This window comes from Laceyella sacchari, assembly GCF_004343255.1.
In the GTDB taxonomy this organism is placed as follows: Bacteria; Bacillota; Bacilli; order Thermoactinomycetales; family Thermoactinomycetaceae; genus Laceyella; species Laceyella sacchari.
In genome coordinates this window covers 1-57,671 of the sequence record NZ_SMDD01000003.1, presented here as the reverse complement: position 1 = coordinate 57,671, position 57,671 = coordinate 1, and the positions used below count along the sequence as shown (strand labels likewise).

56 protein-coding genes are annotated in these 57,671 nt (G+C 50.0%); 39 read left to right on the top strand and 17 right to left on the bottom strand.

The window, feature by feature from the left end:
* Positions 1–131: 131 nt before the first annotated feature.
* Positions 132–764: a fumarylacetoacetate hydrolase family protein gene (locus EDC32_RS10725; RefSeq protein WP_132222156.1), complete on the top strand. Its 633-nt coding sequence runs from the start codon at positions 132–134 to the stop codon at positions 762–764.
* A gap of 300 nt (positions 765–1,064) precedes the next feature.
* Here the strand turns inward: EDC32_RS10725 and EDC32_RS10720 are convergent, their stop codons facing one another.
* The gene (locus EDC32_RS10720) at positions 1,065–1,511 is read right to left on the bottom strand and encodes an EVE domain-containing protein (protein WP_132222154.1); all 447 of its coding nucleotides are present in this window, start codon (positions 1,509–1,511) and stop codon (positions 1,065–1,067) included.
* 158 nt (positions 1,512–1,669) lie between these two features.
* On the opposite strand from EDC32_RS10720, the gene EDC32_RS10715 reads away from it, so the two are divergent.
* Positions 1,670–1,873 (top strand): hypothetical protein, encoded by a 204-nt coding sequence (locus EDC32_RS10715; RefSeq protein WP_132222152.1) that lies wholly within the window; start codon positions 1,670–1,672, stop codon positions 1,871–1,873.
* A 68-nt stretch (positions 1,874–1,941) separates the two neighbouring features.
* On the opposite strand, the gene EDC32_RS10710 is transcribed toward EDC32_RS10715, so the two are convergent.
* Positions 1,942–3,450 carry a golvesin C-terminal-like domain-containing protein gene (locus EDC32_RS10710; RefSeq protein WP_211341923.1) on the bottom strand — a complete coding sequence of 503 codons (1,509 nt, stop codon included), beginning with the start codon at positions 3,448–3,450 and terminating at the stop codon, positions 1,942–1,944.
* 243 nt (positions 3,451–3,693) lie between these two features.
* Entirely contained in the window at positions 3,694–3,843 is a 150-nt protein-coding gene (locus tag EDC32_RS16385) for a hypothetical protein (RefSeq protein WP_158283338.1), read from the bottom strand.
* A 372-nt stretch (positions 3,844–4,215) separates the two neighbouring features.
* Here EDC32_RS16385 and EDC32_RS10705 point away from each other — a divergent pair, with 372 nt between their 5' ends.
* The 7 genes from EDC32_RS10705 (at position 4,216) to EDC32_RS10680 (ending at position 10,291) form a co-directional block, all read left to right on the top strand.
* Positions 4,216–5,163, top strand: coding sequence for a carbohydrate kinase family protein (locus EDC32_RS10705; protein WP_158283337.1), 948 nt, complete (start codon positions 4,216–4,218; stop codon positions 5,161–5,163).
* Positions 5,160–6,083, top strand: a complete 924-nt coding sequence (locus tag EDC32_RS10700) for a pseudouridine-5'-phosphate glycosidase (protein WP_132222148.1) — start codon at positions 5,160–5,162, stop codon at positions 6,081–6,083. Before EDC32_RS10705 ends, EDC32_RS10700 begins: the two co-directional genes overlap by 4 nt.
* 113 nt (positions 6,084–6,196) lie before the next feature.
* Complete coding sequence (locus EDC32_RS10695; RefSeq protein WP_132222146.1) at positions 6,197–6,625, top strand: DUF2243 domain-containing protein; 429 nt, start codon at positions 6,197–6,199, stop codon at positions 6,623–6,625.
* 180 nt (positions 6,626–6,805) lie between these two features.
* A complete protein-coding gene (locus EDC32_RS16380; protein ID WP_158283336.1) occupies positions 6,806–6,961 on the top strand; it encodes a hypothetical protein in 156 nt (51 codons plus the stop codon).
* A gap of 136 nt (positions 6,962–7,097) precedes the next feature.
* Positions 7,098–7,964: a patatin-like phospholipase family protein gene (locus EDC32_RS10690; protein ID WP_132222144.1), complete on the top strand. Its 867-nt coding sequence runs from the start codon at positions 7,098–7,100 to the stop codon at positions 7,962–7,964.
* A gap of 162 nt (positions 7,965–8,126) precedes the next feature.
* Entirely contained in the window at positions 8,127–8,816 is a 690-nt protein-coding gene (locus tag EDC32_RS10685; protein ID WP_158283335.1) for a protein kinase domain-containing protein, read from the top strand.
* A 116-nt stretch (positions 8,817–8,932) separates the two neighbouring features.
* Positions 8,933–10,291 (top strand): amino acid permease, encoded by a 1,359-nt coding sequence (locus tag EDC32_RS10680; protein ID WP_132222140.1) that lies wholly within the window; start codon positions 8,933–8,935, stop codon positions 10,289–10,291.
* An 87-nt stretch (positions 10,292–10,378) separates the two neighbouring features.
* Here the strand turns inward: EDC32_RS10680 and EDC32_RS10675 are convergent, their stop codons facing one another.
* The gene (locus tag EDC32_RS10675) at positions 10,379–11,083 is read right to left on the bottom strand and encodes a creatininase family protein (protein ID WP_132222138.1); all 705 of its coding nucleotides are present in this window, start codon (positions 11,081–11,083) and stop codon (positions 10,379–10,381) included.
* A gap of 476 nt (positions 11,084–11,559) precedes the next feature.
* Here EDC32_RS10675 and hemE point away from each other — a divergent pair, with 476 nt between their 5' ends.
* Genes hemE through hemY form a run of 3 tightly spaced genes read left to right on the top strand, consistent with a single transcriptional unit; the run spans position 11,560 to position 15,002 of the window.
* Complete coding sequence (gene hemE, locus EDC32_RS10670; RefSeq protein ID WP_132222136.1) at positions 11,560–12,612, top strand: uroporphyrinogen decarboxylase; 1,053 nt, start codon at positions 11,560–11,562, stop codon at positions 12,610–12,612.
* Entirely contained in the window at positions 12,609–13,550 is a 942-nt protein-coding gene (gene hemH / locus EDC32_RS10665; RefSeq protein WP_132222134.1) for a ferrochelatase, read from the top strand. Before hemE ends, hemH begins: the two co-directional genes overlap by 4 nt.
* A 6-nt stretch (positions 13,551–13,556) precedes the next feature.
* Positions 13,557–15,002: a protoporphyrinogen oxidase gene (hemY, locus tag EDC32_RS10660; RefSeq protein WP_132222132.1), complete on the top strand. Its 1,446-nt coding sequence runs from the start codon at positions 13,557–13,559 to the stop codon at positions 15,000–15,002.
* A 109-nt stretch (positions 15,003–15,111) separates the two neighbouring features.
* Here hemY and treR read toward each other — a convergent pair whose 3' ends face one another.
* The 4 genes from treR to EDC32_RS10640 all read right to left on the bottom strand — a co-directional run bounded on the left by treR (position 15,112) and on the right by EDC32_RS10640 (position 20,094).
* The gene (gene treR / locus EDC32_RS10655) at positions 15,112–15,822 is read right to left on the bottom strand and encodes a trehalose operon repressor (protein WP_132222131.1); all 711 of its coding nucleotides are present in this window, start codon (positions 15,820–15,822) and stop codon (positions 15,112–15,114) included.
* A 12-nt stretch (positions 15,823–15,834) separates the two neighbouring features.
* Positions 15,835–17,508, bottom strand: coding sequence for an alpha,alpha-phosphotrehalase (gene treC, locus EDC32_RS10650; protein ID WP_132222129.1), 1,674 nt, complete (start codon positions 17,506–17,508; stop codon positions 15,835–15,837).
* 13 nt (positions 17,509–17,521) lie between these two features.
* Complete coding sequence (locus EDC32_RS10645; protein WP_132222127.1) at positions 17,522–19,108, bottom strand: PTS transporter subunit EIIC; 1,587 nt, start codon at positions 19,106–19,108, stop codon at positions 17,522–17,524.
* Positions 19,109–19,626: 518 nt separating this feature from the next.
* Positions 19,627–20,094, bottom strand: coding sequence for a MarR family winged helix-turn-helix transcriptional regulator (locus EDC32_RS10640; protein WP_132222125.1), 468 nt, complete (start codon positions 20,092–20,094; stop codon positions 19,627–19,629).
* 168 nt (positions 20,095–20,262) lie between these two features.
* On the opposite strand from EDC32_RS10640, the gene EDC32_RS10635 reads away from it, so the two are divergent.
* The 3 genes from EDC32_RS10635 (at position 20,263) to EDC32_RS10630 (ending at position 21,460) form a co-directional block, all read left to right on the top strand.
* Positions 20,263–20,448 carry a hypothetical protein gene (locus EDC32_RS10635; RefSeq protein ID WP_132222123.1) on the top strand — a complete coding sequence of 62 codons (186 nt, stop codon included), beginning with the start codon at positions 20,263–20,265 and terminating at the stop codon, positions 20,446–20,448.
* A 36-nt stretch (positions 20,449–20,484) separates the two neighbouring features.
* Positions 20,485–20,610: a hypothetical protein gene (locus EDC32_RS16765; RefSeq protein ID WP_259435595.1), complete on the top strand. Its 126-nt coding sequence runs from the start codon at positions 20,485–20,487 to the stop codon at positions 20,608–20,610.
* A 655-nt stretch (positions 20,611–21,265) separates the two neighbouring features.
* A complete protein-coding gene (locus EDC32_RS10630) occupies positions 21,266–21,460 on the top strand; it encodes a hypothetical protein (protein WP_132222121.1) in 195 nt (64 codons plus the stop codon).
* A 112-nt stretch (positions 21,461–21,572) separates the two neighbouring features.
* On the opposite strand, the gene EDC32_RS10625 is transcribed toward EDC32_RS10630, so the two are convergent.
* Entirely contained in the window at positions 21,573–22,136 is a 564-nt protein-coding gene (locus EDC32_RS10625) for a YkoP family protein (RefSeq protein ID WP_132222119.1), read from the bottom strand.
* Positions 22,137–22,465: 329 nt separating this feature from the next.
* On the opposite strand from EDC32_RS10625, the gene EDC32_RS10620 reads away from it, so the two are divergent.
* The gene (locus EDC32_RS10620; RefSeq protein WP_132222969.1) at positions 22,466–23,074 is read left to right on the top strand and encodes a trimeric intracellular cation channel family protein; all 609 of its coding nucleotides are present in this window, start codon (positions 22,466–22,468) and stop codon (positions 23,072–23,074) included.
* 350 nt (positions 23,075–23,424) lie between these two features.
* Positions 23,425–24,432 (top strand): hypothetical protein, encoded by a 1,008-nt coding sequence (locus EDC32_RS10615; protein ID WP_132222117.1) that lies wholly within the window; start codon positions 23,425–23,427, stop codon positions 24,430–24,432.
* 134 nt (positions 24,433–24,566) lie between these two features.
* Here EDC32_RS10615 and EDC32_RS10610 read toward each other — a convergent pair whose 3' ends face one another.
* Entirely contained in the window at positions 24,567–25,505 is a 939-nt protein-coding gene (locus EDC32_RS10610; protein ID WP_132222115.1) for a TolB family protein, read from the bottom strand.
* 253 nt (positions 25,506–25,758) lie between these two features.
* Here EDC32_RS10610 and EDC32_RS10605 point away from each other — a divergent pair, with 253 nt between their 5' ends.
* Positions 25,759–27,276, top strand: a complete 1,518-nt coding sequence (locus EDC32_RS10605) for a coproporphyrinogen III oxidase (protein ID WP_425460171.1) — start codon at positions 25,759–25,761, stop codon at positions 27,274–27,276.
* A gap of 48 nt (positions 27,277–27,324) precedes the next feature.
* On the opposite strand, the gene EDC32_RS10600 is transcribed toward EDC32_RS10605, so the two are convergent.
* The 4 genes from EDC32_RS10600 to EDC32_RS10585 form a co-directional block, all read right to left on the bottom strand.
* Positions 27,325–31,392 (bottom strand): WIAG-tail domain, encoded by a 4,068-nt coding sequence (locus EDC32_RS10600; protein WP_132222113.1) that lies wholly within the window; start codon positions 31,390–31,392, stop codon positions 27,325–27,327.
* 159 nt (positions 31,393–31,551) lie between these two features.
* Entirely contained in the window at positions 31,552–31,764 is a 213-nt protein-coding gene (locus EDC32_RS10595; RefSeq protein ID WP_132222111.1) for a hypothetical protein, read from the bottom strand.
* A 78-nt stretch (positions 31,765–31,842) separates the two neighbouring features.
* The gene (locus EDC32_RS10590; protein ID WP_054095706.1) at positions 31,843–32,058 is read right to left on the bottom strand and encodes a hypothetical protein; all 216 of its coding nucleotides are present in this window, start codon (positions 32,056–32,058) and stop codon (positions 31,843–31,845) included.
* Positions 32,059–32,078: 20 nt separating this feature from the next.
* On the bottom strand, positions 32,079–32,465 hold the full coding sequence (locus tag EDC32_RS10585) for a hypothetical protein (protein ID WP_132222109.1): 387 nt from the start codon (positions 32,463–32,465) through the stop codon (positions 32,079–32,081).
* A gap of 122 nt (positions 32,466–32,587) precedes the next feature.
* On the opposite strand from EDC32_RS10585, the gene EDC32_RS16760 reads away from it, so the two are divergent.
* On the top strand, positions 32,588–32,722 hold the full coding sequence (locus EDC32_RS16760; RefSeq protein ID WP_259435589.1) for a hypothetical protein: 135 nt from the start codon (positions 32,588–32,590) through the stop codon (positions 32,720–32,722).
* 102 nt (positions 32,723–32,824) lie between these two features.
* Here EDC32_RS16760 and EDC32_RS10575 read toward each other — a convergent pair whose 3' ends face one another.
* The gene (locus tag EDC32_RS10575; protein WP_132222105.1) at positions 32,825–33,049 is read right to left on the bottom strand and encodes a hypothetical protein; all 225 of its coding nucleotides are present in this window, start codon (positions 33,047–33,049) and stop codon (positions 32,825–32,827) included.
* Positions 33,050–33,272: 223 nt separating this feature from the next.
* On the opposite strand from EDC32_RS10575, the gene EDC32_RS10570 reads away from it, so the two are divergent.
* A complete protein-coding gene (locus EDC32_RS10570) occupies positions 33,273–34,820 on the top strand; it encodes a long-chain-fatty-acid--CoA ligase (protein WP_132222103.1) in 1,548 nt (515 codons plus the stop codon).
* Positions 34,821–35,022: 202 nt separating this feature from the next.
* Here EDC32_RS10570 and EDC32_RS10565 read toward each other — a convergent pair whose 3' ends face one another.
* On the bottom strand, positions 35,023–35,445 hold the full coding sequence (locus EDC32_RS10565; RefSeq protein ID WP_132222101.1) for a hypothetical protein: 423 nt from the start codon (positions 35,443–35,445) through the stop codon (positions 35,023–35,025).
* A gap of 307 nt (positions 35,446–35,752) precedes the next feature.
* Between EDC32_RS10565 and EDC32_RS10560 the strand changes: the two genes are divergently transcribed.
* Positions 35,753–36,697 carry a tyrosinase family protein gene (locus EDC32_RS10560; protein WP_132222099.1) on the top strand — a complete coding sequence of 315 codons (945 nt, stop codon included), beginning with the start codon at positions 35,753–35,755 and terminating at the stop codon, positions 36,695–36,697.
* Between the two features lie 56 nt (positions 36,698–36,753).
* Here the strand turns inward: EDC32_RS10560 and EDC32_RS10555 are convergent, their stop codons facing one another.
* Positions 36,754–37,224, bottom strand: coding sequence for a cupredoxin domain-containing protein (locus EDC32_RS10555; protein ID WP_132222097.1), 471 nt, complete (start codon positions 37,222–37,224; stop codon positions 36,754–36,756).
* 237 nt (positions 37,225–37,461) lie between these two features.
* On the opposite strand from EDC32_RS10555, the gene EDC32_RS16755 reads away from it, so the two are divergent.
* The 18 genes from EDC32_RS16755 to EDC32_RS10470 all read left to right on the top strand — a co-directional run bounded on the left by EDC32_RS16755 (position 37,462) and on the right by EDC32_RS10470 (position 56,855).
* Positions 37,462–37,593 carry a hypothetical protein gene (locus EDC32_RS16755; RefSeq protein ID WP_259435586.1) on the top strand — a complete coding sequence of 44 codons (132 nt, stop codon included), beginning with the start codon at positions 37,462–37,464 and terminating at the stop codon, positions 37,591–37,593.
* Positions 37,594–37,844: 251 nt separating this feature from the next.
* A complete protein-coding gene (sucC, locus tag EDC32_RS10550) occupies positions 37,845–39,005 on the top strand; it encodes an ADP-forming succinate--CoA ligase subunit beta (RefSeq protein WP_102993850.1) in 1,161 nt (386 codons plus the stop codon).
* Positions 39,006–39,043: 38 nt separating this feature from the next.
* Entirely contained in the window at positions 39,044–39,949 is a 906-nt protein-coding gene (gene sucD / locus EDC32_RS10545; RefSeq protein ID WP_022736271.1) for a succinate--CoA ligase subunit alpha, read from the top strand.
* A gap of 64 nt (positions 39,950–40,013) precedes the next feature.
* Positions 40,014–41,105: a DNA-processing protein DprA gene (gene dprA, locus EDC32_RS10540; protein WP_132222095.1), complete on the top strand. Its 1,092-nt coding sequence runs from the start codon at positions 40,014–40,016 to the stop codon at positions 41,103–41,105.
* A 125-nt stretch (positions 41,106–41,230) separates the two neighbouring features.
* Complete coding sequence (gene topA, locus EDC32_RS10535; protein WP_132222093.1) at positions 41,231–43,306, top strand: type I DNA topoisomerase; 2,076 nt, start codon at positions 41,231–41,233, stop codon at positions 43,304–43,306.
* Between the two features lie 15 nt (positions 43,307–43,321).
* Positions 43,322–44,638 carry an FADH(2)-oxidizing methylenetetrahydrofolate--tRNA-(uracil(54)-C(5))-methyltransferase TrmFO gene (trmFO, locus tag EDC32_RS10530; protein ID WP_132222091.1) on the top strand — a complete coding sequence of 439 codons (1,317 nt, stop codon included), beginning with the start codon at positions 43,322–43,324 and terminating at the stop codon, positions 44,636–44,638.
* 309 nt (positions 44,639–44,947) lie between these two features.
* Positions 44,948–45,487, top strand: a complete 540-nt coding sequence (gene hslV / locus EDC32_RS10525; protein ID WP_132222089.1) for an ATP-dependent protease subunit HslV — start codon at positions 44,948–44,950, stop codon at positions 45,485–45,487.
* 1 nt (position 45,488) lies between these two features.
* Positions 45,489–46,895 (top strand): ATP-dependent protease ATPase subunit HslU, encoded by a 1,407-nt coding sequence (hslU, locus tag EDC32_RS10520; RefSeq protein ID WP_211341922.1) that lies wholly within the window; start codon positions 45,489–45,491, stop codon positions 46,893–46,895.
* Positions 46,896–46,912: 17 nt separating this feature from the next.
* The gene (gene codY / locus EDC32_RS10515; RefSeq protein ID WP_132222966.1) at positions 46,913–47,680 is read left to right on the top strand and encodes a GTP-sensing pleiotropic transcriptional regulator CodY; all 768 of its coding nucleotides are present in this window, start codon (positions 46,913–46,915) and stop codon (positions 47,678–47,680) included.
* Between the two features lie 167 nt (positions 47,681–47,847).
* Positions 47,848–48,555, top strand: a complete 708-nt coding sequence (gene rpsB / locus EDC32_RS10510) for a 30S ribosomal protein S2 (RefSeq protein ID WP_022736264.1) — start codon at positions 47,848–47,850, stop codon at positions 48,553–48,555.
* Positions 48,556–48,636: 81 nt separating this feature from the next.
* Positions 48,637–49,290: a translation elongation factor Ts gene (gene tsf / locus EDC32_RS10505; RefSeq protein WP_132222085.1), complete on the top strand. Its 654-nt coding sequence runs from the start codon at positions 48,637–48,639 to the stop codon at positions 49,288–49,290.
* A gap of 81 nt (positions 49,291–49,371) precedes the next feature.
* A complete protein-coding gene (gene pyrH / locus EDC32_RS10500; RefSeq protein WP_132222083.1) occupies positions 49,372–50,097 on the top strand; it encodes a UMP kinase in 726 nt (241 codons plus the stop codon).
* A 2-nt stretch (positions 50,098–50,099) separates the two neighbouring features.
* On the top strand, positions 50,100–50,654 hold the full coding sequence (gene frr / locus EDC32_RS10495) for a ribosome recycling factor (RefSeq protein ID WP_022736261.1): 555 nt from the start codon (positions 50,100–50,102) through the stop codon (positions 50,652–50,654).
* Positions 50,655–50,822: 168 nt separating this feature from the next.
* On the top strand, positions 50,823–51,614 hold the full coding sequence (locus EDC32_RS10490) for an undecaprenyl pyrophosphate synthase (protein ID WP_132222081.1): 792 nt from the start codon (positions 50,823–50,825) through the stop codon (positions 51,612–51,614).
* 18 nt (positions 51,615–51,632) lie between these two features.
* Positions 51,633–52,430 carry a phosphatidate cytidylyltransferase gene (locus EDC32_RS10485; RefSeq protein WP_132222079.1) on the top strand — a complete coding sequence of 266 codons (798 nt, stop codon included), beginning with the start codon at positions 51,633–51,635 and terminating at the stop codon, positions 52,428–52,430.
* A gap of 15 nt (positions 52,431–52,445) precedes the next feature.
* Positions 52,446–53,603 carry a 1-deoxy-D-xylulose-5-phosphate reductoisomerase gene (locus EDC32_RS10480; RefSeq protein WP_132222077.1) on the top strand — a complete coding sequence of 386 codons (1,158 nt, stop codon included), beginning with the start codon at positions 52,446–52,448 and terminating at the stop codon, positions 53,601–53,603.
* Positions 53,604–53,644: 41 nt separating this feature from the next.
* Positions 53,645–54,904, top strand: a complete 1,260-nt coding sequence (rseP, locus tag EDC32_RS10475; protein ID WP_132222075.1) for an RIP metalloprotease RseP — start codon at positions 53,645–53,647, stop codon at positions 54,902–54,904.
* A 238-nt stretch (positions 54,905–55,142) separates the two neighbouring features.
* Positions 55,143–56,855: a proline--tRNA ligase gene (locus tag EDC32_RS10470; RefSeq protein ID WP_132222073.1), complete on the top strand. Its 1,713-nt coding sequence runs from the start codon at positions 55,143–55,145 to the stop codon at positions 56,853–56,855.
* Positions 56,856–57,671: the final 816 nt, after the last annotated feature.

The window sequence follows — 57,671 nt, the reverse complement described above, 5'->3', positions numbered from 1 at the left end:
TCAGCACAAAGGAGCCTTTTGATGAAAAAAGGCTCCTTTTTATGTTTGGCTGAGTTGGGGCAGTTCACACCGATTCCTGCTTCGGGTATCTTTAAAAGAGAACGCGGGGAACAAAAGAGGGGGAATAGGAAATGGATACGATTCGCAACATTTATTGCGTGGGCCGCAATTACCGTCTGCATGCGGCGGAGCTTGGCAATGCAGTGCCCTCGTCGCTGATGGTTTTCTCCAAGCCGACCCATGCGTTAGCGTTTGCCGATGGGCGCTCCATCAGACTGCCTGTGGGTCAAGGGCGGGTGCACTATGAAGCGGAGTTGGTCATCCGAATCGGCAAACCGTATCAAAAAGGGCTATCAGTTGATGAATTGATTGACGCTTTTGCGCTCGGTATCGATTTTACGTTGCGTGATTTACAAGAAGATTTAAAACGGAAAGGTCATCCGTGGCTTCAGGCCAAAGGATTTCCCAACTCAGCCCTGGTCACCAAGTTTTACCCCTTCCCGGGTGTAGAGACCTGTGCTGACAAGGATTTTGCCCTTGCCAAAAATGGGGTTGAGGTGCAACGTGGCAACATTCAGGACATGGTGTTCGATTTGCAGACGATCGTCGATTTTTGCGGAAATCATTTGGGACTGGGAGCAGGGGATATCATTTATACTGGCACGCCGGCTGGTGTCGGTGAGGTGCATGCGGGTGACAGGTTGCAGTTGCTGTGGGGAGACGACGTGCTCGGGGAGTGTGTAATTGCCGGCACGGATCAGTAAATCACCAGCGGTCATGCTTGGTGCGGTTTGATAAATTTGTAAGTTTCAGAGAGAAAAGCTCACTTGTAGCTTTACGTATATGTATAGAGTAACTACATATGTTGCTAAAACAGGCGTAGGTCATGATTATATTGTGATCACAGGCCCATCTCCGGAATGCTGCTCTTGAAGGACTATAAATAAGCAGTACATAGCCGTATTCCAATCGGGATACGGCTTTTAAGTTGCAAAATGTCGCGAAGTCCCGCTTGGTGAATCCTCTCCATTTACCATCATGATCGTGGGTTGATAACATGCTTTTTATCGGCAAGGAGTAAGGCCCACAAATTGAAACCATTCCCAAAATGCTTTCCGTTCCGCGGTACTGACTGGAAAGTTGGTTCCTTTGGGATTGCGCAGGATGGACAGATTGGCGAATTCAGGATCTTGCGACAAATGCTTGCGCAAAACGGGTTGGTTTAGCATATAGTCAAACCGGACATAACACTTCACTCCGCCGAATCGATTATATTCATGAATGGTGAAGGGATCGCTCATCACCCTTCCAATCACGTAAATTCCTGCGTTGGGTTGCGTTTTCCAGAAATAGATTTCATCTCCTTGTTTGATTCGTTGACGATGCTGATTGACGCTCCAAGTATCGGGTTCGCTGGGGAGGAAGTCCCGCTGCTTGAGATGTTGCATCAAATCAAAACCAAGCTTGGGATTGTATTGAAAGATCCATGCCGTAAGGTTCTGTTCCACCATCTTGAATGGTCCCTCCAAGAACTGCGTTTCCTTTTATGATAAGCCAGCGGAAACCCACTTGCGAGAAACATTTCCCGGGGAATGGACAACACGACACATAAAGTGTGGTAGAATGGGGTCAGTTCTTTAAATACATACCAATGGGAGTGTGTTTCATTATGCCAATAGGCCAACCTGATTATGTCAACCAACTGTTGATCCCCTTGGGAGCAGACTTGTTGCTGTTCATCCTCAAAGGGGTGGTTGTTTTGCTGTTGGCGGGCTTTTTTATGAAAAAGTATGTTGCCCCTTTGTTCAAAAAAGAGACCAAAGTGGTTGAAGAACCGAGTGCGCCGGTGGTAACATCAGAACAACAATCATAGGTGAAAACAAGCGGCCCTCCTGTATGGTGGGCCGCTTTACACTTTGTTGTTGGCAAGCGGCGGTTCATTTACCTTTTCACGAATTTGACAGCATCAGCGATGACATAACCGGTGCCTGTCGTCCATCGCGACACGGCAATCCGGTTGGCATCGCCCGCCGCAAAGTTAAAGGTTCCCAGATGGTTCCAGACACCTCCGCTGGATTGTTGGGAAACGTGGACGGTCTGGCTACCGCTGGTGGTGTTGATCACATAAGGTGTCCGGTCATTGTAGATGGAGCCTGACGGCCACCAAGCATATACATCATAGCTTCCAGAGGTGGGGAGGTTTACTTTGTACCAAGCTGCATCACTGATCGTTTCAGGCTTGGCGTACCGGTAATCCGCTCCGTATTTTTGGGCATTGGTCGTGCCTATCGCCCAATTGGCGCTGGCAGTGAAGCGGTTTGAAGTGGCGTTATCAGTGACTAACTCGGCACCGCCGCCTGACTGATTGACTAAGCTCATGTAATAGTTCCAATCCCAATTGGGACCAGGGTCGGTGTGGGTGGCGCCTGGAACTTGGTTGTGGCCGATAATGTGACTGCGGTCTTTGGGAATCCCGTACCTGTCGCACAACCAGCGGGTCAGCTTGGCAGAGGCGCGGTACATAGCGTCAGTATACCAGGCTGGATCATTAACATACCCTTCATGCTCGATCCCCACGGAGTGGACATTGTAATTCCAGTTGCCCGCATGCCAAGCGATGTCTTTGTTCTGCACCATTTGGGTCACTTGCCCATCATTGGAGCGGATGACATAATGCGCGCTCACTTGGGCAGAGGGATTTTGAAACCAACTGATCGTCCCATTATATGAGCCTTGCGTGGTGTGGATGATCACGTAGTTGATGGCATTACCGTCGGCTTCCCTGTTGGCGGCCGTATAGTTGGCACTGGATGCGGCCACCCAGCGTGCTTCAGGATAATCAGGGGTGGCTTGGCCGGACGGATCGCGAGGCTCACCGTATTCTCCGCGGTTGGGTGTGACCGGTGTGGGTTCTAATCGCACCTCTTGGCCGTTGATAACACGAGAGACACCGCGGTTGATCAGCGCATATACATCATCGGCATACCATGCTTTGGTTTGGTGGCTGGATAGTCCGCTGTATTCCGCTACAACAGTGTACCAATCGGCCAGCTCTTTCGGCACTTGCCCTTGGTTTTGTTCTTTGGCTATATGCTCTAACACGGCTGCCGCGCCGCGGATGTTAGCCTGGATGTCCCGGGTCAGCACTTGTTTATCTATGCCTAGCAATTGGCTGGCTTGTACCAATGAGTCATTGGTGGGGTTTTCGGCCAAATGCATAATGCCGTATCCGTTGAGCTGGCTGGGTTGGCCCTGATGATCCATCCACCTCGTCTCGGCATAGCCAATTGCTAACAACACTTCAACGGGCACCTCAAACTCTGAGGCGGCCATATCGAAAACATGGGACAAAGATGGCTGTTCCTCAGCTGCAACGGGCGGTGGAGCTGACAGGAAAGGCAGAGTGAGCAGACAGCAAATAGCTAACCAAGAGAGCAAACGCTTTCTCAAATGAAGACGCCTCCTTTACAAATAGATGGATTGGGATGTGTAGGAGTTTAGTGCGAACGTTTGCATGAAAAAATAAGAAGAGATCATTTTTGTAAATGTGACAGGATAACTAATGTTATTATAAATAATAATATTCTGATAGTAAATAATATTATGTTTTGTGTTTGATCGTGCGGGATATATAAAAATTGGCCGGGAGAGGACAGGTGATTTGTCCTCCCGGCCAAAGGGATTTGGGTGACATTATCTTTCAACAAGAAGATCCCAATTTGGTTCATCGGAAGAAGATTGATTGTAGATAAGCGAGTTGGCCGATTCTTGTTTCTTTTCGTGGCCCATCGACAGAATCTCTTCGTCTGAGGCGTCCCATGCTGGTCGCGGTTCTCGGTTCATGATTCTCACCTTCTTTCTTGATGGATGCCGACGGTTATCAGTAAGGAGTTCCATCCCACTGTAAGGAGTTGATTCGCTCCAAACAGGTACGAAAACGTTTATAGCCATTGGTGTCACCATATGGTTCAGACAGAGGATGGAACAGAGGAAAAGGATTCACTTGCTGAATGATCACCGTCGGTCTTACTTTGGTCATTTTTTTAATATGGATGGATGATTTCTTCCTCATGCGAGAGGGATTAAAAAGCTGGTTCAGTGCACATGGTTTTGTTAAACTGTAATTGGATGGTTCTGAAAATAAAGAATAATTAGGTTCGTGTTTGGGTTTCCCGCTTCAAGCTCCTGACTAAACAGATGAGGAGAGATGGTTTGGTGAATCAAAAGAGCGTCCGGTCCGGGCTTTTGTGTATCGGTGGAGCCCACTTGGACCGCAAGGCGATGAGTCAAACCACCGTCAGATTGGGCTCTTCCAATCCGGCGGTAACGATTGAAACATGTGGCGGCGTGGCCCGCAATGTGGCAGAAGCGGTGGCGAGGTTGGGAGGGCGCGTTTCTTTGTTTTCCCGTGTAGGCCGAGATCGCATCGGCGAAAGGGTGATAATGAGTACAAAACGGGCGGGGGTGAATGTCCAGTATGTGGACATTAGTCCTACAGCCCGGACGGGGACTTATACGGCGCTAATCGATGCCAATGGAGAATTGGTCGTCTCGTTCGCCGACACGATGATATATGAAGAAATGACCGTGGCTTGGATTGAGCCGCATTTGCCGTTGTTCGCTTCGGCCGCTTTGGTGTTCCTTGACACGAATCTTCCTGAACAGACGCTTCAGTATGTGATCGGACGATGTCGGCGAGAACAGATTCCGGTGTGTGTCAATTTGGTTTCCGCTGCCAAAGCTCCCAAAGCAAAAGCACATTTGGAAGGGTTAGAGATGCTCTTTTGCAACCTTGAAGAAGCGGAAGCATTGACTGGCAAGCCCATTGGTTCTCCGGCAGAAGCGGAAACGGCGGCCAACTCTTTGCTGGAAAGTGGCGTAAAGCAGGTATTTCTCACATTGGGCGGACAGGGGGTCATCTGCGCGTCGGCGACGGAATTGTTGCGGTGGCCTGCGACGGCTGCCGCAGTGGTGGATGCGACTGGGGCCGGGGATGCCTTTGTGGCTGGCGTACTGGTTCAATGGATGCGGGGGACAGTAGGTGCAGAAGCGGTTCGATTTGGATTGGCTATGGCGCAACTCGCGGTGCAAACCGTCGATAATGTGGCTTGCGATTTGAGTTTTGAACGGATTCAGCAGCAGTTAAGAGGGGAGAGCGCATGAAAGAAGAGATGTGGCACCTGTCTGCGGAAGTAAAACGGGCACTGGATGAAGGCAAGCCCGTCGTCGCTTTGGAAAGCACCATCATTTCCCATGGCATGCCTTATCCGCACAACTTGTCCACGGCCCAGGAAGTGGAACGGATTATACGCGAGCAAGGTGCTGTTCCGGCGACGATCGCTATTTTTAACCATAAGGTGAGAATAGGATTGGATGACGAAGAACTGGCGTTTTTGGCCACGCGCAAACAGGTGGAAAAAGTGAGCCGCCGCGACCTTCCCTATGTGCTGGCGATGGGAAAGGTTGGCGCGACCACGGTGGCGGCGACCATGATCTGTGCGGCGACGGTCGGCATTCGCGTCTTTGCCACCGGCGGGATCGGCGGAGTGCATCGGGAAGGGGAACAGACGATGGATATTTCCGCTGATTTGACCGAACTGGCGCGCACCCGGGTAGCTGTGGTCAGCGCCGGTGTCAAGTCGATTTTGGATATTGGGCGAACGTTGGAGGTATTGGAAACAAATGGTGTTCCGGTCATCGGCTATCAAACAGACGCCTTTCCTTCCTTTTATGCTCGCGATAGTGGATACGGCGTGGATTGCCGTGTCGACGCGCCTGAGGATGTCGCCCAAATCATGCGCGCCAAATGGAGGTTGGGATTGGATGGGGGATTAGTGGTCGCCAATCCGGTGCCGTCGGAAGCTGCTTTAGATTTTGATGAGATGGAAGCGATCATTTGCAGAGCACTCAAGGAAGCGAAGCAGGAAGGAATCACTGGAAAGCGGATCACCCCTTTTTTGTTGGATCGGATCAAAGCGTTGTCGGGAGGAGAAAGCTTGGCGGCCAATGTCGCGCTGGTGAAACACAATGCCCGAGTCGCCGCACAGGTCGCGGTGGCTTATCATGCGTTGATCAATGAATAAGTGCAAGGAGAGCCCGCTTCAGGCCTATCGTGCCGGAAGGGGGCTTGTTTACTTTCGGAGTCGGATTAAGGGAGACACGAATTGACCACAATGTGGGGTAAGGAGGTGATGGCATGCGCAGGCAGTTTTGGGGCGCATTTCTTTTTGGTGTCGGTGTGACGGGGATGCTGGACGGCATCATTTTTCATCAGCTGTTGCAGTGGCACAGTATGGTTATGTATCATGCCAAACCCGACCAAGTAGTGAGTGATGGTTGGTTCCATTTGGCCATCACATTGGTGTGGTTTGTAGCCACGGTGTTGATTTCACGAAGTGACCCGCTCATAATGCTAAGGGAAAGACGGCGCTTTTGGGGATTTTTTTTGCTGGGCGGGGGATTGTTTAATTTGCTGGAAGGGATCATCAACCATCATTTGTTGGGTGTACATCATGTGCATGAGTATGTGCCCAACCCGCTTGGCTACGATTTGTTATTTGACACAGTGGCGCTGGTGATGATTGGCTGGGGTTGGTTGCTGGTACGCAAGGGAGCAGAGAGATAAAAGCCAACTCCTGCTGATCCAATACGGCCAAGGTTGAGTTGCCTATCGGTTTTCTCCACCGTGTTGCCCTATGGTTTCATCTACATTGATGCACAGATTATAGATTGTACGAGATGGATAATCTCCGCCTGGGACGGGGTAAGCTAACCTCATCAGCCTTTATGATAGGAGGAAATTACTGTGGAGAATAAGAAGCAACAGAATGAGCCGGCACAAGAAGATACGGAGTTTGCAGAAGAGGTTGGATTTGAAGACAAACAACAAAACGTCTCTGCTGCCATTTATGAAGCGCATAGTCAAATCGGCGAATCGAAAGTGAAGCGACAAGGTGAATAATCGCGTACCATCGGCCCCCAAAGGGGCTTTTTTGATGGAAAGGTTTTCACTGATAAGCGGCGGAAAAAAGAGGAATATCACACCTGTGGCATGCGGATACTGAGATTATCATTTGGAATGCGAGAGGTCGGGTGAAATGGAAAAAGTCGGAGTAGCGTTGAGTGGCGGCGGCATCACCAGTTGTGCTCATGTCGGGGTGTTGAAAGCGTTGGAGGAGCATGGCATCCAAATTCATGCCTTGGCCGGGACGAGTTCGGGGGCGATGGTTGCAGCTTTGTATGGTTACGGATTGTCGGTGGATGAACTGACAGCCTTCGTGCCTGCCTTTACGCGCGATGTGCTCGACGTAGATTACAAATCGCTTATATTCAAACTGTTGCGTGGCGACTTTTCCCTCCCGGGTCTGTTTAAAGGGGAACGGCTTCACCAATTGATCGCCCACAAAACGAATCACGCGCATATGCGGGAGATGCGATTGCCAGTTGCCCTGGTGGCAGCCGATTTAAAATCAGGCAAAAAGGTGATCTTCACCTCTCACACCATGCGGCCACCTTGCCCTGATTCAGAAGTGGTGACGGACATTCCCATTGCTGTAGCTGTCCAGGCCAGTTGCTCCATCCCTTTGCTGTTTAAGCCAGTCGAATACGGCAACCGGGTGTTTATTGATGGAGGCGTGATTGACAACTGTCCGGTCTCAGCCTTGCATGCGATGGGAGCAGAGCGGGTTATCGCGATCAATATGGTCTCGGCCGCAGCGGTTGACACCCCTTTCCCGTCCTGCATATCGGTATTGAAGCGGGCAGTGAGCATCGGGTTGGCCCATCAAATCAAGCATGTGACCGGGCAAGCGGATCTGGTGTTGCAACCAGAAGCTAACGCTGTGGGCATGTTTGATTTTGACAAGGCGTTTCACTGTCTGCAATTGGGTTATGAGCATGCTTTGCGGCAAATGGGCCAGATCAAGCAGATATTGCAACCGCGCCTAGTGGACGATCCAGTGTGAAGAAAAGGCCTAACGGCTGCCAAGTGGCAGTGGAAGAGACTTGATTTCTGGTGCAATTACGTGAACGATTTGTTACATCACATCACAATGCGTTTCTCTCGTAAGTAGGCAGGGAAAGCGTACCATGGAGATAAAATGCGCAAGCTTGAAAGGGGACCCAAGATGGACCGACACGCGTTATCGATTGATCCAGCCGTTGTTGAACATCTCGGCGCAATGATTATGGCAGGGAACATGGACCAGCACCACCGCTTGTTGGGAGAAGGATTGAGCGGCAAGGTGTATGAATTTGAACAGTATGCGGTCAAAGTGTTCAAGACCGATCCCAGCGAGAAGGGGGATGCGGTGTTATTGGCTGAGCTACAAGAGCATCCCGCTTTTCCCACGCTCTACTATAAAGAGGATCAGTTTATGATTGTGGACAAGGTGAGTGGATATACATTGGGACAAGCCCTGAAAGCGGGCGAAAAATTGACCGAGCGGCAGTTTAGCCAGATTGAAGCAGCGATTGAACGGTGTTACGGCCAAGGGATCATAGCAGATGACTTGCACTTGAATAACATCATGATCGATCAGGATGGGCAAGTCAAAATCGTGGATGTGGGCCGTTTCTTCCACACCGATCACCCCGCCGCTCACAAAGGGGAATTGGCTGAAGACTTGGAAGCTCTAAAATATCACTGTGGATTGTTTGGATTTTTCTCATCATCGAATTGGAAACGGAAGCGCCGATACTATTCTTCTTCCGACTATCGTCGTCACCGACATCATCACAGCTACTCATCCTCACATCGTCGCCATTACTCTTCCTCCGACTGGCATATTCGGCGCCGCAAACGGTATTCGTCCTAAGTTTGTGCTCCCACAAGGGGGCTTTTTTTATTGAGTGAGGAATTATTGTAAGTTAAAATGTTTGTTTAACGGCACGTTGTCCAAGGTGCCGAAAAAGAGAGAATAGGGTGGTTTAGTTGAGTGGGAGCAGAGTTCAGGCTGGCCGGAACGAGGATATTCTCAGACGGGAATTGACAGGCCGGCAATTGATGATGATCGGGTTGGGAAGCGCTATCGGCACGGGTTTGTTCATGGGATCGAGTTTGTCGATTCATTATGCGGGGCCGGCAGTGATTCTCAGCTATCTGGGCACCGCGTTGATCGTGGTGATGATGGTTTATTGTCTGGCGAACATGTCCATGGTTCACCCCACCGCAGGTTCGTTCGGAGTTCACGCTGAGCTGGTGTTGGGGCCATGGTTTGGCTATCTTGTTCGATATACGTATTGGGCAGCCAACGCCATCACCATCGGCGGGGAAGCTACCGCCGTAGGCCTTTATATGAAGATGTGGTTTCCTGGCGTGCCGACATGGATTTGGGTTGTAGTCTTTGCACTTATCATATTCATGGTCAACGCCATGTCTGTGAAAAGCTTCGGCTTGTTCGAATATTGGTTTTCCACTATTAAGGTGTTGGCGATCATTGGCTTTATCATTCTCGGGGGCAGTCTCATTTTGGGCGACCCGACACAGAGCTTGAGCCATTTGCGGGCACAGGGAGGCTTTATGCCTCATGGATGGTCCGGAGTCTGGATGGGGATCGTGATGGCTACGTTCAGTTTCATGGGAACGGAGATTGTGGCCGTAACTGCGGGTGAGGCCAAACATCCCAAACAAGTGTTGAAGCAATCGATGAAATGGATGGTCATTCGCCTCATTCTCTTCTATGTTTTGGCAATGGCGGTGATGTTGGCAGTGGTGCCATGGAATCAAGTGGGAGGGGATGCGGTCGATCAGAGTCCGTTTGTCAAGGTGCTCGCCCTTTTGGAGATTCCGTATGCGGCGGGGATAATGAATTTCATCATCCTGACGGCAGCGTTGTCCACCATGAACGCCAATCTTTACGCTTGTTCGCGTATGATGTTTTCCTTAGCGCAAAGCGGCTTTGCGCCGCGCGCATGGGGGAAGGTCACTAAGCGAGGGGTTCCCCTGCAAGCGTTGCTCGTCTCTTCGTTTGGTTTGGGAATTGCGGTGTTACTCAATATGCTGACGCCAACCGCGTACAGCACGATGTTTGGTATTTCGATTTTTGGTGGCATTTTCACGTGGCTCATCATCTTTGTAACTTATTTTTGCTACCGGCGGCAGGCGGAAGACAAGCTGTCATTGATCTCTTTGTTTGGGGCGGGCGCGCTGGTGTCCATCTTGCTGACCATGTTGTTAGATGAGATGTGGATGTACGCGATTATCACCGGTTTGGTGTGGGTGACTTTGTTGAGTGTAGCCTATGGATTGATGAACATCAGAAAAAGGAAACAGGAACAAGCGCCTTCTTAAAGGAGGCGCTTGTTTGTATGTTTCGGGGTTGGCTAGAGTGTGTCTGAAACCTTCTGCATCGCACTTATGTAGATGCTAGCCTTCTTGTCAGCTCAAGGACATGAACTCTTCCACGGTATGGGAAATTTCGCGCACCAAAGCGTCCAGAAGTGCTTTGCCCTTTGTCGAGGTGGCCCGGGAAGGGAATCCGATTGTTCCCGTTGGGGTAAACGCCTTCATCCCTACTACTTCTAATAACGGTCGCCGAGGCCTATCCACGTCGATCAATTTGTCCGTTTTGACCACGCCGTCGGCAAACAAGTGCATAAGTAGGGATGTTTCTGCCTCGCCAGCGTGCATGTCTTGGCTCAGGCTGACAGAGATGCCTGCCTGTTGGTAAGAGCGCTCCCAATGTAAGCGCGTGGGGGCTAGCATGACCCGATGACCGTGCGCATTCAATTCCTGCGCGATATTGTGGAGGAGGGCATTGCCGCCGTGTCCATTGACTATCACGCAGCGCGGGATACCGGACTGTTCCAGTGAGTGAATGACATCCTGCACAATCGCGGTGATGGTGGTCACCCGCAGGGAAACCGAGCCGGGAAACCCGCTGTGTTCAAATGAGGCTGAATAAGGGAGGGCTGGTACCACATAAGCGGGGGCGAACCGTTCCGCCAACCGTTGTGCAACGATGGCGGCGATAATCGTATCGGTGTGAATCGGTAGATGGGTGCCGTGCTGTTCTGTGGAACCGATTGGAAAAAAAGCCAGCTCCATATTGACACATTCATCCCAAGAAGGGAACGGATTCATATGATCACCTGCGCTCTCACAAGATTTGTACTTGCATTGTATCACACTCGGGAAAAGCAGGTGGCTGTAGGTGTAAGCCTTTTCTTTCGTCCTGCCATCGTTGCCTGTTGCCGTATAGGAAGAGAATTTGTCACGGAATTGAGATATTGACATCTCCTATCAGGAACTATACATTTGATTTAAACGCATGTTTAGTAATAATGTGTCATAAGCCGCATTGAAACGGCATTCCAATCACATTCCTCAACTTCACGGGAGGGCTGGCCGGACTCTTGTCTGTGCAGAGTACTTGTTGTGCATCAGGGTTTCGTATGCACAAACAAAGCATTTGGAGTATGTTATGTGAAATTTATCACATGTGACTGGGCGTAACTGTAAAATAAACCCCTTTTATGACAAGATCTGGTTTTACCATTGGAACTGCTGTGGCAAACTGTTTACCAACGAAGGATGAGAAGAGAAAAGAGGTTTATCCAATGAAATCTTCATTCAATGATACGTTTTTGCGGGCTTGCCGCAAGGAACCGACCCCGTATGTTCCGGTCTGGTATATGAGGCAGGCGGGGCGTTATCAGCCGGAGTATCGGAAAATCAGGGAGAAATACAGCTTTTTTGAAATGAATTACATACCTGAAGTGTGCGCGGAAGTAACGAAGTTGCCCGTTGATCAATTGGGCGTGGATGCAGCCATTTTGTTTGCTGACATTGTCACCCCGTTGAAACCGATTGGTGTTGATGTTGAGATCCGATCCGGTATCGGTCCGGTCATTGCCAATCCGATTCGCAACACAGCCGACGTTCGCCGCTTGGGAGAATTGGATCCGGTTTCAGACATTCCTTTTATCACGGATGCTGTGAAAATCCTGGCCAATGAGCTTAACGTCCCCCTGATCGGATTTGCGGGAGCGCCGTTTACCCTGGCCAGTTACATGATTGAAGGCGGCCCATCAAAGAACTATTACAAAACGAAAGCGATGATGTTCACCGCGCCAGAGACATGGGCGTTGCTGATGGAGAAGTTGGCCGATATGACCATCACATACCTGCGTGCGCAAATTGCGGCAGGAGCCAAAGCGGTTCAGGTATTTGACTCCTGGGTCGGGGCTGTGAGCGAAGCCGACTACCGCGAATTCATTTTCCCGACGATGCACCGGATATTCTCCAGCCTCAAAGATACTGGCGTGCCGCTTATCTACTTTGGCGTGGGCACCGGTCATTTGTTGCGAGTGTTTAATGAGTTGCCGGTAGATGTGCTTGGCTTGGACTGGCGCGTCACCATCACTCAGGCGCGAACCGAATACGGAGTGGACAAGGCACTGCAAGGGAATCTGGAGCCGGCCTTGCTTTTGGCTCCATGGGAGACACTGGAGAAAAAGGCCAAACAAGTGTTGGACGAAGGCACGGAACAGCCCGGTTACATCTTTAACCTGGGGCATGGCATCTTCCCGCAATGCAGTGTGGAAACGATGCAGAAATTGACGGCATTGGTGCACAGCTATTCACGCAAAAACGGGGAGATGATCGTGTGAAACGGAAAAAAATCGGAGTGCTCCTGATGGCTTATGGCACACCGCGGAGCAAGTCGGAGATTGAACCGTACTATACGCATATCCGCAGGGGAAAAAAGCCACCTCAAGCCTTGTTGGATGAACTGACTGAGCGGTATGAAGCGGTTGGCGAGATCAATCAATTCGCCAAAATCACTGAAGCGCAAGTGGAGAAAGTCGTCGCTGATCTAAACCAGCGTTTTCCGGAAGTGGAGTTTCACGGTTATCTGGGTCTGAAACACATTTCTCCGTTTATTGAAGAGGCGGTGGAGCAGATGGCCCACGACGGGATTGAAGAAGCCATCAGCTTGGTGTTGGCGCCGCATTATTCCACCTACAGTGTGAAAAGCTACAACAGTCGGGCCGCAGACAAGGCAGAAGCGCTTGGAATCAAGCTTCATAGCATTGACAGTTGGCATGATGATCCCGCATACGTGGAGTACTGGGCAGATCAGTTGCGGGAGCTGTTCGCTTCGATGCCGGCAGAAGAAAAAGAACGTTCTGTGGTGATTTTTTCGGCACATAGTTTGCCGGAGAAAATCTTGGCCCTGGGTGATCCATATCCCCGCCAATTGCAGGAAACGGCGAAATTGATCGCTGAGCGGGTGGACATCCCTCACTACCGGATGGGGTGGCAAAGCGCGGGACGTACACCAGAGCCTTGGCTGGGCCCTGATGTGCAGGATTTGACACGCGAGTTGCACGACAAGGAAGGCTTTACTTCCTTCATCTATTGTCCTATCGGATTTGTGGCCGAGCACCTTGAAGTGTTGTATGACAATGACATTGAGTGCAAAGCGGTGACTGACGAGTTGGGAGCGAACTATTACCGGCCGCCGATGCCTAACGCCCGACCGGAATTCATCGCTTGTTTGAGCGGAATTTTGAGCAAGGAACTCATTCGCAAAGGAGCCATCTGAGAAGCCATGAGTCGACCAAAGCATCATGTCGCCATCGTGGGGGGCGGCATCACCGGCTTAACCGTTGCTTATTACTTGCATCGGGAAATAGAAGCTAAGCGGCTGCCAATGAAATTTACGCTGATTGAGTCTAGTTCCCGATTAGGTGGGAAAATTGACACCTTAAGGCGTGACGGCTATGTCATCGAAAAAGGCCCGGACTCCTTTTTGGAGCGGAAACGCCACGCCACCCAGCTGGTCATGGATCTAGGATTGGAAGACGAATTGGTCAACAATGAAACGGGACAGGCTTTTATCTATCATGAACGCGATTTGCACCCCATTCCTGAAGGATCTGTCATGGGGATGCCAACGAAGATCGAGCCATTTCTGCAATCGGGCTTATTGTCCGTGTCAGGCAAGGCGCGGGCCTTGGAAGATTTGCTTCTGCCCCCGGAAGAGATGGCCGGTGACCTGTCTGTCGGCGACTTTTTCCGCCGGCGTTTCGGTGATGAGATGGTGGACCGGGTAATTGAACCTTTGATCTCCGGCGTGTACGGAAATCCGATCGACCATCTCAGTTTGTTGGCTACTTTTCCGCAGTATCATCGGCTCCTGATGGAGCACGGGAGCCTGATTAAAGCGATGCGCAACACCCGTCCGCCCCGCACCTCCAAAAGAAAAAAGGGCATGTTTCAAACGCTCCGGAGCGGGCTTGGTACGCTTGTCGAACGAATTGAGGCCTCCCTGCCGGCTGCTTGTGTGCGAAAGAACACGGAAATCATCCACTTCACTAAGCTGGATGAGGGATATCGGTTGGCATTGAGCGATGGGGGTACCATCGAGGCCAGCCACGTGGTGTTCACTACACCACATCCGGTAACGCGGCGCCTGTTGCGCCCTTATCTTGACTTGCCACCGATTGACATGTCTGAACCTACCTCGGTGGCCACTGTTGCGCTCGCTTTTCCCAAAGAACAAGTGCGCGTCTCTGTTCAAGGCACCGGCTTTATCGTGCCCCGTCAGGCGGACTTGTCCATTACGGCCTGCACTTGGCTTCACCAAAAATGGCCCCATACCACGCCGGAAGGGAAAGCCTTGCTCCGCTGTTTTGTCGGCCGGCCCCAAACCGACGAGATCGTCCAGCGCTCCGATGAGGAAATCATCCAAACGGTGCTTGCTGATTTGCGTCGGATTCGGGCGATGGATATCAGCGGGGAACCGGAGTTTACATTTGTCCACCGCTTTACGGCGTCCCGGCCCCCGTATGAAGTGGGACACCCGTATTGGGTGGAGCGCACCATGAGCCAAGTGCGAGAAGTGTTGCCCAATGTCTTGCTGTCTGGTTCTTTCTACAGAGGCGTCGGCTTGCCGGATTGCATTCAGCAAGGAAAAGAGGTTGTAGCTGAGCTCGTCGATGGTATCGTCCCATCGGAAGCGACTGACTGTCAGACATTTATTTCGCTATATTAGATCGGCAGGGAAAGCTTTTGCTTTGCGCTGGCTTTGCCGAAAGAAAGCCTCCTCTTTAAGCGGATCAAAAAACCCCCGCATCCCAATTGTTTTGGGATACGGGGGTTCTTTATGCCCGCCGCGCAAAGTCGACAAAGCGAAATTTGTCGGGGCGGTGGCGGGATTCGGAATACTGGAACAAGGTGTTATCCTCCAAGTGCACATAGTTGCGCACGACGGCGATCATGGGGTATTCCTTGTGATCGAGCCAGGCTTGGTCTTCTTCTGTAATGCTCTCAATGGTGATAAATTTTTTGGCGAAGCTGATGCCCACCGTCAGCGTTTGATCCAGGTATTCATAGATGGAGTCTTCGCAAATCTCCACGGTAAGCGGTGGGATAAAGCTTCGAAAATAGTCTTTGTCGAGGATGATTTTCTCCCCATCGATCTCGCGCACCCGAATCACTTCCCAGACCTCTTCGGTGCGAGAAATGTTTAATTGCGTGGCGATATAAGGGGACGGCCTGCCCCGTTTGAGTGAAATCACTTTGGTTGTTGCTTTTTTCCGCATCCGTTTAGTCAGTTCTTTAAAGCTGACCAGTCCGGAAACGGGGAAATTAAATTTGTTGACATGTAGGACAAAAGAGCCTTTGCCTTTGATTTTATGGATATATCCATGTTGCGAGAGGAGGTGTAGGGCCTTGCGCACCGTTTCCCGCGAGGTGCTGTACTGCACGGCCAACTCGTTTTCTGACGGGAGTTTGCTGTCGGGCGGCAAGGAGCCCTGTTCGATTTGATTGACCAAATCATGATAGATTGAAAGATAAATGTTATCCAACACAGGCTCTTCCTCTCAATTGGCAGTGAGTCGATAAACAATTGATTCATATGGTCGCAAAGGCAATTGTTCACCAAAGGCGGCGGAATCTGGATAGTTGGAGAGCAGAATTTCTCTCTTCCATCCTTGGACAGAAGCGAGCACCTTCTCCGGCACGGTGTAAGAATGGGCTCGCCCGCCGAACAGATTGACCACGAACAGCTTTTCATTATCACCATGGCGCAAGTACGCGTAGACTTCAGGATGGTCGATGTCGACGCATTCATATGTGCCGGTGGTGACAATGTCCAATTCTTTGCGCAAACGAATCAATTTCTTGTAATGATAAAAGATCGAATCGGGGTCTGCAAGCGCCTGTTCGGCATTGATTTCCTGGTAGTTGGGGGCGACCTTGATCCATGGTGTCCCTGTCGTGAAACCAGCATGTTCCGTCGCGTTCCATTGCATGGGCGTGCGGGAATTGTCTCGTGATTTCTGGCGAATGATTTTTAACACTTCCGCTTCGGAATAGCCCCGCTCCCGCAGAATGGAAACCATGTTGTGTGTTTCCACATCGCGATAATCTGTGAAAGAAGTGAAATCAGGATTCGTCATTCCCAATTCCTCCCCCTGGTAGATGAAGGGGGTACCTTGCATCAGATGGAGTGCGGTAGCCAACATTTTGGCTGAGGTTACACGATGGGTTTGATCATCGCCATAACGAGAGACGATACGCGGTTGATCATGGTTACACCAGAACAGGGCGTTCCAACCGCCGCCTTTGGCCATGCTCGTTTGCCAATCCGCTAAAATCCGCTTCAAAGCGAGAAAGTCCATCTCACCAACCGCCCATTTCTCACCACCCGGATAATCTACTTTCAAGTGATGGAAGTTGAAAGTCATATTTAGTTCGCCGTTGTCCGGATGGGTATAACGGATGCAATGGGGGATGGATGTGGAAGACATTTCCCCCACAGTCATCATGTCGTAGTGGGTAAACACTTCCCGGTTCATCTCCGCGAGATACTCGTGAATCCGGGGCCCATCAGTGTAAAAGCGGCGCCCATCACCTGGGGGGACAGAGCCGTCGTCATCCGGGAAACGTTGATCTTTGGACAACAGGTTGATGACGTCAAGCCGAAAGCCGTCCACGCCTTTGTCCAACCACCATTTCATCATTTTGTGGATGCGGCGGCGCAACTCCGGGTTTTCCCAATTGAGGTCAGCCTGCGTCACATCAAACAGGTGCAAATAATATTGCCCAGTTGCATGGTCAAGCTCCCAAGCGGAGCCCCCAAATTTGGATTGCCAATTGTTGGGTTGGTCGCGCCAGATGTAGAAGTCCCGGTAAGGGTTGTCCAATGAAGCACGAGCCTCTTGGAACCATGGATGTGCAGTGGAAGTGTGGTTAACTACCATGTCCAAGATGATTTTCATATCGCGGGCGTGAGCCTCTGCCAACAATGCTTCAAAATCATCCATGGTTCCCAGATCCTCATGGATCTGATAATAATCGCTGATGTCGTAGCCGTTGTCCCGCAAAGGCGAGCGGTAAATAGGATTCAACCATATCACATCGACGCCAAGGTTTTTCAGATAATCTAGCTTTTCCATGACGCCACGCAGGTCGCCCACACCATCGCCAGTGGAGTCTTTGAAACTGCGGGGGTAAATTTGGTAGACAACGGCTTTACGCCACCATTCGTTCATGATATCACCTGTTTCATTGCATGATTTCTTCGATTTCTGCTTTGATGATGGAAGATTTCGTACCGAAGACGGCTTGAATGCCATCGTTCACCTTCAGCACACCCGATGCGCCCAACCGTTTCAACGCTTCCTCGTCCACTTTGGAGAGATCGTGGACACCGACGCGCAACCGGGTGATGCAGGCATCTAATTGACGGATATTCTCTTGTCCACCCAAAGCGGCGAGAATCTGGGAAGCGCGTGAGCTTTCAGCCTCGGCGTTGGGTTGTTCAATATAAGATGCCGTCTGTTGTTTGGCACGATAGTCCTCTTTAGTGTACAGCTTGGTTTCTTCCCCGTCATCTTCCCGACCGGGCGTTTTCAAGTCCCACTTCAGAATGAGCCATTTGAACACAAAGTAATAAATGACTGCAAACACGAGACCCAGCCCGATGGTGACCAGCCAAGCGTTAGAGTGATTTGGCAGGCTGTTGAACAGGATAAAGTCGATCAGACCAGAACCGCCCGCAAAGCCAGCGTGCATGCCAAGCGCATTCATGAGGCCGAACGCCAGCGCAGTCAATACGGTGTGTGCGGCATACAGGACGGGTGCGACAAACAGGAAGGTAAATTCCAGCGGTTCGGTGATGCCGGTCAACAGAGCGGTGATGGCAGCCGCAACCAAAAGTGACTTGGCTTTGCCTTTTTTCTCTGTCTTGGAGACATGGTACATGGCCAAGGCTGCTGCAGGCAAACCAAACATGACGGGAATGAATTTACCAGCAATATAAGTACCGCCGGTGATAGGAATGCTACCATCTTTCAATTTGTCGATCACTTGAGCGATGTACACGTTTTGATCCCCAACGACGCGGGCGCCGTCCAAGGTGGTGTAAGCGCCGCCGATGTCCGTGAACAGCAAGGGAGTGTTGTAAATGTGGTGGAGCCCAAATGGAATCAAGAGTTTTTCCAGCCCCCCGTACAGACCGACGACCAACGGATTGGTGTGGTTGGCGATGAAGTCACCTGTTGCCAACACCCCAAGACTGATTTGCGGCCAAGCGAAGAACAAAATGACAGCGGTTACAATTCCGCCGAAAGAAGCAACGATGGGTACCAACCGTTCACCGCTGAAAAGGGAGATGGCGTCAGGCAGTTGCACCTTATGAAAGCGGTTGTATAAATAAGCAGTCAAAAACCCGATTAAGATGCCACCAAACACCCCGGTTTGCAAGGTGGGGATGCCCAATTCGGTGCCCAGCATCCGTTCATTCAGCTTGACGCCTGTGATATCGATCAACGCCCCGATGGTGGTGTGCATGATGAAAAAGGCGATAAGTGCAGAAAAGCCAGCCATGCCGCGATTGGTCCAAGTGATAGCGATGGCAATCGCAAACAGAACGGGCAAATTGTTAAAGACCGCTTGTCCGGCGCGTTGCATCAGTTCTCCGACAACTTGCCAAGCATCGCCTGCCAAGAAGGGGAGAAGTTGTTGCACATTGGGATTGAGGATGACGCCGCCCAGTCCCATCAAGATCGAGACAAGGGGGAGGATAAGCACGACAGCCATCATTGCGCGGCCGATCCGTTGGAAGAAATCAAAAGAAAGTGTGCGCTGCATGCAGGATTCGCCTCCTGTGGTTTAAGATTTTTTACGTGCTTGTCGCATCCTTTCGCATTGGAAAAGGAGGCGAGTTAATTAAGATTGCCCTTTTAGGCGCATGGGGCATGAAAAAGGGTCTTACACCATGGTACGGCAGCGAGAATCTGGAGAACGTTTTGAATAATTGGACGATCGCTCGTTTGCCGGAGGTGTATAGATAGGCTTGGTAAGGTGACAACATGTTCTGGAGCTTTGGCTCCTTCAGAGGTTGCCTCCAAGCTGCAACCTGTATATACAGGTTGATTTCATTTTAGACCTGTATATACAAGCATGTCAATATGAAATAAAAAGGATGACAGCACGATGGGTCGGTTAAGTGACATGATACCCTCTTTGAACGGGTATACAAAGGTAAAGGAACAGGCGGCGGACTCAGTGCTGATCTGTTCCTTCTATACATTGGTGAAAGCCCCCTGCGACGCCTGTGCAGTGGTCGCAGGGAGGGGGTTCCTTCAGCACCAAACTTCGGCACAGGGTTAATCCGTCTCTTGCCGGTGTGCCGCTTGCAGATGGACGACCAGTTCAGCTAACAAGTTGATGAGTTGCTGGCTGTTTTCCTCGCCCATGGTGGAGAGGGCGATGGCGATGGGATTTTGTTCGATATGCTGATGCATGTGCTGAATCAATCGCTGGCCTTTGTCGGTGGTTTCGACATGCTTTTTGCGCCGATCTTGTTTGTCAGGCACCCGTCTTACCAATTGGTGGCGTTCCAATGTGTCTATGATGGGGATGAGAGTGGGAGGCTCGATGGAAAAGACTTCCCCTAAGCGTTTGACGGTGAGCGGTTGCTTGCTGAGCTGTACCAATACGCCAAATTGGCGTGCCGTGATGGGAACATCATGGCGCATCAACTGCCGTTCTAGAAGATCTTTGCTCAGGCGGATAAGAGTGGAAAGATTTGTGCGAAACGATTCTGTCATGGTGACTAGTTTTTCTTTATCCAAACGTTAACACTTCCTTCGTCTGATTTTGGCAGGCGGGATAAATGGCAAAAGGGCAAAAAGGGGTGCCGGCCGTTCGCCTCTTTATTTTAACCGATTCAGGGGAAGAAGGGACGGCTGGCAATGATGTGGAGGCACTGGTGGAAAAAAAGATCGGGCAAGGGGGGGTTTTTGTTACAACGCGCAGGAAACAAAGAGAGATTTTCTGTTTCTTATTTACAGATTTTTTTGTCTTTTGATAAAATGAAATTAATTACTAACGGAGCCAGTTTGCCGCTGGTTGTCCCTGTTTGGGAAAGTCAGCGGTTAAAATCACAAGCAAAAAGGGAAAAGAACTCATTCTATATTATAAAATGACATTGCATCATGCCGGATAAGAAGGGAGGCAGGGGGATGGAGAGAAATTTTTGGGGCAGAGACAACGAGAAATGCCCGCGTTGCGGTTCAAAGATGGTGTCACAAACGGAAAATGACGAATATTTGTGCGATGATTGCGGATACCGCTGGGTAGAGGATTGATGAGTGAACCAAGCTTCTCCTTAGGATTGCGTCGGGAGAAGCTTTTTTTTGTGCATTGAATTTGCATAAATTTTATGCATGTGGGGAACAAGAGTGTGGTATAGTGGAGTGTAGTTTACTTATTTTCTTTTATTAGAAAGTGTGGTCGCTATTAAGAAACAACAAGGTCAAGTCGATTTAGATCGAATCGAGGAAAAAAGTAAGAACCCTATGGTAAAAAAATATGGGATTACTTGGACTTTGTATAAGTGTGAGACATGTAAATTCCTTGAGCCAACTGAAAAAAGCTACCGATGCAACTTCCAACCGGGACGTCATTACCCGACTTGGGATGCTTGTGGGCTATATCGACCACAACCGCAGGAGCCTACCGAATGAGGTGGGCTCCTGCGGAGTTGGCACATCCGGCAATATAAGTGTGAATTTTCTGTATTTAAACAGCGTGTATTTGCGCGATAAACCGATCGCCGACAGCTCACCTAAACGGGAAACCGGAAGGGGATAACAGCATGCTGTAGAAGCCATAAGTTGGTTTGTCACCAAACCACGACTGAATGGCGAGGCAAAATGCTGTGAACGAGGATGAAGGCTAGACTGCTTGAATGACAGCCCGAGCGGGTCATCATCCCCCTGACGCTTAAGGGATGCATTAGTATTGGAAGTGTTTCGTATGCTGTTGGAAGCGATCTATGAGGGGCATTTTTTCGCTTTCTTCCCATGGATTCCGTCACCACGGAAGTTGCCACACCTCACTGCTGCAAATATAAAGAGAGTTTACGAAAGCCGACTGGCTCATCGAGATGACTTTTACTTTAAGATGGATCCGGGGAACCGCACCTATAGCGTTTGAGAGCAAATCGCAGAAGCTGTTTCAAATGCTGTCCGCAATCAGGCTGAGAAAATCATCGTGGAACAACGGGATGATGAATTAAAAAAGCCCTCCTGCGCGACGAGGGGGCTTGTCACAAGTGAAAGCGATTAAGTTTTTCTTTGGAGATGTACACGCGTTTGGGGACAAGTTTGGCGTTTCTTTTGAACAGCTCCGAGCAACCGTAGGGGTGGCTCAGCAAAAAAACAACGCGTGCGCTCACCGCTTTGAAGAGGCGATGAATCAGATGCTGAATGTCGGCCACTTCAAATCCCAACCGATGGGCTCCGCGATAGAGGAATGTGGTTCCCAACACCACTTGGATCTGGGCGGCTTTGGGGTGCTGGTTGATGTATCGAGTTAATTGAGGGAGGGATGCACGGACGTTTTTGGTCAGAATAGCGGCCCAGCTCATCGGGTGACGCGGCGATTGCCTGAGCAGTTGGGCAAGGTAGGCGTTGTGAAAGTGCAGTTGGACGTACCAATCTCCGGCTTTGAGTGTATATCCGTCTGATGTGGTGATTTCCTCGCCCCGGTAGCGTTTGATAACGACACGAAAGATATTACGTTTCCTTTTGTCTACATAATGGAGTCGGGAAGCCAAATAATACACACGGTCCCAGATCATCCATAAAGCAAGGAGGAGTCGATGGAGCATGGGATCACCTGTTTTCGAAAGTGAGAAAGATTTTAACCATCTTCTGGATGAGATATAATGAAGGGCCCATAAAACAAGGCTTTTATTGAGCAAACGTTTTTCCCGCTGGCATACAGCAGGTTAAAATAATGGGTTGGTTGAAACACAATCTTCACCTATTTTAACCCACGGCGGGTGCAAATATTTTTAAACGGGATAACCTTTTCCAGTCTTAATCAGTATTGAGCGTTTTTTTTGCAGAAATATAATGATTCCCTATTCCCACTTTCCCACAGCCAAGCTATAATGAGTGAGGTTTGTTGGAATGGGAAGGAGGATCCATCTTGTCAGTGTCATGGGAGATTTTAAACGTGGTAGGCATTTCCGCTTTTGCGATCAGTGGTGCCATCATCGCAATGGAAGAAAAGTATGACCTATTTGGTGCATATGTCTTAGGTCTGGTTACTGCATTTGGGGGTGGCGTCATCCGCAATGCATTGATTGGTTTGCCGACGGATGTGCTGTGGAAGCAAGAATTGATGATCTATGTGGCGTTGATTGCTATCACGCTGGTATTGTTTTGTCCCGCAAAGTGGTTTCAATACTGCAAAAAATGGCTTAATTTCTTTGACGCGATCGGGTTGGCCGCTTTTTCAGTCCAAGGAGCTTTGTATGCTTCGGATAAAGGATTGCCGTTGGTCGCGGTGATTTTCGCTGCGGTGATGACTGGGATTGGCGGAGGCATGATCCGCGATTTGCTGGCTGGTAGAAAACCGCTCGTGTTACAAAAAGAGATCTACGCGTTATGGTCTGTTATTACCGGGGTCGTCATTGGTCTTCATTGGTTGGAAGATGGTTGGCAATTGTTGGCGTTGTGCGTGTTAGTGGTTGCCTTGCGCATGGTTTCAGCCATTTACGGGTGGCACTTGCCCCGAATTGTCCAAAGAAAAATGGGTTAGTTGGTCGGATGTGCCAACTGACTCATTTTTTGTTTTATCGGGGTTTTGTCCGCTATCCCGTCTCTTTTTATAAGGGCTTGTCCAAGCCGAAGAAAAAGATCGGTTGATTTGGTAGGAATTTCAAATGGTTATGTGTAATTATTCTGAGTATGTGATTGGAAGAATTCATGTAAAAAATTGTAAGTATATGAAAGGGGGTGACGGAAATCGTCAATTGGAGGCGACGAGATGCAAAGGTGGAGCAAACGTGAAACAAGGAATGCTTCTATGTTGATAGAGTCTTGGCGATACATAATGTGAAGTTTTCCCTTCTTAATCGAAGAACCCAGTTTATAAGGAGAGTGGTGAAAGTGATTAAGAACAAAGCCATGGAGTCGGAGAGCAACCAATCATCGCCTGAAGTCAAAGCTTCAAACAACCCTTCGGGCGGTTCCACCATTCAGATTCGCACCGTGGTGAGGCGCATCACGGAAACGATGGCCAAAGAAGCGAAAGCGGAGCGACATCATGATGATACGCTAGTGAAAAGGGTGTCGGGGAAAACGGGGACTGTAGAAACGGTGGAGAGCCAACGCTTGTCGAAACCAGTTCACGAAAAAGAAAAGATTTCGACCGTATCAAAAAAAGGGCAGAGAGAAAGCCGCGTAACAGGCTCTGTGGTAACCCTCCCGCCTGAAACGTATCGGCGGGTTTCTCCCCAAAGGAATGCAAGACCTTTATTGTCATGGAAAGTGGTCGGGCTCGTTGCTGGATGTTTGTTGTTGATTGGTGTTGGCGTGTATGCCGTTCATACGGTCGGAGCGGACTCTGCACCGGTGAAGCCAAAGGATGAGCAAGACACACGGCATTTCTTTGTTACGGGAGACGATTCCTTGTCCAAAGGGAAATGGATCAGCTGGAAATGGAAACAAAATCCCGCATACACAAATCCGGCAAGTGAATTGCCTGCGCCACCCGCGGATAAACAAGTGTCCAGTTTGGCTGTGGCCAATCGTGGCGCGCAATCCGATAGCCCTGTTGTTAATCCGCATGATCGAAGGGTGCAAGATGAAGATCGGATTCAGCGTCCTCAACAACGGCCTCCTGCCCGTGGGTCGGAACCGCAAGCGCCTGATCCTACCCAACCTCATGAGGATAATAAGAAGGTAATCGATTTGCCGCCTGTGCTAAAACCGGAAAATCAGAACAATCAGAGCGACAGAGAAGCGGAACCAAAAGTGCCGCAGCAAAAGGAACAAAAAAAGCCTTCCAAAGAGGGTCGGGATCACGGAGGATTGTTTGATGTCATTGACGGGTTGTTTGACTTCGTGTTCCATATGGGTACGGTATTGGGTGATGGTGTAAAAGCAGATGGTTGATGTGCAAAGTGGCGAAAATTAAATCTAATTGACAGAATAATATGTGTTTTTGGTATGCCTTGGGAGAACCCAAGGCTATTTCATTTGAGAGAAAAACCAAAGAAAAAGCCCTTGTGAACAAGGGCTTAGAGGGATTAGTTCAAAAAGAAATCGGTGATTTTTTGTAATGTCGATGGGGTATCTGCTTTGGTTGATTCTGATACACTTTGCCATGCGGACGGTGTAGCGAAGGGGATCGGAATCCGCATTACCTTGTTGCTATCGCCGCTAAGTGTGGTCATGTAAAAATAACTGTCTTGCCGCTTTTCTTTCTCATTGACCGTATAGAGGATTTTGCGGCCATCTTCAGACCAAATTGCACTGGTTACCGCCTTGTTGTTGTCTACGGTAATGTTTTTGGGTTGGCTGCCGTCCGCATTCATCACATATGCGTCCGATTGCCCTGCTTTGGTTGAACCATACAAAATTTTGCGACCGTCTGGAGAGAAATGAGGACTGTATTCCGAAGTTTCGCTGCCTCCCAATCCGGTCAGTTGCTTCAAATTGCTACCATCGGCATGCATGGAATAGATATGGGTGAAACCGGACTGGTCAGAAGAATGGAAGACGATCTTGGTACCGTCCGGGGACCAATCGGGTTCAGCATGGCGCACTCCTTCAGTGACGTGGGTGAGAGCTTTGACTTTTTTGCTGGCTACGTCCACGAGATACAGGTTGCCATCGCTTTTGGCAAACACGATTTTCTTGCCGTCCGGGGACCAGCGCGGAGATGTGTCATAATTAGGAAAATAGCTGTTAGTCAGACGCACTTGGTTTTTGCCGTCGGCATCAGCGATGTGCAAGCTGTCGTTTTTGACAAATGCCAATTTGGTTCCGTCAGGGGACAAGTCGGCGAAAGTTCCCGACGTCACTTTCCGCATGGAGAGTGAATCAGGGTCATACCGGTATATGGTTTGGCTGTTGAGCGGGCCGCCGTTGAAATAGATGGATTTGGTGGTTTGGGCAGCATGGGCGGGAACAAGCAAGGACGCGGTGACAAGTGCCGCGCTAATCAAGCCGAGCGTTTTTTTCATGAGGATTCCTCCTTTCAGTGAGATGGTTATAGATTCTATTATATCTGATTTGACTGAAATCAACTATTTTCTATTGAAATAGACATATATTTTTCATAGGGGGGATTTACCATGTCACATACTGGCTAAACCTTACAATCGGGTCTTTTTTCGTCCTTGACAAACCAACGATTGATTGATTTAAGAAAGCGAATCGGCTAGACTGGACAAAGGAATCGCACACATAAAAGGGGGAACGTGTGTTTCACACGGCATGATGATGAGAACGTTTTGGATTCAAGGGCTCGATAAAGCCTTTTATCGTGATATAGAGTTGATTGCACAGTTATTTTTTGAAGAAGTGTCGTTAGTAGAGAATGAAGCAGATGCACAAATGCAACTGCATTTCACCGTGTATGAAAGCAATCCGGTGCATGCCCGGGCCCTTATGCGGGACGTGGCGAGCGGAGAGACTTGGCAAGCAGAACACCGGCGCGATGTGAACGGGGCCTTGGAGGGGAAGGCGTACCGCAAAAAGGTGAAACAAGCGGTCAACTATGTCTTGTTGCAAGTATTGGAAGAAGCCACAGGAGTGCGGCAACCGTGGGGAATCCTAACAGGCGTAAGGCCCACCAAGCTGTTGCATTCGATGTTGCTTGACGGGTTGAGCGTGGAGCGAGCAGTGAATGTGTTGCAGACCGATTATTTGATCCATCAGGAGAAAACAGACATCTTGACGGAGATCGTTGCCCGTCAGCTGACCGTCTTGCCTGACCTGTATGAATTGGACAAAGAAGTGAGTTTGTATATTGGCATTCCTTTTTGCCCAACCAAATGCGCGTATTGTACGTTCCCGGCTTATGCCATTCAAGGGCGTAACGGTTCGGTAGAAGGATTTTTGCAGGGTTTGCATGAAGAAATTGCGCAAATAGGCGCCTGGCTGGAAAAACGGGGCTTGCCAGTGACGACCATTTACTTCGGTGGTGGAACGCCGACTTCGATCACTGCGAAGCAGATGGATGAATTGTTCATGGCGCTAAAGCGGTCGGTTCCCTCCTTTGACCAGGTTCGAGAACTGACTGTTGAAGCAGGGCGGCCCGACACCCTTAATCCGGAGAAATTGGACTTGATGAAGCGGTGGAATGTGGATCGGATCAGTATTAATCCGCAAAGTTTTAAAGAAGAAACCTTGAAGCTGATCGGCCGCCACCATACAGTAAAAGAAACACTGGAAAAGTACCAGTTGGCGCGTGAGATGGGCTTGACCAACATCAACATGGATTTGATTATCGGTTTGCCCAATGAGGGATTGGACAACTTTCAGGAGACGCTAGATATGATGGCCGAGTTGCGTCCTGAATCGTTGACAGTGCATACCCTCTCGTTTAAACGTGGTTCAGTCATGACCCAAAACAAAGAGAAATATCGTGTCGCCGACCGGGATGAAACAGGGGAAATGGTGCGGATGGCACGAGATTGGGCTGCAGGAATGGGCTATGTTCCTTATTATCTGTACCGGCAAAAAAACATTCTCGGCAATCAGGAGAATGTGGGTTACGCTTTCCCTGGTTTGGAAAGCTTGTACAACATCATTATCATGGAAGAGCGCCAAACCATTATCGGGCTTGGTTGCGGGGCAGTGAGCAAGTTGGTGTCGCCAGGGGATGGTAAAATCAAGCGATTGCCCAACCCTAAGGAGCCCAAAGCCTATATTGACACGTATCAACGCCATATCGAGGAAAAATTGAAACTGTTGGATGAAACATATGGGTTTGCGCTGAATAAAGGATGAAACGACGAAACACCCCGTGTGCAGGTTGGTGCACGGGGTGTTTTGCATTCACTCTCTATCGACATTTGCCGGCTCCTGTGCTTCATCGCCATGAACGAATTCTTCCGTGCTTTTCACTTCAACATAGTCGTTGGATTCATGATTAGCATGGGCGGCTGAGCAGGCGAGCGGCTCCACTGATGCATCCATATCGGTCAAGTTTTCCTCTTTGGATAAGGTTTCTGCTGCGGTCAAGGTTTCCGCTTCGGTCAAGGGTTTTGCTTCAGTTAAAACTTCTGCTGCGGCCAAGGTTTCCTCGGTTTCCTCATCGGCTGAGGTCTTCTCCTCGATTGAAATGTCTGCTTCGGCCAAAGGTGTCGGTGCGGTCGGGTGCTCTGTTTCCTGCTGGATATCCGCCTCTGTGGCCGTCTCTTTCTCTATGGGAAGCACGATATTAACTTCGGCTTCTTGATTCAGTTGCTCGACTTCCGCCTCCTCGGCGCTTTTGATTGGGAATTGCAATGGTGACATGGCTTGATCCAATTGTGAAGCGATCCAGAAGAACGTTCCGCTGATCACTTGTGGTTCTTCCCTCATCCGTTGGATGCGGATGGTAAACTCCTGCTCATCACAGTGGTGCAGAGAGGCGAAACAGCCGGGATGATTCGTCATCGCGACCACGATGTAGGCGCCCATAGGTTGAGCCACTGAAACGGTGACGAACGTATGATCAGCATGCGCTGGAAGCTGGAAGGCGGCAATTCCGGATGTTTGTACAGGTTGTTGTCCAGCTAGGAGTGGTTGGAAATTCAACTTCTCCAATCCGATGGAGCCATCAGCCAGTTTTTCCCCAGTGATGGCGCGATCCACTATTTTGTCTTCGGTGATGGAGAAGTCCTTGATTTTGTCTTCCGTCACGGCAAAGTCCTTGATTTTATCTTCTGTAATGGTCAAATCCTTGATCTTGTCGGTTGTGACCGCTTGCGAACCGATTTTATCTTCCGTGACCGCTAGATCAACGATTTTGTCGGTAGTAATCGCTTGATCTTGTAACTTTACCGTGGTGACGGCGCCATCTTTGATTTTTTCAGTGGATACCGCTTGATCCTGCAACTTTTCCGTTGTGATTGCCGCATCTTTGATTTTTTCGGTAGCCACCGCTTGATGGCGAATTTTGTCTTCCGTCACTGCGAAATCTCTGATTTTGTCTTCTGTCACTGCCAAATCTCTGATTTTTTCTTTTGTTATGGCTTGGTCTCTGATTTTGTCCTTGGTGATGGTTTGATCTTTGATTTTGTCTTTGGATACAGCCTGGTCTCCAATTTTTTCTTCGGTCACGGCTTTTTCTGCCAAATGTTCGGCGAAGATCAGTCCGGGGACCAGATGGGGGGATTGGATGCTCTGTTTTTGGATGTGCTCGGTGCTAACACTTGCAGCTGTCAGATGCTCGGTTTGGATAGCCTGTTCAGCCAGATGGGCGGAGTGGATTTGCGATGGTGCGATATGGTCGGCCAATACGACCGATTCACCCAGATGTTGGGATTGAATTGCTTGTTGGGACAGATGTTCAGATGCGATACATTCTTTCTGCAGATGATGGCCGTGAATTTGCTCATCAGCCAGATGAGAGGAGTGGATGCATTGTTCTGACAGGTGTTCGGCGTAGATGGCGTTGGGAGAGATTTTGTCGCCGGTTACTGCCCCTTGGCCAAGGTGATCCGTCAACACGGCCCCTTGCGCGAGATGCGCGGCGTGAATTTGTTGTTCTTCGATATGGGGAGACAACACCGATGCTGGCTTGATGTGTTCGCTTTGCACAGCGTGCGGTGCAATTTTCCCTGCTGTGACGGCTTGATCGTGCAAATGCCCGGTTTCGATTTGTTCCTTTTGCAGATGGGACCCATTAATCGCTTCAGGAGTCAAGTGTTCTTCGTTAATGGATTGTGGCGCGATTTTTTCTCCAGTGACGGCTTCATCGTGCAAATGCTCGGTTTCGATCTGCTTCGTTTGAAGATGGGAACCTCTGATTGCTCGAGGAGCAACATGTTCCCCGTAGATGGATTGCGGCGCAATTTTTCTTGCAGTGACCGCTTCATCGCGCAAATGTCCGGTCTCGATCTGATTCGCTTGGAGATGTGTACCGCTGATCGCTTGGGAGGTCAGATGTTCTCCGTGGATGGACTGTGGCGCAATTTTTTTCGCAGTAACTGCTTGCTCGCGCAAATGCTCAGTATCGATCTGATCCGCTTGGAGATGGGAACCACTGATCACTCGAGGAGCCAAATGTTCCTCACGAATGGACTGCGGTGCGATTTTATTTGCAGTAACTGCTTGCTCGCGCAAATGCCCCGTTTCGATCTGGTCCGCTTGGAGATGGGAACCGTTGATTGCTTGGGGAGTTAAATGTTCTCCATAGATGGATTGTGGTGCGATTTTCTCCGCAGTGACGGCGTTGGCCTTAATGTGTTGTTCTCCGATCTGACCGTTTAGGATATGGGAGCTGCGCACGATTTGTTCCGATAGATGTTCTGACCGTATCGCTTGCGGCGCAATGTTGGTTGCAGTCACGGAAAATTCGGCCAGATGTTCGTTGCTCACCGAATCAGGGGCAAGATGATCGCCAGTGACAGCTTGTGGTGCGATATGCTGGCTTTCCACTGCCGCATCGGCCAATTTGCGGGCGGTGACGGATTCGTTCATCAGGTGTTCTGTTTTGATTTGATCATGATCGATGTGTTGGCTGAGAATCACTTTATCATCCAGATGTGAGCTGTTAATGTTTCGCGAGGCGATTTTGTTAGCTGTGATCGCATGGTCAGCCAGTTTGTTTGTTGAAATGCAATAATCGATGATTTTTTCTGCGGAGATCGATTCGGGTGCCAATTTGGCCGTTGTAATAGAATGGTCAACCAGCTTGGAACCAGAGATGGAATTATTGGCAATGTGTTGTTCGCTGATGCTCGCATCTTTGATGTGCGTTTTGCCGATGCATTGCTCTTGAATGTGCCCTTCTCCGATGATGTTTGGAGCCAAATGCTTGGACTGGATGGCTTGCTCTTGAATAGAAGCGGAGCGGATGCTGCCGGGCGCGATCTTATTCCCGGTGACGGCATGCTCAGCGATGTGTTCTTCTTTGATCACATGGGGGGACAAATGAATGCCTTCGATGATATGATGTTGCAAATGATGGCTGTGAATAGATGCGGCGGCCAGTTTTTCTTCCGTGATCATGTGGTCTTGCAGATGCCGGGATTCAATTGCCCGATCGACCAGATGGCGGCCATGGATGGCGGAGGAGATGATTTTTTCGCTGGTAATGGATTCATTGGCCAATTTGTCTTTGGTGATGGCCCCTTTTTGGACCTTGTCGGCGGAAACCGAGTCATCAGCCAGCTTGGCACTGTTGATGATGCCATTTGCCAAATGGTTGGTGTGGATCGAACCGTTTTTTATTTTATTGCCGCATATCGCTTGATCAGCTAAGTGCTCGTTTTGGATGTGGCCGATCGCCAAATGTTTGCCAAGGACGGAATGGTCTTTCAATTTGGTTTCGCCGATGCTGCGATCAGACAATTTGCTTCCGGGAATCTCATTTTCCCTGATGTGTTTGGCAAGAATCGTTTCCCTTTTGATTTTGTCGCTGCCGATAATGTCATCATCCAGGTGGTATTCTTTGATCGTTTTTTTGGCGATTTTGGCCGATGTCACCGCTTCAGCGGCCAGTTTGGGCTCTGTTACCGCTTCGTGATCCAGATGTTCTGCCCGGATGGCGCCGTTTTTGATTTTTTTCCCGTCCAGCGATTGATTGGCGATTTTCTCAGCGGTGACCGCCCCGTCGGTCAAGTCGTCGGTATAGATGAACGCTTCATTGATTCCGTGGGGGTTCCGGGCTTTTCTCACTTCAGATACCGTTTTGGCAGGGGGCGTTTCGGTATCGGTTTGGCTTACCGCCGGTTCGTTTGACGGGGGTGCCTCCGATGGCGCGGGTTGGTTATGTGAAGCGGTATAGGTCCATTTTTTCTTGAAATTAGGTGTTTCATTGTCAAGTAGCCACAGCTCATCCAGAACCCTTTCATCCGCTAACGGATCTTTTTTCGTTTTCTTTTTAGATGACGGAATGATCTTTTTCTTCTTCAATTTTCTAACCCCTTTCCCTAGGCCATTGCAACTCTTTGATAGGTATATTCACTAACCTTGTGAATGGAGCATGTCATCCTGTATTTTGATAAAAGGTAAGGAAAAGGGAGTGATTCGCCCAGTCGGCGTCAAACAAAAAAAGGGGCGCGTTTGCCCCTGTTACAGCACGGTGGAGACGGAGTTTTCGGAGCTTCTGTTGAATGCTTGCGCATCACCCAAGTTGATCGGTACTTGGATGTTGACGTTGGCGAGGCCCGCGCTTTGCGCGCCTGTGCGTGCCACGTTGCTCACCCGTGCTCTGGTGCTGCTGACTGCGCGACGGCGTCTTTTCGGTTGAATAAACACCACACAGTGTTTTTTTGGGCAACCCATTCGGATTCACCTCCTTTCAGTTGGATGGGGGAATTGGATATGTACGGGGGGAGGAGTTCCCCCCTATGCTGAATGACGTTACAGCAAGTTGGAGACGGAGTTTCCGGAGCTTCTGTTGAATGCTTGTGCATCTCCCAGGTTGATCGGCACTTGAACGTTCAGGTTGATCAATCCGGCGCTTTGTGCACCCGTGCGCGCCACGTTGTTCACCCTTGCTCTTGCGCCACCCACAGCGCGACGACGTCTGTGTTTTTTAATGACGATCAGACAGTTCTTTTTTCTGCAGCAACCCATTGTCTTTCACTCCTTTTTAATTATTTTTGTTCAGGATTTGAATCATTTTGCCCTTGCGGCGGGGTCGGAATTTGCTTTTCGATGATATTCACCAGGTTGGGGGCAACTTGTTGCAGAATGGAAGCGGCTGCACCATTAACTGCCCCACCGCCGGTGATTAAGCCAATCAGCTGTTCGAGGATACCCAGCAAGCTGCCGACGACGCCAGTCAGGATGCCAGTCGCGCCTGTGACGACACCTGCCACCGCGGTGATAGCTTGAACGGGAAGCCCGAGAATGAACGTGATCAAGTCAGAAATTTGTTGTGCTTTTAATTGTTGCGCTGCTGGGAGTTTGCTGTTTGCTTCTTCGATTAAGGAACGGATCGTCTCCAATTGTTCCGGGGTGTAGGAATGGTTGCTCATCATGTTTCACCTCCTTTCAAGGCTGAGAAACGTGATTGGGGATGAGTTAGAGGGCATTGGTTGTTGAGTTTTGATCGCTGTTGTTTAAGGTGGTTGCATCGCCGGTGTTGACAGGAACCTGAACAATGATGTTGATTAGTCCGCTTACCGCCCCGATGTTGGCTGAGTTGTTTACATTGCTGGAGGTAGAAGTTGCTGGCCGGGACAGTTTACGCCGTCGTCGGCGACGCCGGCGGGTTTCAAAGGGAAGTGCGCCGTAATGCAGGAGAAACCATCGACAACGCCTGCAAAGCAAGGGTCTTTTGCGTTTTTTGCGGCGGCAGCTTGAAACGTAGACTAGCTTGTAGACTTCCATCGCTCTTTCACTCCTTTCTCTTTGTTGATTTCAACTTCTCCTTTCGCAGTGCTTGCTTCACTGCATCTTTTGTACCGGGTTTTATGATTTCCGCCAAAGCCATCAATTGTTGTAACTTAGCGGGAACTTTGTCATTTTCCAAACTGTTGAGCAACAGATCGTAAACTTTTAATTTAATCATTTTCTCCAGACCGACGGTGACCTGATCCGAGGTTTTCTTATCTGATGTCAATTGCTGGCACCTCCCTGATGGCTGTGCTATCAATTTCTAATGTTAATACAATATATTCTTTGTTTACGGAATGGTGATTGAGTTTTGAAAAATAGTTTACTATCTTGATAGCGTGATGTTTGGCAGAAATAAACTTAGAAGCAGAAGGTAAAAAGTAAAATTATTAGAATATTGTGATATAATTTAATCAGGACATACGTTTAAGCGAGATGGAGGTGTGCAGATGATTTTAACCAAAGGATTGCTTCGTTCTGCACAAAACTTTTCTGATCGATTGGCGGTTGTGGACGGCAAAGTCGCCCACACCTATCGTGCGTTTTCTGATAGAGTCAGCCGGTTGCAGCAAGCATTGAAGCAAGAAGGAATCGAGAAAGGGGATCGGGTGGCGATTCTCATGTTCAATGATTTTCGTTATCTAGAATTATTTTATGCGGTCACTGCGATCGGAGCGATAGCCGTTCCGCTCAATTATCGGTTGACGGCAGCGGAAATTGTTGAGCAGTTGCGCGATTCCAGTCCGAAAGCTCTCTTTTTTCATCAGGAATTCTCTCCCATCGTTGCCGGGATGGTGATGCGTGTCCTGTCAGTGCGTTTGTTTGTGAGAGTTGAAGGAGAGCGAAAGGAAGAGAAGATCGGGTTTATGATCGATTATGAAGAGTTGCTGCGGCCGTATTCCCCTCAGCCCCTCGCTTATGGTGAAGTGATAGAAGATGATGTGGCGGGAATCTTTTACACAGGGGGCACGACCGGGCGATCCAAAGGGGTGATGCTGACGCATCGCAATTTGGTGAGCAACGCTTACCATGCGGCGCTCACGTTTCGCTTTGACCGCTTTACCCGTTATGTCCACGCGGCGCCTATGTTCCATCTCGCTGACGGAGCTTGCACGTTTGCTTTAACTTTGGTCGGAGGAACACACCATATCCTTCGTACTTTTCAGCCTGATCTGTTCTTAGATTGGGTGGAGCAGGCTCAGCCGACTTCGGCGTTACTGGTTCCTACCATGGTCAACCGCCTGATCAATCACCCAGATGTGGAAAAGCGCAATTGCTCTTCGTTGCGACAATTGATCTATGGCGGTTCGGCAATGCCGGTGGAAGTGTTGAAGAAAGCGCGGGAAGTGTGGCCGCATCTTTCATTCACGCATGCATACGGAATGTCGGAAGCCGCACCAGTGGTGACGGCATTGCCGCCGGAAGATCATCAGGTGGAGGAACGTCTTGCTTCATGTGGGCAAGTTGTAACGGGAGTAGAGGCAAAAATCATCAATGACCACGGTGGCGAAGTTGGAGTGGGAGAAGTCGGGGAGTTAATTGTGCGCGGGCCCAATGTGATGAAAGGGTATTGGAACAGACCGGAAGAAACGGCTCTTGTGCTGAGGGATGGTTGGTATCATACAGGAGATATGGTTTATCGGGATGAACAGCATTACCTCTATGTCGTCGACCGTAAAAAGGATATGATCGTAACCGGTGGGGAGAATGTTTACTCAATAGAGGTAGAGCAGGTGCTTTACCAGCATCCGGCCGTGTTGGAAGTGGCGGTGATCGGGGTACCCGACCCCGATTGGGTGGAAGCGGTGAAGGCGTTGGTGGTCAAACGTGCGGACCAGGAAGTGGATGAGCAGACATTGTTGGATTTCTGCCGCGAGCGGTTGGCTGGTTTCAAAGTGCCCAAAAGCTTGACGTTCGTCGAAGAGTTGCCCAAGAGTGCAGCGGGGAAAATATTAAAACGCCTTTTGCGGGAGCAGTATAGCCAACCGGCTGACTGAACCTGACGGCGGATCGCACAGCCTACTCGGCCATGCGATCCATTTTTTATTACAAATTCGTTGTCTCCGGTGTATATGTATTAAGTTCAGTTCGTGGAGAGAGCGGCAGAAAAATTCCGGTTAATCCTCATCACGCATGAAGCAAATGATCTGCCCCTTTCACCAGACATACCCTGGATCTCACGCATCTTCTTGTCAAAAGTTACGCTTGGGCGAACGAGTCGGGATATTCCTCCATGAATGCTTGGATGATACGGGGGTATTCATCGTCATCGATTTCCTCGATCTGTTCATCCCGCACCTCAAAAAAGTAAACATCGGATTGCGGCCGTTCCGGATGGACATACATGGCCATCAACCGTCCGCCATAATCAAGGGTCGCCGCCAGGATGGCGAGAAAGGCTTCTTCATCGGTTTCCAAGCGCTGAAAAAAAATCGGTTCCACTTCTTGTAGAACCATTTCGGCATAGGTGTCGCCTGGATATCGCAAAACCAGAGAGGACTCGGTTTCGTCATCGACAATGTATAAATCTCGTTTGTGTTCCTTTTTCCACAGAAGCAAGAGGTGCTTCACATGGCGATGAATGAACACATATTGGTGCGGTGTTTGAAAGCGGATATTCATACGCGTTCCTCCATGGAGAAATTCTTGTTGGGAAACTCGGCTTGATGGACCGGGGGTTGGAACCGAACCTGTACCAACTGAGTCATTATGTGGAGATCTGTTCATAAATGGCAAGACATGATCTTCCTCCTTCATTACGATGGGTTTCAATCAATGCCATTATAGCAAAAGGGAACGAGTCGCCGCCGAATTATCTATTACATAGACAAGTTTGTATAACAAACAAATAATCCCAGTAAGTGGGAATGCACTGTTTCGCCCAACTGCTCATACCATATGATAACGAAACTGAAGGATGGGATGAGCGATGACCACCATTCGCAAAAATGTAGCAGATATGAGCAAACAGGAAAAGCGCAGGTTTGTCCGGGCTTTGTTAATCTTAAAGCAAAAACCGGGCCGCATTTCCCCAAGATGGGGCCGGTATGATGATTATGTGTATATCCATTTGAAGTCGATGGAAAACATGACGGCTGTTTACCCGGGATGGGCACACAGCGGGCCGGCGTTTCTCCCATGGCACCGCTATTTGCTGTACCAGTTGGAAAAGGATTTACAAGAGATTGACCCATCTGTGAGCATTCCGTATTGGGATTGGACTGCACAACGACGCTTGGATGATCCGCGGGGGCCGTGGACGGACGATTTTATGGGAGGAACTGGAGACCCGCGGTTAAACTATCGCGTGACCACGGGGCCATTTGCTTATCCGCGGTGGAAGTTGATCTTGTTTGAATATGGTGAACCGCGGTTGCCTTATTTGCGTCGGCAATTGGGAGTGGGTTTGGGAGGGCGTTCGATTTCCCTTCCCACTGCCGCAGAAGTAAAGAGTTGCTTGCGTGAAACGCCATATTATGTTCCCCCGTGGCGAGCAAAGCTGAATTTGCTAAGACCTGATAGTCCAGCTGTCCGACCCAGCTTTTGCAACCGCTTGGAGGGATGGTACGGGAAAGGGAACATCCACAACATCGTCCATCGTTGGATCGGCGGGGCTGCGCGAGGGTCCATGGCCTGGATGAGTGCGCCCAATGATCCGATTTTTTGGTTGCATCACGCCATGATTGACCGTTTGTGGGCTATTTGGCAAGCAAACCATCCTAAAGAAAAATATCAACCGGCGGGGATGAATGGGGAGCGCGGGCCGCGCGGCCACAACCTGCATGATGCGATGGAGCCTTGGAAGTCCATGGGACGGAAAGTGACGCCGGCGATGGTGTTGGATATGGAGAAATTGGGGTATCGCTATCAATAGAGGAAAAAGCCAAAATGTCCACGCTCAACCGAGCGCGACATTTTGGCTTTTTGTGGTTAAGATGGCACGACAGTAATGTAGCCGATCATCGGTCCTTCATGTTGCGCACTCAAATGGTCATGGCAAATGATTTCAAACGTGCCCACTTTGTCAGGGATGAACTCAACCGTGGTCACTTCCCCTTTGGCCACCTCGCTGTTCACCTGGAAAGAGGGGATAGAGACATGATGCTTTTTCCCATGGAATCCATGGATGTGTAAGCGGATTTTATCCCCTTTGACCACCGTAATGAACCCGGGGTCAAACCGATACACTTCCACTTCTTTGCCACCGTGGTTGGCTTCGTGCTCCACCGTGAACACGTGAATATCACGCGTAACTTGCTTTGCATTGGCGCGGGCGGTTGATTTGCCCGAAGCCGGGGAATCCTGATAAAAAAGAAAATCGGGGCGAAACAAGGCGATGCCAAGGAGGATCAGCCCCCCTGCAATAGAAAGAACGAGCCAACGGGTTGATGTGTCCATCATTTTCACCTCACTATCCTGAGCCGGCACCCAGGGTTTCCTAATAATTCCTTCTTATGGATGATAACCCCTTTTTGTTCGGGGAAATAACACAGAGGCATGTTTCTGCCACTCGCAAATGTTGTGTTTTTTGCTATAATGACAGGTGGGATAAGCGGGAGGGACGACGCTCAATCTTCTTTCCCATTGTTCGAGATGTGCCCATTCTCTACATAGTGGAATGGTGAAGGAGGTTACGTCATGGAAAAGAAGTTCGTAGATACCAGCCACCAAGACAATGAATTTATTGATTTTATGGTTTCCGCCGGTGTCGCTACGGCTCTGTTTTTGGGAATTTTTGTTGTAGCGACCGCGGTGCAATTGATGATGTAATTTTGTTGAAAGAGGGGGTTTCTGGCTGGAAATCCTCTCTTTTTATGATGGGGTTGGAGCTGTCGTAATAGAGCGGCGGTTGGCAAAAAAACACGTGTGAGCTATACTTCAAGATGGGTTAAACGGGTGAAGTTTTTTCAGCCCGATTTCGGGATCACCTTTTTGTAAGGGGATTCAAGGAAATCTGGGTGCTGATACATAGAATGGAGACGCGTTTGCCCATGATTGACCATGGATTGGAGGATCCGGGAATGAACGTTCATGAGTATCAAGGAAAGCAAATCCTGAAAAAATATGGTGTTGTGGTTCCGAACGGCCATGTTGCTTTCTCTCCGGAAGAGGCAGTAGAAGCGGCAGAGCGCCTGGGTGGAGACCTGTGGGTGGTTAAAGCTCAAATTCATGCTGGTGGCCGGGGCAAAGCAGGCGGTGTCAAATTGGCGCGCAGCTTGGATGAAGTGAAAGCGCACGCTACGGAATTGATCGGTAAGAAACTGGTGACGCACCAAACCGGCCCAGAAGGGAAAGAAGTTAAGCGTCTGCTGATTGAAGAAGGTTTGCCGATTGAGAAGGAATACTATGTGGGCGTGGTAATTGACCGCTCCACCCACCGCGTCGTGATGATGGCGTCGGAAGAAGGTGGCACCGAAATTGAGGAAGTGGCTGAAAAAACCCCGGAAAAAATCTTCAAAGAAGTGATTGATCCGGCTGTAGGTATGATGCCGTTCCAAGCAACCCGCTTGGCTTATAGCATCAATATCCCCAAAGACAAAATCAAGCAAGCCGTTAAATTTATGCTCGCTCTGTACCAAGCATTCGTGGAGAATGATTGCTCCTTGGCGGAAATCAACCCGCTCATCACCACCACGGACGGCCGTGTGATGGCGCTTGACGCCAAATTGAATTTTGACTCCAATGCGCTCTTCCGCCACAAAGATATTTTGGAAATGCGCGACTTGGATGAGGAAGATCCAAAAGAGATTGAAGCGTCGAAATACGATCTCAGTTATATCGCGCTCGATGGCAACATCGGTTGCATGGTTAATGGTGCGGGCTTGGCCATGGCCACCATGGATATCATCAAACATGTCGGCGGCGAACCGGCCAACTTCTTGGATGTGGGCGGCGGCGCTACCGAAGATAAAGTGCGCGAAGCGTTTAAGATCATTTTGTCCGACCCCAATGTAAAAGGCATTTTCGTCAATATTTTCGGTGGAATTATGAAGTGCGACGTCATCGCTAACGGCGTAGTTGGCGCGGCGAAACAAATCGGCTTGGACCGCCCGTTGGTAGTCCGCTTGGAGGGCACCAATGTTGAATTGGGCAAGAAGATCTTGAATGAGTCCGGACTGGATATTGTGGCGGCTGACTCCATGGAAGACGGCGCGAAGAAAATTGTGGAACTGGTGAAATAAGGAAATATAGGGACGCCCGAGAAAGGTGGGTTTATAAAGTGAGCATTTTTGTGAACAAAGATACGAAAGTGATTACGCAAGGGATTACAGGAGCAACCGGCTTGTTCCATACCAAACAGGCGCTGGAGTACGGCACCAAAGTGGTGGGCGGGGTTACCCCGGGCAAAGGTGGCACCGAGGTTGAAGGCGTACCTGTATTCAACACGGTGAGAGAAGCAGTGGCGGCGACCGGAGCGAACGCTTCCGTTATTTACGTTCCGCCAGCGTTTGCTGCCGATTCGATCATGGAGGCCGTTGACGCTGAGTTGGATCTGGTTGTGTGCATCACAGAAGGGATTCCGGTTCTGGACATGGTGAAAGTGAAACGGTATATGGAAGGCAAGAAGACACGCCTCATCGGTCCGAACTGTCCAGGTGTTATCACCCCCGGCGAGTGCAAAATTGGGATTATGCCAGGATATATCCACCAACCAGGCCACGTGGGTATCGTTTCGCGCAGTGGAACGCTGACCTACGAAGCGGTTCACCAATTGTCCACCCGTGGTATCGGCCAGTCCACCGCTGTGGGCATCGGGGGCGACCCTGTCAATGGCACCGATTTCATCGATTGCTTGCGGGCCTTTGAAGCTGATCCAGAGACCAAAGCAGTTGTGATGATCGGGGAAATCGGTGGCACAGCTGAAGAGGAAGCAGCTGAATGGATTAAAGCGAACATGACCAAACCGGTTGTTGGTTTCATCGGCGGTCAAACCGCGCCTCCAGGAAAACGGATGGGCCATGCCGGCGCAATCATCTCTGGCGGCAAAGGTACCGCAGCCGAGAAAATCGCCACCCTGCAACGTTGCGGTGTGACGGTGGCACCGACTCCGTCCGTTATTGGCGAAACATTGGTGAACGTATTGAAAGAACGAGGGTTGTTAGACGCTTGCACCACAGGTAAATAACAACGATCCAAGGGAACCTCTCGCCGGGTTCCCTTATTTTTTTCCTGGAGGGGAAGTGACTTGTATGGAGAAACGTGAATGTTGTATCATACTGAGTCAAGTGGAAGGGATCGGTTGGCAGACGGTTGATCGGTTTATGCGGCTTGCAGGGGAACCAACGCACATCAGCGTCGGCGAGATGTTGAATATATTGCGGATGTTGGGCGTCGCCGAGCGGGTGGTCGACCGGGCCAAAGCCTGTGCCCATTCTCTGTCCCAGCAGGTAGAAGCATGGGCAGCGGACGGGATCGAAGTCATCACTCGCTTTGATGAGGCATATCCTTTGTACCTGACGGAAATCGCGCAACCACCGTGGGTATTATTTTGTAAGGGTGACCGTTCTTTGCTGGGGGAGCCGAGCGTGGCCGTGGTGGGAACTCGTAAGCCCACGCCTTACGGATTGCGGGTTACGCGTATGTTGGCGCAAGCGCTGGCCGAACAGGGGCTCGTCGTCACCAGCGGGATGGCCAATGGCATCGACGGGGAAGCACACCGCGCCGTGTTAAAATCAACAGGGCGGACGATTGCTGTGCTGGGGGCGGGCATTGATGTGATCTATCCCAAGAATCATCGGACGTTGTATCAAGAATTGACCAACCGGGGGCTTGTTGTTTCCGAAATGCCTCCAGGGACTCCACCGCACCCGGGTTTATTTCCGCGGCGCAACCGCATCATTAGCGGATTGTCCCTGGGCACGTTGGTAGTGGAAGCTGCGGAGCGGTCAGGATCGTTGATCACTGCCGATTTTAGCATGGAACAAGGGCGGGAAGTATTCGCCGTGCCCGGCCCCATCACAACAACGCAAAGCCAGGGGACACTAAAATTGATCCAACAGGGAGCCAAATGCGTGCGTTCGGTAGAAGATATATTGGAAGAAATTCCATTTGTGGCGTATAATCAAGCCGTTCAACAAGATACGGTCACCTCTTCGGATTTGACGGAAGCGGAACAGTGGTTGCTGGAGCGAGTGGCGCCTGATCGGCCCGTGTCGATTGACCGGATCATGAGCTTGTCGGGGACGAAGTGGGAATTTGGTCAGATTCATCAGTCCTTGCTAAGTTTGGAACTGAAGGGTATGATCGCCTCCATGCCGGGAGGGCAGTACATTCGCAAATAGCTGTGACTGATGCGTGATTCTTTTCTCAGTTGAATAATGAACATCAAATTTGGTATTGTTACAAATACGAGTGTAAAAAACATCCGTAGAATACATGGCGATACTGTTGAGGGGAGGGCCATCTTATGGCCGATTCGCTGGTTATTGTCGAATCGCCCGCGAAAGCCAAAACCATTAAAAAATACTTAGGGAGCAAATACATTGTCAAGGCTTCGATGGGGCATGTGCGCGACTTGCCAAAGAGCCAAATGGGAGTCAATGTGGAAGATAAATTCACACCCAAGTACATTACCGTTCGGGGAAAAGGGGATGTCTTGAAAGAGTTGCGCCAGGCCAAAAAGAAAGTGAAGCGCGTGTATCTGGCCGCCGACCCTGACCGCGAAGGGGAAGCGATTGCTTGGCATTTGGCGCATATTCTCGACGTGCCACTCGATCAGGAATGCCGCGTGGTGTTTAACGAAATTACCAAACAAGCGGTGAAGGACGCTTTTAAACATCCACGTAAGATCAACATGGATTTAGTCAATGCGCAACAGGCGCGTCGTATCTTGGATCGGCTCGTTGGCTACGGGATCAGCCCGATTTTGTGGAAAAAGGTGAAAAAAGGGTTGAGCGCGGGGCGCGTGCAATCCGTTGCGGTCAAGTTAATCATGGATCGCGAGTTGGAGATTCGGCAATTCGTCCCTGAAGAATATTGGACGGTTACGGCCGTCTTGGCTAGTGGCGAAGATGAGGTGGAAGCGAAATTCCACGGTTACCACAATAAGAAAACAGAATTGAAGAGTGCGGAAGAAGTAGATAAACTGCTTGCTGACATCAAAGGGAAGCGCTTTATCGTCGAGGAAATCAAGACGAGCGAACGCAAACGCAATCCTGCTCCCTCGTTTATCACTAGCACGTTGCAACAGGAAGCGGCGCGCAAATTGAACTTCCGCGCCCAAAAAACGATGGCCGTCGCACAACAGTTGTATGAAGGGATCGATCTCGGCAAAGAGGGAACAGTCGGATTGATCACATATATGCGTACCGACTCTACCCGCATCTCAGAGACGGCCCAGGCTGAAGCGAAAGCTTACATCGAACAGACTTATGGCAAAGAATACTTACCGGCGTCCCCACGCACGCACAAGAAAAAAGCAGGTGCGCAAGACGCCCATGAAGCGATCCGCCCGACATCTGTCCTGCGAAAGCCGGCGGATATCAAAGAGTATTTGTCACGGGATCAGTTTCGACTGTACAAACTGATCTGGGAGCGGTTTGTCGCTTCACAGATGGCAACGGCGGTTTTTGATTCGGTTACGGCAGATATCCGCGCGGGAGACGCTTTGTTCCGAGCCACGGGGTCGAAGCTGAAGTTTGCCGGATTTATGAAAGTGTATGTGGAGGGCAATGACGAAAATAAAAAGGAAGAAGATCAGTTGTTGCCGCCGCTTACTGAGGGGCAAACCCTCAAACGGAAACGCATCGACCCAAAACAGCACTTTACCCAGCCGCCTCCGCGCTATTCCGAGGCGAGCTTGGTGAAAGAGCTGGAAGAGAAAGGAATCGGGCGGCCTAGTACCTATGCGCCCACGTTGGAAACGATCCAGAAGCGTGGATATGTGTTTTTGAAAGAGAAACGGTTTGTTCCCTCTGAGTTGGGAGAGATTGTGATCCAATTGATCGGAGAATTCTTCCCGGAGATTTTGGATGTGAAATTCACGGCGAATATGGAAGATGACTTGGATCAAGTGGAAGAGGGAAAAGCGGATTGGATTCAAGTCCTAGACCACTTTTACCAGCCGTTTCAAAAGCGGTTACAGACGGCTGAAAAAGAGATGGCAGAAGTAGAGCTGGAAGATGAGGTTTCCGATGAAGTATGTGAGAAATGCGGCAGTCCGATGGTGTACAAATTTGGCCGTTTCGGCAAGTTTTTGGCTTGCTCCGCGTTTCCGGAATGCCGCAATACCAAAGCCATCGTCAAGTCGACCGGAGTGACGTGCCCAGAATGCAAACAAGGTGAAGTGGTCGAACGCAAAAGCAAAAAACAACGAACCTTTTATGGTTGCAACCGATACCCCGACTGTGAATTCGTTTCATGGGATGCGCCGGTCGCGCGCCCTTGCCCCAAGTGCAAAGGGATGATGGTGGAGAAAAGAGGGAAAAAGGGAACGGTGATTCGTTGCACCTCATGTGACTACAACGAAGAAACGAAGGACTAAGGAGAGAAGATAACCATGACACAACCAGTTGTGACCGTCGTTGGTGCTGGCCTTGCCGGCAGTGAAGCCGCATGGCAGTTGGCAGAACGGGGTGTGCGCGTCAAGCTGTATGAAATGCGGCCTGTCAAAATGACGCCGGCCCACCGCGGAGGCCAGTTTGCTGAGTTGGTGTGCAGCAATTCTCTGCGCGCCGCTACCTTGACCAACGCAGTCGGTATTCTGAAGGAAGAGATGCGCCGCCTGGATTCCTTAATCATGCGCGCCGCGGATAAACATGCTGTTCCGGCGGGAGGGGCGCTGGCGGTTGACCGGGAAGGCTTTTCGCAAGAGATCACCGACACGCTTCACAATCATCCTCTTGTGGAAGTAGTAAATGAAGAGCTGGAAACCATTCCGGATGGGCCGGTGGTAATCGCGACCGGGCCACTGACGTCGGCGTCGCTGTCCGCACGGTTAAAGGAGCTGACAGGGGAAGAGTATCTGTATTTTTATGATGCCGCTGCTCCGATTGTAGAAAAAGAGAGCATCGACATGGAGAAGGTGTTTGTGGCGTCCCGCTATGACAAAGGGGAAGCAGCCTATTTGAATTGTCCGATGACCGAAGAGGAATTTGACCGCTTTTATGAAGCGCTTGTCTCGGCCGAGACAGCCCCGTTGAAGGAATTTGAAAAAGAGATATACTTCGAGGGATGCATGCCGATTGAGGTGTTGGCCAAGCGGGGTAAGAAAACACTGCTTTTCGGCACGATGAAACCGGTCGGATTGATCGATCCGCGAACGGGGAAACGGCCTTACGCCGTCGTCCAGTTGCGCCAAGACAACAGTGCGGGTACCTTGTTTAACATCGTCGGTTTCCAAACCCATTTGAAGTGGGGACCGCAGAAAGAAGTGATTCAATTAATCCCTGGTTTGGAAAATGCCGAGATTGTCCGGTATGGCGTCATGCACCGCAACACATTTATCAATTCCCCCAAACTGTTGAAGCCGACGTACCAATTCCGCGAACGTGAAGACTTGTTTTTTGCGGGACAGATGACGGGAGTGGAAGGGTATGTGGAATCGGCCGCCGCGGGTTTGATTGCGGGGATCAATGCCGCCCGGTTGGTACAAGGGCAGGAATTGACTGTACCGCCCAAAACGACGGCTATTGGCAGCTTGGCACACTATATTACCACAGCCGATCCCAAACATTTCCAACCGATGAATGCCAATTTTGGATTATTTGAGGAGTTGCCTGTGCGGATTCGGGGTAAAAAAGAACGTGCGGAAAAATATGCAGAGCGAGCGCTGGAAGAAATTGCAGTGTTTGCTCGCCAGGTGGCCGATTGCTGATCGACGGCCACTGTGGGTAGAAGGAGCGCAAGATTCGACAGGATTGGATGAGACCAATGACCTGTGGGTGAAAGAGAAAGCGGCTGGAAGCCTGTAAGCAAGTTGATTGCCAAACAAAAGGAGGAGAGCGGGCAACCTGAAGCTTAGCAGGAGTATGACACCTTCAGCTCTCAGGGAGAGGCCCGCCGCCTTTCGTGTCATCGACTGAAATCATAGATATGGGCTTGCCGTTATCTTACCCCTCCTTCAAGCTGGATTGGCGCACGGATTATGCTGAATCTGACGTACCAAAGAGGAGGAAATCACGATATGGGTCAATTCCACGCCACCACGATTTTTGCGGTGAGGCATAAAGGAGAGGCCGCCATTGCTGGAGACGGGCAAGTGACTTTTGGCAATCAAATGATCATGAAGCACGGTGCTAAAAAAGTGCGCCGTTTGTATAAAGGGCAAGTGTTGGCCGGATTTGCCGGCTCTGTTGCCGACGCCATCACCCTGTTTGAGAAGTTTGAAGCCAAGCTGGAGGAGTTTCACGGCAATCTGGCCCGTGCCGCTGTCGAGCTGGCTAAAGAGTGGCGGACGGATAAAATGTTGCGCCAATTGGAGGCGATGATGATCGTACTGAACCGTGAGCAATTGCTTCTCATCTCGGGGACGGGGGAAGTGATCGAACCCGATGACGAAGTGTTGGCCATCGGATCAGGCGGGAGCTATGCATTGTCCGCCGGGAGGGCGTTAAAACGGTATGCTCCTGATCTGACAGCGCGGGAAATCGCATATGCCGCACTCAGTATTGCCAGTGAAGTGTGTGTCTTTACCAATGACCAAATCATTGTGGAGGAGATTTGACATGACGCTATTGAATCCCCAACAAAAATGGACTCCACGACAAATTGTGGCGGAATTGGATAAATACATCGTGGGCCAGGATAAAGCGAAACGGGCAGTGGCCATCGCGCTTCGTAACCGTTACCGTCGTTCGCTCTTGCCCGATGACCTGAAAGAGGAAGTGATGCCCAAAAACATTTTGATGATCGGTCCAACAGGTGTCGGGAAAACGGAGATTGCCCGCCGCTTGGCCAAGCTTGTTGGAGCGCCGTTCGTCAAATTGGAGGCGACCAAGTTCACCGAAGTGGGCTATGTAGGGCGCGACGTAGAATCAATGGTGCGCGATCTGGTTGAAACAGGTATTCGTATGGTAAAACAGGAGAAATTGGAAAGTGTCAAAGAGCAGGCGCGACAATTGGCGGATGAACGAATTGTCGAAATATTGGTACCGGAGAAAAAAGCGGCGTCTGCCTTTAAAAATCCATTGGAGCTACTTTTCCAGCAAAATAGCGGATCATCTAGCCAAGCGCAAGATCCCAGTGAGCAAGCGCGCATACGCAGTGAGCGGCAACAGATGAGGGAGAAACTGGCAAGGGGTGAGTTGGAAGAACAGATCATCGAAATTGAGGTAGAAGAGCAAGCCCCCATGATGGATATGTTTCAAGGCATGGGCATCGACCAGATGGGCATGAACATGCAAGAGATGTTGGGGCAATTTATGCCTAAGAAAAAGAAGCGCCGCCGTTTGAAAGTGAAAGACGCGCGCGAAGTCTTGATTCAACAGGAAGGCCAGAAGCTGATCGACATGGACATGGTGACCCAAGACGCGATCGAGCGCGTTGAACAATCCGGCATCATCTTCCTTGACGAGATTGACAAAATCGCTGGCAAAGACCGGCACGGACCGGATGTTTCCCGAGAAGGGGTTCAGCGGGACATTCTGCCTATCGTAGAAGGCTCTACAGTGATGACCAAATACGGCCCGGTCAAAACCGACCATATCTTGTTCATTGCTGCCGGGGCTTTCCACGTGTCCAAACCTTCCGATCTCATTCCCGAATTGCAAGGACGGTTCCCTATTCGGGTTGAACTGGATGACTTGACCGCCGACGACTTTGTTCGCATTCTGACTGAGCCGAAAAGTGCTTTGATCAAACAATACACGGCTTTGTTAGAAACCGAAGGGATTCAGGTGACATTCACTCCTGAAGCCATTCAGGAATTGGCCCGCTTGGCCGCTGAAGTGAACCGTTCCACGGAAAACATCGGAGCGCGGCGGTTGCACACCATTCTGGAATGCCTCCTGGAAGAATTGTCGTTTGAGGCTCCTGAGATCAGAATGGGCGAAATTACGATCACGCCGCAATATGTCAAACAGCGCCTGCAGGATATTGCCGAGGATCGCGATTTGAGTCAATACATCTTATAGAGAGGAGAATGAGGGCGATGCATCTCCTGTCCAAGTCGAGGCGAATCAATCGCTTGTTGCAACAGGCAGAGGGACGGGCGGTCAGCTTTATGGAGATGTCCCGCATCATGAGCGAGGTGATCGCATGCAACATCTATGTGATCAGCCGCAAAGGGAAAATATTGGGATGTGGAAGTCCTGTGTCGGGAACCGGAGTAGAGCTTGAAAATATGAATGCGGGTGAAAAGATTACTGCCGAAATCAACGCCCAATTGCTCGGATTCTCAGAAACGAATGCCAATATTGAGTCGCTGGGCGAATTACATTTTGCCAACCCGGTGCCGCTTTCCCCTTATTTCACCATTGTTCCCATCCAGGGAGGGGGTGAGCGGCTGGGTACATTGTTGCTCGCGCGCCTGGGTAATCCGTTTGTCCATGATGATCTGGTGTTGGCGGAAGTGGCGGCGACTGTCGTCGGCATGGAGATTTTCCGCCAAAAAGCGGAGAAAGCGGCGGGAGACGCACGGTGCCGGGCCATGGTGCAATTGGCGATCGACTCTTTGTCCTTCAGCGAACTTGAGGCGGTCGAGGAGATTTTTGAAGAGATGGACGGCAAAGAAGGGTTGCTGGTCGCCAGCCGCATTGCGGATCGGGCCGGAATCACCCGCTCGGTTATCGTTAACGCCTTGCGGAAGCTGGAAAGTGCGGGTGTTATCGAATCCCGTTCACTGGGCATGAAAGGGACGCACATCAAGATTTTAAACGACCATCTATCGCCGGCATTGGAAAAACTACGCAGTTCTTAACAAATCGCGATTACAACTTGCGTAGCCGAATAGGGATATGGTATATTCTTGAATGGTGCGAACACACACGTCGAGGTAGCGGACAGGTGGTGCCGGTTTGATCCCGGTTACTGTCCTCGATGACTTCGGCGGAGGATAAAAACCAAACTTAAGGAGGACTTACCCATATGGCAGTTGTATCCATGAAACAATTGTTGGAAGCCGGGGTACACTTCGGACACCAAACCCGTCGTTGGAACCCCAAAATGAGCAAGTACATCTTCACCGAACGTAACGGAATCTACATCATCGACCTGCAAAAAACCGTCAAAATGATGGAACAAGCGTACAACTTCGTACGCGAACTGTCTGCGAACGGCGGCAACGTCCTGTTCGTTGGTACCAAAAAACAAGCGCAAGAGGCAGTGAAAGAAGAAGCTGCGCGTTGCGATATGTTCTATGTGAACCACCGTTGGTTGGGTGGTACGCTCACCAACTTCCAAACCATCCGCAAACGCATCGAGCGCCTGCATGATTTGGAGCGTATGGAAGAAGACGGCACGTTTGATGTGCTTCCGAAAAAAGAAGTTATTCTTCTGAAGAAGGAGCAAGCCAAACTGGAGAAATTCTTGGGCGGCATCAAGCACATGAAAAAACTGCCTGACGCTCTCTTCGTGATCGACCCGCGCAAAGAGCGCATCGCGGTGGCCGAAGCTCGCAAGCTCAACATCCCAATCGTGGCGATTGTTGACACCAACTGCGATCCGGACGAAGTCGATTATGTCATCCCGGGTAACGATGATGCCATCCGTGCCGTTCGTCTGTTCACCGGCAAAATTGCTGATGCGATTTTGGAAGGTCGTCAAGGCGAGCAACAAAGCACAACTGCTTCTTAATGAGTGAAAGAGGGTGGCATGAAACAAATGCGTTTCTTGCCCACCCCTTTTTATACGCAAAAAACTTAAGGAGGACCTCACATGGCAATTACTGCTGCTATGGTAAAGGAACTGCGCGAAAAAACCGGCGCAGGCATGATGGATTGTAAAAAAGCACTCACCGAAACTGGTGGGGACATGAACAAAGCGATCGAGTACCTGCGTGAGAAAGGGATCGCCAAAGCTGAGAAAAAATCGGACCGCATTGCGGCTGAGGGGATTGTTGAATCCTACATACATGCTGGCGGACGGATCGGCGTGCTCGTTGAAGTAAACTGTGAGACCGATTTCGTTGCCAAAAACGAAGATTTCCGTCAATTCGTTAAAGATGTTGCGATGCAAATCGCTGCGATGAGCCCCAAATATGTTCGTCGTGAAGAAATCCCACAAGAAGAGATCGAAAAAGAGCGTGAAATCCTCAGACAACAAGCCCTGCAAGAAGGCAAACCGGCTAACATCGTCGACAAAATGGTGGAAGGCCGCCTGACCAAACACTTCAAAGAAATCTGCTTGGTTGACCAAGCATTCGTGAAAGACTCCGACAAAACGATTGACCAAGTAACCAAAGAATTGATCGCCAGAATTGGAGAAAACATCAACATTCGCCGTTTCGTCCGCTTCGAGATGGGTGAAGGTCTTGAAAAACGCCAAGACAACTTCGTAGAAGAAGTAATGGCTCAAGTGAAGAAAGACTAAGGCAGTTATATAGGGGAACACGGCCAATGTGTTCCCCTTTTTTTAAGACAAGTTGCATATTGGTTGGAACGGAGGAACGTCATGAGTACTCCCAAGTACAAACGGGTTGTCTTGAAGTTGAGCGGTGAAGCTTTGGCAGGAGGAATGGGCTACGGCATCGAATCTAATGTGATTCACTCTTTGGCCAAACAGATCAAAGAGGTTGTGGAACTTGGCGTGGAAGTGGCTGTCGTGGTTGGCGGCGGCAATATCTGGCGTGGGATTAAAGGGTCCGAGCGGGGCATTGACCGGGCCACGGCCGATTATATGGGGATGCTGGCTACAGTGATGAACTCCCTCGCATTGCAAGATGCGATGGAGAGCATGGACGTCCCCACCCGTGTGCAATCTTCCATTGAAATGCGACAAGTGGCCGAGCCTTACATCCGCCGGCGCGCAATTCGCCATCTGGAGAAAGGGCGTGTCGTGATTTTTGCAGCTGGAAACGGCAACCCATTCTTCTCTACAGACACGACCGCCGCGCTTCGAGCTGCCGAAATTGAGGCGGAAGTGATCTTGATGGCGAAAAACGGTGTGGACGGCGTCTACACAGCCGATCCCTCCAAAGATCCCAATGCGGAAAAATATGAATCGCTCACATACCTCGAGATCCTCAGCAAAGGGCTGAAGGTGATGGACTCCACTGCTTCCTCACTGTGCATGGACAACAATATTCCGCTGATTGTCTTCAACATCTCTGAAGAAGGCAATATTCGCCGCGTTCTATTAGGAGAACATATTGGAACATTGGTAAAGGGGAGCGTATAAGTATGAACCAGGTGAAAAACCAGGCGCAAGACAAAATGGACAAGGCCATCCAAGTGTTGAAGAAAGACTTGTTGACACTGCGTGCGGGACGGGCTAATCCTGCGATTCTGGATAAGGTGATGGTTGAATATTATGGTTCTGAGATGCCAATCAACCAAACCGCCAACATCTCGGCGCCGGACCCGCGCACGCTGTTGATCCAGCCTTGGGACAAATCCGTTCTGAACGAGATTGAGCGTGCGATCTTGAAATCGGAGTTGGGGTTGACCCCAACCAATGACGGGAGTGTCATTCGCATCACCATTCCGGCACTGACGGAAGAACGCCGGACTGAGTTGGTAAAAGTGGCGCGCAAAATGGGTGAAGAAGCGAAAATCGCCATCCGTAACGTTCGCCGGGATGCCAATGATGAGCTGAAAAAAATGGAGAAAAACGGAGACATTCCTGAAGACACTTCCCGTCGTGGCCAAGAAGAAATTCAAAAACTGACAGACCGTTTCATCAAAGAAGTGGACCAAGTGGTGGGAGATAAAGAGAAAGAAATCATGGAGATTTAACGTGGTTCAATAGAGCATGGTCTGGGTGGGAACCCCTTCGCTTTCGAGGGGGTTTTCTATCTACATTAGCCTTGCTTGTCTGGGGCGTGTCTGAACAAGTCAGACGGCCGGGGGCCGTTTTCATGACACGCCCTGGCGAGATGAGTTCTTGGTTCGGGGGAATGTTCTATGATCAAATCGTTGAAGCGCTTTGTAAGTGCAGAAAATCCAGATAAAGGCGCGAAAAGAACGAAAGAGGAACTGTTGGAATCCATCAAGTCTGCGCCCTTGCCGGAGCATGTTGCCATCATCACAGATGGAAACGGGCGATGGGCCAAAAAGCGCGGCCTTCCGCGTACAGCGGGCCATGCCCAAGGAATGAAGCGTGTGCGCGAAACCATTCGCGCCGCTGATGCGCTGGGAATCAAAGTGCTAACGTTCTATTCCTTTTCCACAGAGAATTGGAAACGTCCGCAAGACGAAGTGGAATACTTGATGAAATTGCCTATTGAATTTTTGAAGACCGACTTGAATGAATTGATCGAGCGTAACGTAAAAGTGCAAATGCTGGGCGAGAAAAGCAAAACTCCCTCGGCCACTCAGCAAGCCCTGTTGGCGTTTGAAGAGAAAACCAAAGATAATACGGGTCTTATCCTAAATTTTGCGATCAATTACGGTTCTCGGGATGAAATCCTTCAAGCCGTTCACCGGATTATAGATGACGTACAAAATGGTCATATTGATAAGGAACAAGTGAATGAACAATTGATGAGTCAATATTTGTTGACCAAGGGATTGCCTGATCCCGACTTAGTCATTCGCACCAGCGGGGAAATCCGCGTCAGCAATTTCTTGTTGTGGCAATTGGCGTATAGCGAACTGTTGTTTACGGATGTACTTTGGCCTGACTTTACCGATGAAATATTCTATGAAGCGATCGAAGACTTTCAAGGTCGTTCGCGTCGGTTTGGAGCGGTGTAATAGACAGGGGAATAGTATATGAAGGAACGTATCATTACAGGTGTATTAGGGGCTGTGGGATTCTTGCTCATCGCCTATGCAGGCGGCTGGCTGTATACGGGTATGATGTTTTTGTTGGCCGTTCTTTCGTTTTTGGAATATGCCAAAATGAATCGGACTCCCCTCACCAGCTTGCAAACGCTCATCGGTGTCGGGATTGTTGCGCTGTTGTTTTTAAGCGGCTTGATAAAAGAGCATATGCTGCCCACAGCGGCTTTCTTGCAGGACCCCGCCCCCATGATGTGTGGCCTTGCCCTTTACATGGTTCTGATCGTTCTGAGCCGAAATCGGTTTGATCTCTTTCAGATGGCTTATCTGTTTGTCGGTGCCATATATATAGGGTATGGGTTTTCCTACATGATGCAGACGATTTGGAAACCGGACGGTTTGACATGGTCGCTGTTGGCGATCTTGGTAACGTGGGCCAATGATTCAGGTGCGTATTTCATCGGCAAACGATGGGGCCAACGCAAATTGTGGCCGGACATCAGCCCCAATAAGACGATTGAAGGATCGCTCGGCGGAGTGCTGTTTGGACTGATAATGAGTCTGATCATCTGCATTGTGTCGGGATTGGGCAACATTATGTTTGCAATTGGAATCGGTTTGTTGATCACGATCGTGGGGCAAGTGGGCGATTTGGTGGAGTCCGCTTGGAAACGAAGTGTAGGCGTGAAGGATTCCGGCACCATATTGCCCGGACATGGCGGTGTGTTGGATCGTTTTGATAGTCTTATTTTCACGTTTATCATCTTGTATCTGTTTCAGGTGGTGTAAAGGGGAGGAATAAAGATGCCGGAGAAGATAGCGATTCTCGGCTCGACGGGCTCAATTGGGACGAGTACGTTGGATGTGGTTGCACAGCATCCAGAGGAATATCAAGTGGTTGCCCTGGCTGCCGGAACCAATGTCGATAAAATGATTGAGCAAGTAAAACAATTTCAACCATTGCTTGTCGCCATGAAAACGAAAGAGGCGGCTGAGCGAGTGGCACGGGAAATCCCATCCCACATCAACGTGTTGTGGGGCGAGAAAGGCATGCTAGAAGTGGCGGCACATCAGGATGCGACGGTTGTTTTGTCGGCGTTGGTGGGGAGTGCGGGGTTAAGGCCTACCTTGGCCGCCATTCGGGCGAAGAAGAAAGTGGCCTTAGCCAACAAAGAAACACTGGTGACGGCAGGTCATATCGTCACAGCCGAAGCCAAACGGAACGGTGTCCCCATTCTTCCCGTCGACAGCGAGCATTCCGCGATCTTTCAATGTTTGAACGGAGAACATTTTGAAGATGTTGTGCGGTTGTTGGTGACCGCCTCCGGTGGGTCCTTCCGGGATCGCACAAGGGAAGAGTTGAAAGACGTTACTGTGGAAATGGCGCTGAAACATCCGAACTGGGCCATGGGCGCCAAAGTCACCATCGATTCGGCAACGATGATGAACAAAGGCTTTGAAGTGATTGAAGCACACTGGTTATTTGATTTGCCATATGAGAAAATAGATGTAATTCTTCATCCTCAAAGCATTATTCATTCCTTGGTCGAATTTCGCGATGGGGCGGTCATGGCTCAGCTCGGCACACCGGATATGAAAGTGCCTATCCAATACGCGCTGTCCTATCCGCGCCGGTTGCCGCTGATGACAGAGCGGTTGGACTTGCTGAAGTTGGCTCGGCTCGATTTCCGCCCAGCTGATTTTAACCGGTATCCGTGTTTGCGGATGGCTTATGAAGCGGGTAAAGCTGGAGGAACCATGACGACCGTTTTAAATGCGGCCAATGAAGTTGCAGTCGCCGCCTTCCTCAAAGGAAACTGTTCCTTCTTGATGATCGAAGAAGTGTTGGAGCGAGCGCTAAATGCGCACACTCCGGTTTCCTGCCCATCGCTGGAAGAAATTGATGAAGCCGACATGTGGGCACGGCAATTTGCTTCCGACGTCATGCTGCACTCGGTGTAGATGGTTTGAGGCTGTTGATTACCGGATGGTGGTGAAAACCCATGCAACAAGTGATTGTGTTTATATTGGTGCTGAGTTTTTTGGTGTTTATCCATGAGTTGGGCCATTTTCTCTTCGCCAAGCGTGCAGGGATATTGGTCAGGGAGTTTGCGATCGGTTTTGGACCGAAGATTTTCGGTAAGATCCACGGGGAAACGTTGTATTCGATTCGGGCCTTGCCGTTGGGCGGCTTTGTGCGCATGGCTGGTGAAGATGCCGAGTTGGTGGAGTTGAAAACGGGCACGCTTGTTTATGCTACGCAGACGGCAGACAAGCTGGATCATGTCTACCTTTACGAGCCGCCGCAACAAGATCAAGCGGTCGTAATGGGTCGCGTGGTGGAGGCTGACTTGGAGAAGGAGCTTTACATCTTGCTCGAAGATCAAGATGGCCGCGAGCATCGCTATGCACTGCATCCCCAGGCGATGATTCATTACGATCAGAAAAATGTGATGCAGATCGCACCCTTGGATCGTCAGTTTGGTTCTAAAACGACTGGACAAAAGGCGATGGCCATTTTTGCCGGCCCCTTGTTCAACATTGTGTTGACGGTGATCCTCTTTACCGTGCTTACGATGATGTCTGGAATCGAAGATCGGTTGCCAGTGGATGAAGTAGTGGCCAATTCGCCTGCAGCCAAAGCCGGTATCCAGGCTGGGGATTTGATCACGGCGGTTGATGGCAAAGAAGTCCGGAATATGGATCAATTGCGGTATGCGTTGATCGAGTCCAAAGGCCAGGAAGTGAAGGTGACCGTCAAGCGCGGTGAGCAGGTGAAGGAATTCGGGGTCACCCCTCAAAAAAATGGGGAATTGTATCAAATCGGTGTGCAGTTTCTCCAAGATGAGATGAGACGGGATGCTTCGTTCGGGGAAGCGATCGGTGCAGGATTTACCAAGACGTATGATTGGACGGTTATGATCGTGGACAGCCTTGGCAAATTGGTGACAGGCCAAATGTCTGTTGAAAGCCTCGGCGGTCCGGTCCAGATGGGTAATATCACCGGGAAGGCCGCTCAGAGCGGGATCGAACCTTTGATCCAGATCACCGCACTGTTGAGTTTAAACTTGGGGATTTTCAACCTGCTTCCTATTCCGGCCCTAGATGGCAGTCGGCTTGTTTTTATCGGTTTGGAGGCAATCCGTCGCCGGCCGATTGACCCCACGAAAGAAAGCATGGTGCATTTTGTCGGCTTTGCACTGTTGATGATGCTGATGATTTTCGTTACATACAACGACATCAGAAAGATCTTTTTTTCGTAGGTTTCAATTAAACCGAAGTTCATCTGAGATGGGCTTCGGTTTTTCTCATGTCGTGAATTTGCATCCGATGCGTGCCAAGCCAATTAAGTGGGCTGTTGAAGTGTTGGGAAACGATGTACCTGATGCCATTTGTCATGTGTGAAGCGAAGGGGAAATAAAACATCGGCTTTTATCTCTTCGTGATTTTTTGTATGATTATGAGTGATGTAGCGTAATGGAAAAAGAGAGGGATTGTTGTATGCGGCAAAAAAATGCACTTATGCCGACTTTGCGTACGGTAAGTGAAGCGGAAATGGTCAGCCATCAATTGATGTTACGGGCGGGATATATCCGCCAATTGGCGGCGGGAATTTATACATATCTGCCATTGGGATATCGCGTCTTAAACAAAGTGTCGAACATCGTGCGGGAAGAGATGGATCGCATTGGAGCCCAAGAGTTGTTGCTCCCAGCACTCCATCCATCTGAACTGTGGCAAGAGACGGGTCGTTGGGACGCGTACGGCCCGGAACTGTTCAAAGTGAAAGACCGCCATGACCGGGAATTCGCGGCTGGGCCGACCCATGAAGAGGTGATTACCAATCTGTTGCGGGGAGAGATCAATTCCTACAAAAAACTGCCTATGTCCCTGTACCAGATCCAAACCAAATTCCGTGACGAAAAACGGCCTCGCTCCGGCCTGTTGCGCGGGCGTGAGTTTTTGATGAAAGACGCCTATTCTTTCCATGCTGATCGGGAGTCGCTTGACAAAACGTATGAAGACATGTACCAAGCTTACCAAAACATTTTCACCCGATTGGGTCTTGACTTCCGTGCGGTAGAAGCGGATGCAGGGGCAATTGGTGGGAAAGGCACCCATGAATTCATGGTCTTGTCTGATGCCGGTGAAGATACGATCGCGATGTGTGCTTCGTGTGACTACGCGGCTAATATTGAGATGGCGACCGTCGTTGGCGAAACGCAAGCAGAGGAGCGAGTGGCAGGCTCAGCTATTGAAAAGGTAGCCACCCCAGGAAAACGCTCGATTGAAGAAGTCGCGTCATTCTTGCAAGTGGGCCCGGAACGGTTGGTGAAAAGCTTGTTGTTCGTTGTTGACGGTGAACCTGTGCTGGTTCTGGTGCGCGGTGACCACGAAGTGAATGATGTGAAAGTGAAAAATCTGTTGGAAGGCACCGTGTGTGAATTGGCAGATGAGGAAACTGTTCGCCGAGTGGCTGGCGTTCCGAGCGGGTTTGTGGGGCCGGTCGGCTTGAAGGAACAGGTGAAGGTGCTGGCAGACCAAGCCGTCATGCAGTTGGGTAGCCTGATTGTGGGTGCCAATGAAGTAGACGCTCATCTGATGCACGTTCAGGTCGATCGTGACTTTACTGTCGATTTGGTGGGCGATCTGCGCAACATCCAAGAAGGTGACGTTTGCCCGCGTTGCGGCGGCGCGATCCATTTTAAGCGCGGAATTGAAGTGGGCCATGTCTTTAAACTAGGCACGCGCTACAGTGAAGCGATGAACGCCCGTTTCTTGGACGCAAATGGAAAGGAACAACCTTTCATCATGGGTTGCTATGGAATCGGTATTTCCCGTGTGGTGGCGTCTGTCATTGAACAGCACCATGACGAAAACGGCATTATCTGGCCGGTTGCGGTGGCACCGTTCACTGTTCACCTGATTGCCGTCAATATGAAGAATGAAGAACAGAGCAAGGTGGCCGAGAGCTTGTATGCGGAATTGAAGCAAGCGGGCATCGAAGTTCTGTTTGACGACCGTTTGGAGCGGGCAGGCGTGAAATTCAAAGATGCCGACCTGCTCGGCATTCCCGTCCGGATCACTGTGGGAGCCAAAGCGGGTGAGGGTCTCGTTGAGATCAAACTGCGCCGCTCGGGCGAGAGTAAGGAAGTGGCGGTTGCCGATCTGCTGAATGAATTGCCGGCTTGGATTAAGCGAGCTGACCAATAAGTTATGTGAAAGAACCCCCTTTCCCAAATCAATTTGGAGAAAGGGGTTTTTTGTTGTGTGTGATCGCATGTTATTAAAGAGGGTTTAAAGATAAATGGAATAATCAAGTAGCAAAGACTGGTTGCTGACTATTTTTAGATCAAAAGCCGTTTTAACACCTATCTTCTCTACAAAGTAAGACTTGTCCATCAAATAAATAAATACTTCCGAGCGCTATTCATAACTAACTCAAATGATTACATACATTTTTTTGTTCTATACATTCCTTTGGGTTGCTTTGTCATGGAAAATCTCCTGCTTTGATGTTTAACGTATGGTGTTGGCCGAGAAATGATGGATCATGCGGTGCAAATAGGAGTGTGCCGAGTGATACCTATCAAAATCGTTCCCCTCTGCATGAATGTGACATGTTTATTCATCATAAAAATTCAGCTTGAGGAGTAGGCATCAGCACGACGCATTTATCGGGGAAGATAGGAGCTTGTATCTGATTCCGTGAAAGCGTCCTTTGGGTGATTTGTTCGCTTCTTCGGCTCATCAGGTTTTTATATTAGAAAGAGATTTATTTATGTGCGTGATAGAATTGATAACAGCAAAGTGCTTGATAACACTGGCTTTTGAGAAGATGCGAGATCGCTGTGAAAAAGAAAGCTATATTTTTTCTAAAAAACTACTTGCAATGATTTTATAGGCGTGATATATTATTTCTTGTCGCCGCGATGCGGTGATAACAAAGAGAGACGCACCTTGAAAATTAGATATGGAATAAAGCAACGAGGTTAAGAAGGAGATCCTTCTTAGATCGTCGATGTTGCA

Coding starts and splice junctions, on each gene's coding strand:
- EDC32_RS10720 (WP_132222154.1), bottom strand. CDS start 1,511: ATGGTGGAACAGAACCTTACGGCATGGATCTTTCAATACAATCCCAAG.
- EDC32_RS10685 (WP_158283335.1), top strand. CDS start 8,127: ATGGACCGACACGCGTTATCGATTGATCCAGCCGTTGTTGAACATCTC.
- hemE (WP_132222136.1), top strand. CDS start 11,560: ATGAAATCTTCATTCAATGATACGTTTTTGCGGGCTTGCCGCAAGGAA.
- rseP (WP_132222075.1), top strand. CDS start 53,645: ATGCAACAAGTGATTGTGTTTATATTGGTGCTGAGTTTTTTGGTGTTT.
- dprA (WP_132222095.1), top strand. CDS start 40,014: ATGGAGAAACGTGAATGTTGTATCATACTGAGTCAAGTGGAAGGGATC.
- sucC (WP_102993850.1), top strand. CDS start 37,845: ATGAACGTTCATGAGTATCAAGGAAAGCAAATCCTGAAAAAATATGGT.
- hemY (WP_132222132.1), top strand. CDS start 13,557: ATGAGTCGACCAAAGCATCATGTCGCCATCGTGGGGGGCGGCATCACC.
- EDC32_RS10565 (WP_132222101.1), bottom strand. CDS start 35,445: ATGAATATCCGCTTTCAAACACCGCACCAATATGTGTTCATTCATCGC.
- EDC32_RS10695 (WP_132222146.1), top strand. CDS start 6,197: ATGCGCAGGCAGTTTTGGGGCGCATTTCTTTTTGGTGTCGGTGTGACG.
- EDC32_RS10570 (WP_132222103.1), top strand. CDS start 33,273: ATGATTTTAACCAAAGGATTGCTTCGTTCTGCACAAAACTTTTCTGAT.
- trmFO (WP_132222091.1), top strand. CDS start 43,322: ATGACACAACCAGTTGTGACCGTCGTTGGTGCTGGCCTTGCCGGCAGT.
- EDC32_RS10700 (WP_132222148.1), top strand. CDS start 5,160: ATGAAAGAAGAGATGTGGCACCTGTCTGCGGAAGTAAAACGGGCACTG.
- EDC32_RS16385 (WP_158283338.1), bottom strand. CDS start 3,843: ATGAACCGAGAACCGCGACCAGCATGGGACGCCTCAGACGAAGAGATT.
- EDC32_RS10625 (WP_132222119.1), bottom strand. CDS start 22,136: ATGCTCCATCGACTCCTCCTTGCTTTATGGATGATCTGGGACCGTGTG.
- EDC32_RS10585 (WP_132222109.1), bottom strand. CDS start 32,465: ATGATGAGCAACCATTCCTACACCCCGGAACAATTGGAGACGATCCGT.
- EDC32_RS10595 (WP_132222111.1), bottom strand. CDS start 31,764: ATGGGTTGCCCAAAAAAACACTGTGTGGTGTTTATTCAACCGAAAAGA.
- rpsB (WP_022736264.1), top strand. CDS start 47,848: ATGGCAGTTGTATCCATGAAACAATTGTTGGAAGCCGGGGTACACTTC.
- EDC32_RS10490 (WP_132222081.1), top strand. CDS start 50,823: ATGATCAAATCGTTGAAGCGCTTTGTAAGTGCAGAAAATCCAGATAAA.
- tsf (WP_132222085.1), top strand. CDS start 48,637: ATGGCAATTACTGCTGCTATGGTAAAGGAACTGCGCGAAAAAACCGGC.
- EDC32_RS16760 (WP_259435589.1), top strand. CDS start 32,588: ATGATGTTGATTAGTCCGCTTACCGCCCCGATGTTGGCTGAGTTGTTT.
- hslU (WP_211341922.1), top strand. CDS start 45,489: ATGACGCTATTGAATCCCCAACAAAAATGGACTCCACGACAAATTGTG.
- frr (WP_022736261.1), top strand. CDS start 50,100: ATGAACCAGGTGAAAAACCAGGCGCAAGACAAAATGGACAAGGCCATC.
- EDC32_RS10605 (WP_425460171.1), top strand. CDS start 25,759: ATGATGATGAGAACGTTTTGGATTCAAGGGCTCGATAAAGCCTTTTAT.
- EDC32_RS10485 (WP_132222079.1), top strand. CDS start 51,633: ATGAAGGAACGTATCATTACAGGTGTATTAGGGGCTGTGGGATTCTTG.
- EDC32_RS10675 (WP_132222138.1), bottom strand. CDS start 11,083: ATGAATCCGTTCCCTTCTTGGGATGAATGTGTCAATATGGAGCTGGCT.
- hslV (WP_132222089.1), top strand. CDS start 44,948: ATGGGTCAATTCCACGCCACCACGATTTTTGCGGTGAGGCATAAAGGA.
- EDC32_RS10555 (WP_132222097.1), bottom strand. CDS start 37,224: ATGATGGACACATCAACCCGTTGGCTCGTTCTTTCTATTGCAGGGGGG.
- EDC32_RS16755 (WP_259435586.1), top strand. CDS start 37,462: ATGGAAAAGAAGTTCGTAGATACCAGCCACCAAGACAATGAATTTATT.
- EDC32_RS10470 (WP_132222073.1), top strand. CDS start 55,143: ATGCGGCAAAAAAATGCACTTATGCCGACTTTGCGTACGGTAAGTGAA.
- codY (WP_132222966.1), top strand. CDS start 46,913: ATGCATCTCCTGTCCAAGTCGAGGCGAATCAATCGCTTGTTGCAACAG.
- EDC32_RS10645 (WP_132222127.1), bottom strand. CDS start 19,108: ATGCAGCGCACACTTTCTTTTGATTTCTTCCAACGGATCGGCCGCGCA.
- EDC32_RS10560 (WP_132222099.1), top strand. CDS start 35,753: ATGACCACCATTCGCAAAAATGTAGCAGATATGAGCAAACAGGAAAAG.
- EDC32_RS10690 (WP_132222144.1), top strand. CDS start 7,098: ATGGAAAAAGTCGGAGTAGCGTTGAGTGGCGGCGGCATCACCAGTTGT.
- EDC32_RS10590 (WP_054095706.1), bottom strand. CDS start 32,058: ATGGGTTGCTGCAGAAAAAAGAACTGTCTGATCGTCATTAAAAAACAC.
- treC (WP_132222129.1), bottom strand. CDS start 17,508: ATGAACGAATGGTGGCGTAAAGCCGTTGTCTACCAAATTTACCCCCGC.
- EDC32_RS10610 (WP_132222115.1), bottom strand. CDS start 25,505: ATGAAAAAAACGCTCGGCTTGATTAGCGCGGCACTTGTCACCGCGTCC.
- topA (WP_132222093.1), top strand. CDS start 41,231: ATGGCCGATTCGCTGGTTATTGTCGAATCGCCCGCGAAAGCCAAAACC.
- EDC32_RS16765 (WP_259435595.1), top strand. CDS start 20,485: ATGGAGAGAAATTTTTGGGGCAGAGACAACGAGAAATGCCCGCGTTGC.
- EDC32_RS10480 (WP_132222077.1), top strand. CDS start 52,446: ATGCCGGAGAAGATAGCGATTCTCGGCTCGACGGGCTCAATTGGGACG.
- EDC32_RS10715 (WP_132222152.1), top strand. CDS start 1,670: ATGCCAATAGGCCAACCTGATTATGTCAACCAACTGTTGATCCCCTTG.
- EDC32_RS10725 (WP_132222156.1), top strand. CDS start 132: ATGGATACGATTCGCAACATTTATTGCGTGGGCCGCAATTACCGTCTG.
- pyrH (WP_132222083.1), top strand. CDS start 49,372: ATGAGTACTCCCAAGTACAAACGGGTTGTCTTGAAGTTGAGCGGTGAA.